Source organism: Caulobacter sp. CCG-8 (genome assembly GCF_037402475.1).
Classification (GTDB): Bacteria; Pseudomonadota; Alphaproteobacteria; order Caulobacterales; family Caulobacteraceae; genus Caulobacter.
Genome location: NZ_JBBEUD010000021.1, coordinates 1 through 55,965, shown reverse-complemented (window position 1 = coordinate 55,965; position 55,965 = coordinate 1). Strand labels below are relative to the sequence as shown.

52 protein-coding genes, 1 tRNA gene and 1 pseudogene are annotated in these 55,965 nt (G+C 69.9%); 15 read left to right on the top strand and 39 right to left on the bottom strand.

Annotated features, from left to right (window positions below):
- Positions 1–151: 151 nt before the first annotated feature.
- From WAE60_RS19075 to WAE60_RS19050, 6 genes are read right to left on the bottom strand one after another with little or no spacing between them, the layout of a single operon-like run.
- Positions 152–607 carry a hypothetical protein gene (locus WAE60_RS19075; RefSeq protein WP_029916365.1) on the bottom strand — a complete coding sequence of 152 codons (456 nt, stop codon included), beginning with the start codon at positions 605–607 and terminating at the stop codon, positions 152–154.
- Positions 608–611: 4 nt separating this feature from the next.
- On the bottom strand, positions 612–1,376 hold the full coding sequence (locus tag WAE60_RS19070; protein ID WP_029916363.1) for an ATP-binding cassette domain-containing protein: 765 nt from the start codon (positions 1,374–1,376) through the stop codon (positions 612–614).
- The gene (locus WAE60_RS19065) at positions 1,373–2,179 is read right to left on the bottom strand and encodes an ABC transporter permease (RefSeq protein WP_029916361.1); all 807 of its coding nucleotides are present in this window, start codon (positions 2,177–2,179) and stop codon (positions 1,373–1,375) included. Before WAE60_RS19065 ends, WAE60_RS19070 begins: the two co-directional genes overlap by 4 nt.
- A 1-nt stretch (position 2,180) precedes the next feature.
- Positions 2,181–2,696, bottom strand: a complete 516-nt coding sequence (gene mlaD / locus WAE60_RS19060; RefSeq protein WP_029916359.1) for an outer membrane lipid asymmetry maintenance protein MlaD — start codon at positions 2,694–2,696, stop codon at positions 2,181–2,183.
- 18 nt (positions 2,697–2,714) lie between these two features.
- On the bottom strand, positions 2,715–3,362 hold the full coding sequence (locus tag WAE60_RS19055) for an ABC transporter substrate-binding protein (RefSeq protein WP_029916357.1): 648 nt from the start codon (positions 3,360–3,362) through the stop codon (positions 2,715–2,717).
- Positions 3,363–3,379: 17 nt separating this feature from the next.
- Entirely contained in the window at positions 3,380–4,273 is an 894-nt protein-coding gene (locus tag WAE60_RS19050; RefSeq protein ID WP_337687926.1) for a VacJ family lipoprotein, read from the bottom strand.
- Between the two features lie 295 nt (positions 4,274–4,568).
- Here WAE60_RS19050 and WAE60_RS19045 point away from each other — a divergent pair, with 295 nt between their 5' ends.
- Entirely contained in the window at positions 4,569–5,261 is a 693-nt protein-coding gene (locus WAE60_RS19045; protein WP_029916353.1) for a hypothetical protein, read from the top strand.
- Positions 5,262–5,268: 7 nt separating this feature from the next.
- On the opposite strand, the gene WAE60_RS19040 is transcribed toward WAE60_RS19045, so the two are convergent.
- The 14 genes from WAE60_RS19040 to WAE60_RS18975 all read right to left on the bottom strand — a co-directional run bounded on the left by WAE60_RS19040 (position 5,269) and on the right by WAE60_RS18975 (position 19,613).
- Entirely contained in the window at positions 5,269–5,874 is a 606-nt protein-coding gene (locus tag WAE60_RS19040) for a hypothetical protein (RefSeq protein ID WP_337687923.1), read from the bottom strand.
- 9 nt (positions 5,875–5,883) lie between these two features.
- Positions 5,884–6,861 (bottom strand): hypothetical protein, encoded by a 978-nt coding sequence (locus WAE60_RS19035; protein WP_029916349.1) that lies wholly within the window; start codon positions 6,859–6,861, stop codon positions 5,884–5,886.
- Between the two features lie 87 nt (positions 6,862–6,948).
- Entirely contained in the window at positions 6,949–8,013 is a 1,065-nt protein-coding gene (locus WAE60_RS19030; RefSeq protein ID WP_337687921.1) for a PASTA domain-containing protein, read from the bottom strand.
- 75 nt (positions 8,014–8,088) lie between these two features.
- Positions 8,089–9,468, bottom strand: coding sequence for a PASTA domain-containing protein (locus WAE60_RS19025; protein ID WP_081916956.1), 1,380 nt, complete (start codon positions 9,466–9,468; stop codon positions 8,089–8,091).
- Positions 9,469–9,492: 24 nt separating this feature from the next.
- Positions 9,493–10,035, bottom strand: a complete 543-nt coding sequence (locus WAE60_RS19020) for a hypothetical protein (RefSeq protein ID WP_029916336.1) — start codon at positions 10,033–10,035, stop codon at positions 9,493–9,495.
- Between the two features lie 2 nt (positions 10,036–10,037).
- On the bottom strand, positions 10,038–12,569 hold the full coding sequence (locus WAE60_RS19015) for a baseplate J/gp47 family protein (RefSeq protein ID WP_029916334.1): 2,532 nt from the start codon (positions 12,567–12,569) through the stop codon (positions 10,038–10,040).
- A complete protein-coding gene (locus tag WAE60_RS19010; RefSeq protein ID WP_337687912.1) occupies positions 12,569–13,006 on the bottom strand; it encodes a GPW/gp25 family protein in 438 nt (145 codons plus the stop codon). Before WAE60_RS19010 ends, WAE60_RS19015 begins: the two co-directional genes overlap by 1 nt.
- 2 nt (positions 13,007–13,008) lie before the next feature.
- Positions 13,009–13,353, bottom strand: a complete 345-nt coding sequence (locus WAE60_RS19005) for a hypothetical protein (protein ID WP_029916329.1) — start codon at positions 13,351–13,353, stop codon at positions 13,009–13,011.
- A 2-nt stretch (positions 13,354–13,355) separates the two neighbouring features.
- Positions 13,356–14,870, bottom strand: coding sequence for a phage baseplate assembly protein V (locus WAE60_RS19000; RefSeq protein ID WP_337687909.1), 1,515 nt, complete (start codon positions 14,868–14,870; stop codon positions 13,356–13,358).
- Complete coding sequence (locus tag WAE60_RS18995; RefSeq protein ID WP_029916324.1) at positions 14,867–15,643, bottom strand: hypothetical protein; 777 nt, start codon at positions 15,641–15,643, stop codon at positions 14,867–14,869. Before WAE60_RS18995 ends, WAE60_RS19000 begins: the two co-directional genes overlap by 4 nt.
- Positions 15,631–17,214 carry a hypothetical protein gene (locus WAE60_RS18990; protein ID WP_337687906.1) on the bottom strand — a complete coding sequence of 528 codons (1,584 nt, stop codon included), beginning with the start codon at positions 17,212–17,214 and terminating at the stop codon, positions 15,631–15,633. Before WAE60_RS18990 ends, WAE60_RS18995 begins: the two co-directional genes overlap by 13 nt.
- Before the next feature lie 3 nt (positions 17,215–17,217).
- Entirely contained in the window at positions 17,218–17,685 is a 468-nt protein-coding gene (locus WAE60_RS18985; protein ID WP_029916321.1) for a phage tail protein, read from the bottom strand.
- Between the two features lie 25 nt (positions 17,686–17,710).
- Positions 17,711–18,928, bottom strand: coding sequence for a phage tail sheath C-terminal domain-containing protein (locus tag WAE60_RS18980; protein WP_337687904.1), 1,218 nt, complete (start codon positions 18,926–18,928; stop codon positions 17,711–17,713).
- Position 18,929: 1 nt separating this feature from the next.
- On the bottom strand, positions 18,930–19,613 hold the full coding sequence (locus WAE60_RS18975; RefSeq protein WP_337687902.1) for a carboxypeptidase-like regulatory domain-containing protein: 684 nt from the start codon (positions 19,611–19,613) through the stop codon (positions 18,930–18,932).
- A gap of 562 nt (positions 19,614–20,175) precedes the next feature.
- On the opposite strand from WAE60_RS18975, the gene WAE60_RS18970 reads away from it, so the two are divergent.
- Genes WAE60_RS18970 through WAE60_RS18960 form a run of 3 tightly spaced genes read left to right on the top strand, consistent with a single transcriptional unit; the run spans position 20,176 to position 23,667 of the window.
- Entirely contained in the window at positions 20,176–21,882 is a 1,707-nt protein-coding gene (locus WAE60_RS18970; RefSeq protein WP_337687900.1) for a tetratricopeptide repeat protein, read from the top strand.
- Positions 21,883–21,887: 5 nt separating this feature from the next.
- Positions 21,888–22,622 carry a hypothetical protein gene (locus WAE60_RS18965; protein WP_029916317.1) on the top strand — a complete coding sequence of 245 codons (735 nt, stop codon included), beginning with the start codon at positions 21,888–21,890 and terminating at the stop codon, positions 22,620–22,622.
- A 10-nt stretch (positions 22,623–22,632) separates the two neighbouring features.
- The gene (locus WAE60_RS18960) at positions 22,633–23,667 is read left to right on the top strand and encodes a class I SAM-dependent methyltransferase (RefSeq protein ID WP_051696028.1); all 1,035 of its coding nucleotides are present in this window, start codon (positions 22,633–22,635) and stop codon (positions 23,665–23,667) included.
- A gap of 7 nt (positions 23,668–23,674) precedes the next feature.
- Here the strand turns inward: WAE60_RS18960 and WAE60_RS18955 are convergent, their stop codons facing one another.
- The 10 genes from WAE60_RS18955 to WAE60_RS18910 all read right to left on the bottom strand — a co-directional run bounded on the left by WAE60_RS18955 (position 23,675) and on the right by WAE60_RS18910 (position 36,251).
- Entirely contained in the window at positions 23,675–24,742 is a 1,068-nt protein-coding gene (locus tag WAE60_RS18955; protein WP_337687896.1) for a class I SAM-dependent methyltransferase, read from the bottom strand.
- Positions 24,739–25,671, bottom strand: a complete 933-nt coding sequence (locus tag WAE60_RS18950; protein WP_337687894.1) for a hypothetical protein — start codon at positions 25,669–25,671, stop codon at positions 24,739–24,741. The genes WAE60_RS18955 and WAE60_RS18950 overlap by 4 nt, the downstream gene beginning before the upstream one ends.
- A 5-nt stretch (positions 25,672–25,676) precedes the next feature.
- Positions 25,677–26,237, bottom strand: coding sequence for a GNAT family protein (locus WAE60_RS18945; RefSeq protein WP_029916309.1), 561 nt, complete (start codon positions 26,235–26,237; stop codon positions 25,677–25,679).
- Positions 26,221–27,138, bottom strand: a complete 918-nt coding sequence (locus WAE60_RS18940) for a hypothetical protein (protein ID WP_337687892.1) — start codon at positions 27,136–27,138, stop codon at positions 26,221–26,223. The genes WAE60_RS18945 and WAE60_RS18940 overlap by 17 nt, the downstream gene beginning before the upstream one ends.
- Positions 27,135–28,187 carry a hypothetical protein gene (locus WAE60_RS18935; RefSeq protein ID WP_337687890.1) on the bottom strand — a complete coding sequence of 351 codons (1,053 nt, stop codon included), beginning with the start codon at positions 28,185–28,187 and terminating at the stop codon, positions 27,135–27,137. Before WAE60_RS18935 ends, WAE60_RS18940 begins: the two co-directional genes overlap by 4 nt.
- Complete coding sequence (locus tag WAE60_RS18930) at positions 28,184–28,945, bottom strand: SDR family NAD(P)-dependent oxidoreductase (protein ID WP_337687888.1); 762 nt, start codon at positions 28,943–28,945, stop codon at positions 28,184–28,186. Before WAE60_RS18930 ends, WAE60_RS18935 begins: the two co-directional genes overlap by 4 nt.
- Positions 28,946–30,025 carry a DegT/DnrJ/EryC1/StrS family aminotransferase gene (locus WAE60_RS18925; RefSeq protein ID WP_337687886.1) on the bottom strand — a complete coding sequence of 360 codons (1,080 nt, stop codon included), beginning with the start codon at positions 30,023–30,025 and terminating at the stop codon, positions 28,946–28,948.
- Positions 30,026–30,375: 350 nt separating this feature from the next.
- Entirely contained in the window at positions 30,376–31,704 is a 1,329-nt protein-coding gene (locus WAE60_RS18920) for a hypothetical protein (protein ID WP_337687885.1), read from the bottom strand.
- A 107-nt stretch (positions 31,705–31,811) separates the two neighbouring features.
- Positions 31,812–34,877: a TonB-dependent receptor gene (locus WAE60_RS18915; RefSeq protein WP_337687884.1), complete on the bottom strand. Its 3,066-nt coding sequence runs from the start codon at positions 34,875–34,877 to the stop codon at positions 31,812–31,814.
- A 48-nt stretch (positions 34,878–34,925) separates the two neighbouring features.
- Positions 34,926–36,251, bottom strand: a complete 1,326-nt coding sequence (locus WAE60_RS18910) for a dicarboxylate/amino acid:cation symporter (RefSeq protein ID WP_337687882.1) — start codon at positions 36,249–36,251, stop codon at positions 34,926–34,928.
- A gap of 257 nt (positions 36,252–36,508) precedes the next feature.
- Here WAE60_RS18910 and WAE60_RS18905 point away from each other — a divergent pair, with 257 nt between their 5' ends.
- Together WAE60_RS18905 and WAE60_RS18900 are read left to right on the top strand one after the other, a co-directional pair.
- Entirely contained in the window at positions 36,509–38,329 is a 1,821-nt protein-coding gene (locus WAE60_RS18905) for an ATP-binding protein (RefSeq protein ID WP_337687880.1), read from the top strand.
- Positions 38,330–39,679, top strand: a complete 1,350-nt coding sequence (locus WAE60_RS18900) for a sigma-54 dependent transcriptional regulator (RefSeq protein WP_029916291.1) — start codon at positions 38,330–38,332, stop codon at positions 39,677–39,679.
- 14 nt (positions 39,680–39,693) lie between these two features.
- Here WAE60_RS18900 and WAE60_RS18895 read toward each other — a convergent pair.
- Positions 39,694–39,784: transfer RNA gene (locus WAE60_RS18895), tRNA-Ser, on the bottom strand.
- 132 nt (positions 39,785–39,916) lie between these two features.
- Here WAE60_RS18895 and WAE60_RS18890 point away from each other — a divergent pair.
- Genes WAE60_RS18890 through WAE60_RS18875 form a run of 4 tightly spaced genes read left to right on the top strand, consistent with a single transcriptional unit; the run spans position 39,917 to position 44,603 of the window.
- A complete protein-coding gene (locus WAE60_RS18890; protein WP_337687876.1) occupies positions 39,917–41,437 on the top strand; it encodes an exopolysaccharide biosynthesis polyprenyl glycosylphosphotransferase in 1,521 nt (506 codons plus the stop codon).
- A gap of 9 nt (positions 41,438–41,446) precedes the next feature.
- On the top strand, positions 41,447–42,889 hold the full coding sequence (locus tag WAE60_RS18885) for a lipopolysaccharide biosynthesis protein (RefSeq protein ID WP_337687874.1): 1,443 nt from the start codon (positions 41,447–41,449) through the stop codon (positions 42,887–42,889).
- Positions 42,886–43,830, top strand: coding sequence for a glycosyltransferase (locus WAE60_RS18880; RefSeq protein WP_337687873.1), 945 nt, complete (start codon positions 42,886–42,888; stop codon positions 43,828–43,830). The genes WAE60_RS18885 and WAE60_RS18880 overlap by 4 nt, the downstream gene beginning before the upstream one ends.
- Entirely contained in the window at positions 43,830–44,603 is a 774-nt protein-coding gene (locus WAE60_RS18875) for a polysaccharide deacetylase family protein (protein WP_337687871.1), read from the top strand. The genes WAE60_RS18880 and WAE60_RS18875 overlap by 1 nt, the downstream gene beginning before the upstream one ends.
- Before the next feature lie 842 nt (positions 44,604–45,445).
- Here WAE60_RS18875 and WAE60_RS18870 read toward each other — a convergent pair.
- Complete coding sequence (locus WAE60_RS18870) at positions 45,446–45,799, bottom strand: hypothetical protein (protein ID WP_029916280.1); 354 nt, start codon at positions 45,797–45,799, stop codon at positions 45,446–45,448.
- Positions 45,800–46,061: 262 nt separating this feature from the next.
- Here WAE60_RS18870 and WAE60_RS18865 point away from each other — a divergent pair, with 262 nt between their 5' ends.
- Entirely contained in the window at positions 46,062–46,511 is a 450-nt protein-coding gene (locus WAE60_RS18865; protein ID WP_337687869.1) for a hypothetical protein, read from the top strand.
- Here the strand turns inward: WAE60_RS18865 and WAE60_RS18860 are convergent.
- The 3 genes from WAE60_RS18860 to WAE60_RS18850 form a co-directional block, all read right to left on the bottom strand.
- Positions 46,508–47,710: an O-antigen ligase gene (locus tag WAE60_RS18860; RefSeq protein WP_337687975.1), complete on the bottom strand. Its 1,203-nt coding sequence runs from the start codon at positions 47,708–47,710 to the stop codon at positions 46,508–46,510. The genes WAE60_RS18865 and WAE60_RS18860 overlap by 4 nt on opposite strands.
- A 79-nt stretch (positions 47,711–47,789) precedes the next feature.
- Entirely contained in the window at positions 47,790–48,491 is a 702-nt protein-coding gene (locus WAE60_RS18855) for a hypothetical protein (protein ID WP_029916276.1), read from the bottom strand.
- A gap of 90 nt (positions 48,492–48,581) precedes the next feature.
- Entirely contained in the window at positions 48,582–50,081 is a 1,500-nt protein-coding gene (locus tag WAE60_RS18850; RefSeq protein WP_029916274.1) for a GumC family protein, read from the bottom strand.
- Positions 50,082–50,165: 84 nt separating this feature from the next.
- Here WAE60_RS18850 and WAE60_RS18845 point away from each other — a divergent pair, with 84 nt between their 5' ends.
- Positions 50,166–50,897, top strand: coding sequence for a polysaccharide biosynthesis/export family protein (locus tag WAE60_RS18845; protein ID WP_337687868.1), 732 nt, complete (start codon positions 50,166–50,168; stop codon positions 50,895–50,897).
- Positions 50,898–50,944: 47 nt separating this feature from the next.
- On the opposite strand, the gene WAE60_RS18840 is transcribed toward WAE60_RS18845, so the two are convergent.
- Positions 50,945–51,223, bottom strand: a complete 279-nt coding sequence (locus WAE60_RS18840) for a sel1 repeat family protein (RefSeq protein ID WP_029916271.1) — start codon at positions 51,221–51,223, stop codon at positions 50,945–50,947.
- Positions 51,224–51,417: 194 nt separating this feature from the next.
- Entirely contained in the window at positions 51,418–52,143 is a 726-nt protein-coding gene (locus WAE60_RS18835) for a glutathione S-transferase N-terminal domain-containing protein (RefSeq protein ID WP_337687867.1), read from the bottom strand.
- 203 nt (positions 52,144–52,346) lie between these two features.
- Between WAE60_RS18835 and WAE60_RS18830 the strand changes: the two genes are divergently transcribed.
- Positions 52,347–52,877 carry an RcnB family protein gene (locus WAE60_RS18830; protein WP_029916267.1) on the top strand — a complete coding sequence of 177 codons (531 nt, stop codon included), beginning with the start codon at positions 52,347–52,349 and terminating at the stop codon, positions 52,875–52,877.
- Positions 52,878–53,056: 179 nt separating this feature from the next.
- Positions 53,057–53,419 carry a proteophosphoglycan 5 gene (locus WAE60_RS18825; RefSeq protein ID WP_337687866.1) on the top strand — a complete coding sequence of 121 codons (363 nt, stop codon included), beginning with the start codon at positions 53,057–53,059 and terminating at the stop codon, positions 53,417–53,419.
- A 75-nt stretch (positions 53,420–53,494) separates the two neighbouring features.
- Here the strand turns inward: WAE60_RS18825 and gatB are convergent, their stop codons facing one another.
- Positions 53,495–54,994 carry an Asp-tRNA(Asn)/Glu-tRNA(Gln) amidotransferase subunit GatB gene (gene gatB, locus WAE60_RS18820; protein WP_337687865.1) on the bottom strand — a complete coding sequence of 500 codons (1,500 nt, stop codon included), beginning with the start codon at positions 54,992–54,994 and terminating at the stop codon, positions 53,495–53,497.
- 29 nt (positions 54,995–55,023) lie between these two features.
- A complete protein-coding gene (locus WAE60_RS18815) occupies positions 55,024–55,422 on the bottom strand; it encodes a DUF559 domain-containing protein (protein WP_337687864.1) in 399 nt (132 codons plus the stop codon).
- 205 nt (positions 55,423–55,627) lie between these two features.
- Between WAE60_RS18815 and WAE60_RS18810 the strand changes: the two are divergent.
- Positions 55,628–55,965 (top strand): annotated as a pseudogene (locus WAE60_RS18810) (hypothetical protein); the annotation flags it as partial.

Below are 55,965 nucleotides of genomic sequence, written 5' to 3'. Positions count from 1 at the left end.
CGCTAAATGAGACGACGGTCCAGGCTTTTGAAGCGGTTCACGCTTTCGACAACCTAGACCGGTCCTCATGACCCCCCGAACGGGTCCAACGCGGGGGCAAATCTTTGGTTCCGCTTTACGGTGAAGCTTTTTAAGGCGGTGCGCGACCGGCCTAGCGGGCCAGCTTCGCGCGGACCGAGGCTTCGACCTTGTCGACGCCGCGCAGGGCGTCGCCCGAGGCCTCCAGCTGGCTCTTGAAGACGTGGAGATCGCCGGTGTCGATGCGGCGCACCTTCTTGTCGCGGGCCCATTCCAACCCGATCGTCTGGCCCAGCCGGCAGGCCTTGGGCAGCAGCGCGGCCCGCTCGGCCGGCCCGCCGCGGATCAGCAGCTTGCCGACGATGTCGTTCCAGTTGGGGGAGCCGGCAAAGCACATCGGCAGATGATCGCACTCGCCGGTCCAGAACCGCCGGTACCAGCGCTGGTGCAGCGCCGTGTCGAACCGCAGGGCGGCCGGATCGAGCTGGGACCGGCAGTCGGCGCGGACATAGTCCTGGGCGTGGGCGCCGCCGGCCAGGCCCACCGTCAGCGCGGTCAGGAGGGCCGTCGCCGTCCCACGGTGCGCCATCGTCCTAGACCATGCTCGCCATCGGGCCGTCCGCGCGGCCGTCGACGAACTGGCGCACATAGGGATTGTCCGTCCGGTCGAGCTCGGCCGGGGTCCCGCGCCAGATGATCTTGCCGGCGTTCAGCATGGCGATCTCGTCGCCGATCGTGCGGGCCGAGGCCAGGTCGTGGGTGATCGACACCGCGGTGCAGCCCAGCCCCCTCACCTGCTCGACGATCAGTTCGTTGATCGCCGACGAGGTGATCGGGTCCAGGCCCGTGGTCGGTTCGTCGAAGAAGATGATCTCGGGATTGGCCACCACCGCTCGGGCCAGGCCGACCCGCTTCTGCATGCCGCCCGACAGTTCCGACGGATAGGAGTCGGCGACATGGGCGGCCAGGTGCACGCGGCCCAGGGCCTCGATCGCCCGCGCCTTGGCCTCCTTGCGGGGCACGCCGTCGGCGTTGATCAGGCGGAAGGCGACGTTCTCCCAGACGCTGAGGCTGTCGAACAGCGCCGCGCCCTGGAACAGCACGCCGATGCGCTCGAACAGCTTGCGGCGCGACGCCCCGCCCATGCCCAGCAGGTCCTCGCCGTCGACCAGAACCTTGCCGGCGTCGGGACGCACCAGGCCCATGGCGACCTTGATGGTCACCGACTTGCCCTGACCGGACCCGCCGATGATCACCAGCGACTTGCCCGCCGCGACGCTCAGGTCCAGCCCGTCCAGGACCGGACCGTCGAAGCGCTTGCGCACGCCCTTCCATTCGAGTTTCGGCGTCTGGGTCATGCGGCGGTGAACAGCGTTGTGAGGAAGTAGTCGGAGGCGAAGATCAGGATCGCCGAGGACACCACCGCGTGGGTGGTCGCCCGGCCCACGCCGCGCGCGCCGCCCTTGGCGTTGTAGCCGTGGTAGCACCCCATCAGGGCGACGATGAACCCGAAGACGGCCGCCTTGATCAGGCCCGAACCGACGTCCCAGCCCTGGATGAAGTTCATCGTGTTGCGCACGTAGATCGTCGAGTTGAAGTCCAGGATCCGCACCGCCACCAGCCAGCCGCCGGCCACGCCGATGATGTCCGCCACCAGGGTCAGCAGCGGCAGGACCAGGGTCGCGGCCAGCAGGCGCGGCGCGACCAGGTAGCGGAACGGGTCGGTCGACAACGTGCGCATGGCGTCGATCTGCTCGGTGGCCCGCATCGCCCCGATCTCGGCGGCGATGGCGGCCGACACCCGGCCCGCCAGCATCAGGGCCGCCAGCACGGGACCCAGCTCGCGCGTGATGCCCAGGGCGACGATCTGCGGCATCACCTGCTCGGCGTTGAAGCGCCCGCCGCCGGTATAGATGTTAAGCCCCAGGGCCGCGCCGGTGAAGATCGCCGTCAGCCCGACGACCGGCAGGGAGAAGAAGCCGATGGCCGCCAGCTGGCGCACCAGCTGGATCGGGAACCAGGGCGGGGTGAACACCGAGACGACGCCGCGCACGGCGAAGACCCCGACCCCGCCCACCATGCGCAAGGCGCCCAGGGTCGAGCGCCCGATGGTGCGCAGGGGCTTGAAGATGCCCGGGATCGCGGCTTGGACCGCGGCCATCTCAGTAGCTGTCCGGAGCCGTGGCGGCGGACGCGGCGGGCGGCGTCTCACCGGCCGCCGGCGCGGCGCCCCCTTGGGGCCGCATCACCGAGCCGATCAGGCCGAACAGGTCGACCGCGCCCTGGGTGTTGTCGATCTCGCCGCCGGGCTTGATGTCGTCGGGCGCGCCGCCGGGCGCGATCGCCACGTGGACGCCGCCCAGCAGGCTGTCGCTGGTGACCTTCGCGGTGGAGTCCGAGGGCAGCTTCACATCCGGATCCAGGGTCAGCTTGGTCACCGCCAGATAGGTCTTGGGATCCAGTTTGATTTCCGAAACCGTGCCCACCTTCACGCCCGCGACGCTGACCGCCGCGCCCGGCGCCAGCGAGCCGACCTGGCCGAACTTGGCCGTGACGTCATAGCCGCCCGGCTTGCGGCCCACGCCGCCGACGCTCAGCGAATAGACCAGGAAACCCGCCGCCAGGACGAGCACGAGGAGACCCATCAAGGTCTCGGCCCATTGTTCGCGCAACCCCATGTCCAGAGTCCCCCGCTCTTATCGCGACGCCGGACGCTGGGCGTCGCGCTGCAGTTGGCTGATCAGCACGTCGACGTTGCCGCCGGCGTTGTCGATGGTCGAAACGAAATCCTGCTGCTGGGTGATCGCCAGCCACACGCCCTTGAACTGGACGTCGACGACCTTCCACGCGGTCCCGCCGCCCAGCACCCGCCAGGACACCTGCACCGGCTGGCCCAGCTGGCCGCCCGAGATCGTGGTGTTGACGATCACGTCGCCCGGCTTGCGCACCGTCGAGCCCGTCACCTTCAGGGTCTCGCCGTGATAATCGCTGATGCGGTTCTGGTAGACGCTCTCGGCATAGACGCGGAACGCCGCCGCGAAACGGGTCCGCTGGTCCGGCGTGATGGTGCGGGCGTACTTGCCCAGCACGAAATTGGTGATCCGCGGCACGTCGGCCAGTTCGTCGATGCCCTGGTGGAAGGTCGCCTTCTTCTGGGCCACGCTCTGGTTCTTGTCGGCCAGGACCGAGATCACCCGCTGGGCCCGCGTCTGGACGAACTGCTCGGCCTGCGGCTCGCGCTGGCCCTGCGCCAGGGCCGGGGCGGCCTGGGTCATGACGCCGAGGCCGACCAGGGCGACCAGGGCCAGTTGGGCGAAGCGGCGTGTGGGATGGGCGTTCGTCATGGGCGTATCCGGGGGATCTATTGTGGTTCGGGAGGGGCCGCGGGGGCGGCCGGCTCGGACGTGGCGGGTTGGGGCGTAGCGGATTCGGCGGGAACGGTCGAAGTCTCGGACGGCGGGGCGACAGGATCGGTCGCGGCCGGGACGTCGTCGAAGTCGGGCAGTTCCTGCACCGCGCCCGTCGCCTCGCGGATCAGGGCCTCGCGGTGCTGGCCATAGGCCGAGCGCGCGGTGGCGTAGGGATCGACCGCCTGGTCCAGCGCCCGGAACGCCAGGTCGGCGTTGGCCCGGGTGTCGATCGTCTGGGTGACCAGGCGCGTGATGCCGAACGGGCTGGTCCAGCCCTGCCCCGCCAGGCCGATCGGGTCGGTGAAGAAGTCGAACACCCGGCCGACGCCGTCGCGGAAGTTCAGCGGGCCCAGCACCGGCACGTACAGATAGGGGCCGGGCTTGACGCCGTAGCGGCCGAAGGTCTGGCCGAAGTCGGCGTCGTGGGAGCGGATGCCCATGCCGGCGGCGACATCGAACAGGCCCAGCACCCCGACGGTGGAGTTGATCGCGAACCGCGCCGTGGTCCGGCCTGCCCGCTTGGGCTTGCCCTGCAGGACGTCGTTCAGGAACGTGCTCGGTTCGCCCAGATTGTAGACGAAGGCGCTGACCCGGTGCCGGACAGGCGTCGGCGTCACCGCCATGTAGCCGTGCGTGACGGGCCGGAAAACGGCGCGGTCCAGACCCATGCTGAACGCGTAGCTGCCCCGGTTGAAGCCCTCGAGCGGATCGTACTCGATCTGCGCCATGTCCGACGCCGCGTCCGGCGCGGCGACCAGCGGGATGGGCGTTTCGACCGAGGCCCGGGCGTGCGCCGACGATGCCGCCGCCGAGATCCCCCCAGCGGCGATCACGGCCAGAGCCATGGTCGCTGTCCGTACACTCACGCTCAAGCCCTGCATTTTCTTCAGTATCTTCGTGGCCGACCCACCGATCCTCCTGGCGTTTCGCCAGGCGTCGGCAGGAGGCATGTAGGCGCCGCTCGAAGCTAGGCAAGGGCTAAGGGCCCCCAGAACGTCATCCGCGTACGGAAGCTGAACCATGGTGCAAAATCGTGACGCCCGGCCAAGGTTGGCTCAACACAACTTTCGAGACGCATGATCTTTACCTTGTCGCGATGGTGGAGATTGGGCAGACTTCCTCGTCAAAGCGAGGCGAGCCATGGACCGTTTGCGTGCGCCGTTCTTCTGGCTGGCAGGCTTCGTCCTGCTGGTGGCCCTGCTGATCGAATGCGCGTCGGCGTTCATCCTGGACGCCGTGCACCAGGCCGGCTTCGAGGCCTCGACCCCGGGCCTGGGCATCCGCTACCTGCCAGTGCTCGACGGCCTGCTGCTCTACACCGTCGCCCTGATGGGCCTGGGCATCCTGCTGTCCCGCAGCGTGATCGGCCGGATCCAGGGCATCGTCACCCTGGTGATCGCCTTCTTCGGCCTGCTGGGCGCGATCGTCATGGCCCTGGCGGCCCTGGGCCTGCTCATCCTGATGGTCACCCTGCTGGTGGCCATCCCGTTCGGGACCATCGCCTATTTCGCCGCCTTCGCCGACTTCCCGACGGGCGCGGCCACCGCCACCCTGGGCCTGATCCTGATCCTCAAGATCGCCTTCTGCATCCTGCTGATCCTGGCCCACGAGCGCTTCCTGCAGAACAAGGGCATCGTCATCCTGAGCGCGGTCTCGATCGGTGCGACCCTGCTGCTGGCCTTCCTGATCGACTTCCCGCCGGGCTTCCTGGCCAGCATCACCGACGCCATCGGCGCGCTGATCATCGCCATCGTCGGTGCGATCTGGCTGTTGATCCTGCTGATCGGATCGATCCTGGCGACGATCTCGGCGCTGCGGACCGTGCGGGTCTAGACGCGGGTCACCGCACCGTCACCTCCAACGGCTGGTCGCCCAGGGGCTTGATCTCGATCACGCCGCCCGAGCGATAGATCACGGCCGAGACGTCGTCGTCCTTGGCGCGGCAGAGGAACTGGTCGCCGGACCTCCGGACCTTCCGCCAGGCGTCTCCGCAGTCGTCGACCTCGTCCTCGTCCAGGCGGGTGTTCTCGGCGCACAGGCACACGGCCTGGGGGCTGGTCTCCCCCTGCCCGGGCGCCAGGACCGTGTAGGTCGCGACCGCGCCTCGCCCCTGGATCAGTCGAAGACGGGCCATGCGCATGTCCTTGTCGGCCGCCGGAACGGACACGGTTCGGGACCCGCGGTCCTGGCCAGCCGGGAATTCGACCACCTCGGCCTTCTTGAACAGCTTCGGCGCGAACGGGCGCGAGATGCTGCCCATGACGGCGGCCATGGACGGAGGTTCCCAGTCCGCCAGGGCGTCCTCGTCGATATTGCCGTTGCTGTCCGTGGGCGGCCCGTGGGCCGACGGCGGCGCAGGCGGCGTGGTGGCGCGATAGACGGCCACGCCGATCGCCACGACGAAGCCGAGGATGATGAGGATCAGGATGATGATGACGATCTTCATCGGCGCGGCTCACCCATAACCGGCCATCATGATGGCCACGAACGCGGCGCCCAGTCCCGCCACGCCGATCACCGAGGTGACGATGGCCAGCGGCCAGGGCCAGCAGACCCAGCCCGTCACCGTGCCGCTGCCGTCCAGGAACCGCTGGCCGGTCCGGTCCGTGGGGTTGGCGATGCCGTAGGCCATCACCTCCCAGGGATTGTCGAAATAGGTCCACCAGGTGATCGCGTCCCCGATCCGGCGGCTGGAATCGATCAGGCCGGCGATCAGGGCCGGGATCAGGGTCACCAGCATCCAGCCGACATAGGAGAACCAGAAGAACGGCCCTAGCAGGCGGTTCTGCCAGATGTGGATCGTCTCGTGCTTGAACAGGTCCGTCGTCGGGTCCCAGGCGTCGGTGTTGCTCATCACCGCGCCCTGGGTGAAGGCGAAGCCCGACCGCACCGCGAAGCCCTGCTTGTAGCGGTGGGCGTCGTGGCGGTTCTCGTCTGGGCCGTCGCCGTGGTCGCCCCAGGCGAAGTTGATCAGGTGCATCAGGACGCCGTTGGTGTTGCCGCCCAGCCCCCAGGTGACGTCCAGCAGGAAGGCCGGCGCGCCCAGGCCCGCCCACTTGTGTGTGGCCCACAGGCCGTCGAACAGGCCCACCAGCCCGCCGACCACCAGGGCGATCCACAACAGCGCCTCGACGCCGATCACGGGATGGCCGAAGCCCAGCGAGATCAGGTTCACCACGCCCGGCCAGATGAAGAACAGCAGGCTGGTCACGGTGATCGCCGCGTCCGAGTCCCCGCCGACGCTCAGCATGATGCTGATGAAGGTCCGGGCCAGGAAGGCGCCGAGCGTCGCGGTGAGGAAGGTCTCCAGCACGCGCCACAGCGCCGCGCTCCCGTCGCCCTTGGCCAATCGCACGATCAGGGCCACCAGCGCCCCGGCCACGCCGAAGGCCAGGGATCCGAGGATGGCCTCCAGAGAGAAGATCCGCTCCATGATGCACTCCTTGCGGACCCGCCGAAGCGGGTCCCCCTCTTTCACGATCGCCGGACCCGCGCCGGGCGGGTCCGGGGGTTTGGACGCCTAGCCCGCGGGCGACGCGACCTTGGTTCTCGGGATGATCCGCTCGGGCCGGCAGGCGCGATAGCGGGACGGACCCGCCGCGTTCTCCTGGGCCACGACGGTGCGCCGCTCGCCGGTGACGCAAACGTGGTCGCCGTTGTAGCCGTCGCGCCAGACATAGCCCATCAGACAGGTGTCCGGACCGTACGGACCGCCGTTCGGATTGCGGCGCGCACCGGCCTGGCCGTTCTCCAAACGGGCCAGGTAGCTGGACTCGGGCGGGACGCAGACCCGGTCGTTGGGCCAGGCCCCGCGCCAGACAAAGCCGTCGATGCAGGCGCCGACCGCCGGATCGCAATTGGCCTCGGCCGGTTCGATGATCGGCGGTTCCTCCTTGGGTTCCTCCGGCGGGGGTGTGACGGCCGGCAGGGGGATGGCCACCGTCAGCAGGATCGTCTCGCTCTTCTTGGCCTTGACGTCGGCGGCGGGCGACTGGTCCAGCACGGTGTCCGGGGCCTTGTCGACCTCCTTGTCGGTCCGCTTGACGGACTTGTAGCCGGCCTTGTCCAGCGCTTTGACGGCGTCGGCATAGGGTTGGCCGACCACGTTCGGGACCTTGCCCCCTCCGCCCAACGCCACGACGGCGATGATCACGGCGATCACCAGGACCAGCACCCCGCCGGCCACCGCGATGATCCACCACGGGAACGGCTTCTTGGGCGGCGGCGCGGGGCCGGCGGCCGGCACGGTGACCGTCGCCGCCGTGCTGTCGGTGCTGTCGTTGTCGGGGTCGTTGACGTTGGTGGCCCGCAACTTGATCCGGTGCTGGCCCGGCGGCGCCGCGGCCGGGATCTTGGCGACCACGGTCACGGTCTGGTTCTCGCCCGCCGCGACCGGCCGTTCCGATTCCCCCTGGACCTGGTACCACTCGGGTTTGCCCTCGCCCTGGACCTGGACGCTGAAGCGCGCGGTCAGGCCCTCGCCCGTCTTGTTGGTGACGCCGAAGACGGCGCTGCCCTTGTGGAAGCCGCCCTCGGTCTTCAGGGCGACGGTGGTCGGTCCGTCCGGAATCTCGAAACTCGGCATGTCCTGATCCTTGGGTTCGACGTCCTTGCGGTCGACGCCGCGCCGCGGGCTTCGCGCCCGCGACGCGGCGCGCGATCACTTCGGCAGGGTCCTCAGCGTGGTCGGCGCGACCGTCTTCACCGACCGCATCTGGGTGCTGTAGGTCAGGATGTTCGCGTCCACGATCGCCCGGCAGAACGCGATGTTCGCCTGGGCGCTGGCGACCGTGATGTTCACCCGGGTGCCCAGGGCGACCCTGGTCTTCGGCTCGATGCTCTGGGTCATGATCATGTTGGGCGTCCCCACGCAGGTGGAGCCGATCGACCCGATGTCTGTCCCGGCGTTCTTCAGCGCCTGGATGCCCGCGATCCCGCCGATCTGCGGGCTGAGCAGGTTGGGCACGACCACGCCGGGATCAGTCGTCAAGGCCACGACGCTGCCCTTGGGGGCCTTGGTGTCGCCGGCCGGATTCTGAACCAGGACGGAGTCCGGCTGTTGACCGGAGGCCTTCCCGACCGCCGACGTGACCTTGAAGCCGCGATCCTCGAGCAGCGCCTGCGCGGCCACCAGCGGCTTGCCGGCGACGCTCGGCACGGCCACCGTCTCGCCGACGGCCACGGTCAGCTTGACCTCGGTCGTCGCGGGATCTGCCTGCGCGTCGGCCGCGGGTTCCTGCTTGAACACCTGACCCAGGGTCTTGTCGCTGGAGACCTCCTCGATCGCCGGCCCGACCTTGAAGCCGGCCTTCTCGAGCACGGCGGCGGCGTCGGGATAGTCCAGCCCGGTCACGCCGGGCACGGCGACCGTCGGCACGCCCGCGACGGTCAGCTTGACCCGGGTCGTCTTGGGATCGGCCTTCGTGCCGGCCGCGGGGTCCTGCAGGAACACCTTGTCCAGGGGCTCCTTGCCGGGCGGCGCCTGTCTGATCTCCGGTTCGGCCCCGTAGCCCTTGTCCTTCAGGGCCGAGACGGCGGAGGCGTAGTCCATCCCGATCACCTTCGGGACCTTGGAGCCGCCGCTCATGACCACGACGGCGATGATCACGCCGATCACCAGCACCAGCACGCCGCCGGCCACCGCGATGATCCACCACGGGAACGGCTTCTTCTTGACCTGCGGCTTGACGACCGCCGGGATCGTGATGGCCGCGGCGGTGCTGTCGGTGCTGTCGTTGTCCGGGTCGTTGACGTTGGTGGCCCGCAGCTTGATCCGATGCTGGCCGGCCGGCGTCGCGGCGGGGATCTTCGCCAGCACCGTGACCGTCTGGGTCTCGCCGGCGGCGACGGGCCGCTCGGGTTCGCCCTGGATCTGATACCATTCGGCCTTGCCGGCGCCCTGGATCTGCACGCTGAACCGGGCGGTCAGCCCCTCCCCGGTCTTGTTGGTGACGTTGAACACGGCGTTGCCCTTGTGGAAGCCGGCCTCCGTCTTCAGGGCTACGGTCGTGGGGCCGTCCGGAATCTCGAAACTCGGCATGGGCGTTCGTCCTCGTGCTCGCGATCAGGCTGCAGAAAATTCGATTTCGTAGGTCGTGTAGGCGGGACGCTCTTCGTCGACGATCCGACGCACTAGATCGGCCAAAGGCCGTGCGGCTGCCGGGGCGACGACGCGCAGGTGGAAGCACCGTGCGACGCCTTTGGGCCCGGGCGGGTTCTCCTCCACGGCGTAGCCGGAGACCCCGGTCGCCACGGTCAGGATGCGTTCGAGGGTCCGGCGGGTGCCGCGCCAGCGCGCCAGCTCGGCCGCCTCCAGGCACAGCAGCCGCAGGCGGCCCATCCCGGCGGCGTAGCGCGGCGCGCCCTCGCCTGGGCGTCCGCCGGTCCAGTCCAGATAGCGGTCCAGGTCCAGCCAGCGGGCCAGCATCAGGGCGAAGTTCGGCGGCGCGCGCATCGGGTCGACGTGGGCGTCGAGGGTCGCCAGGGCGTTCTCGGCCGGCGCCTGCAGCATCTCCATCACCTCCAGCGTCGCCGCCAGCGGCTTCTTCGGCGCGATGGCGGACTGGTAGGTCTCGGGCAGCAGGCGGGCGATGCGGGCGCGGTCCATCGTCAGCCCCCCGTATCGTCGTCGATCACCACCGAAAGGTGGTGTTGGTCGGCGCAATAGAGCCAGTTGGGCGGCAGCGGGATGCGGTCGGTGAACACCGTGGCCGAGGCGGTGGCGAAGTGCTGGGCCCCGTCCAGGCTGCGGTAGACGCCCATGGGGCCGCCCGCGAACACCATCGGCGCCGCGCCGGCGACAGGCGTCGCCGCCACGCTGGACACCACGTGCAGCAGCCGTTCGGTGTCGCGGATGGGCAGGCCGGCGTCCAGCGGCGCGGCCCGCCAGGACGGAGCGGCCGCCGTGGTGTCCAGGGCCAGCACGCCGCCGCGGTTCGACCCGGCGAACACCCACTGGTCGGCGAAAGCCAGCCCTTCGCACGAGCCGCCCTGCCAGCCGATGTTGAACGGCTTAAAGCCCTCGGGATCGTCGGCGCCGCCCGACCGCAGCTCCACCCGGAAGGCGCCCGAGCCCTGCTGACCGGCCTCGGCCGCCGCCGCCGCCCACAGGAAATCGCGAGCGTTGAAGCGCTGCACCGTCAGGCTGCGGATGTCCTGGTTGACCAGGCCGATGGGATGGAAGCTCTCGGACACCCCGCCCAGCGCTGACAGATAGACCCCGCCCTTGACCCGGGCGGCCACCGCGACCTGCACCACCCCGGCCGACGAGACCGAGGTCGTCACGGCGTAGAAGCCCTTGGTGTCGCGGGTCTTGTCCACCACCACGGGGGCGGGACCGGCGTCGCCGAACGGCTTGAGCTGGCGAAGGCCCTCGCCCGTGGCGATCAGCAGCAGGGGCGAGCCTTCGCGGTCGAGCCAGTCGGCGTCGGACACGTCGCTGTTGAACACCGCCGCCTCGGTCTTCCAGGTCTCGCCGCAGTCGCGCGACACGTGGATGGCCCCGCCGGCCTTGCGGACGACGCCCAGCGCCATCAGGCCCGGCCGGTCGCGGTGGCGGCGCACGAACAGCGGCCGGTCGCCGTCGGCCTTGAACACCACCGACCAGGTGTTGCCGTCGTCGAGGCTGCGGTGCAGGCCCTGGTTGGTGGCGGCGAACCAGGTGCGGGGCTGGTGCGGGTCGCGCAGCAGGTCGGCCACGTCCCGGTCAGGCGCTTCGCCGATGGTCAGCCGAAGCTGGTCGGCGTAGCGCACGCTGGGATCGGCCAGCATGGCCTCGTAGACGTCGGAGGCGCGCAGCACCTGGCCGAAGGGCTCGTCGCGCAACGGCGAGAACAGCTTGTTGAGCCGGACGCGCAGCCGGGCCTCGACCGCCGGGGCGTCCTCCTCGCGGCTGACCACCACGCGCGCGGCCACCGACACGGGGCGGACCCTGGCCCAGCCCACCGAGGTCTGCACGCCCAGCGGCCGGCGCTGGTCGACGGCCTTCTGGACGCGGGCCCGCAGGTCCTCGCTCCGGCGATCGACCACCGCCTGGGCGGTCACGCCCGCATCGGGCAGCGTCTCGGGATCGACGGCCGGCACCAGCAGGATCTCGACCACCCCGGGGGCGGCGTGGGCCCAGACCTGTGACTGGGCGTAGGCCTTGGCGCGAGCCACGGCCCCGACGCTGAGCGCCACCCGCTCGAAGTCGCGGGCGGTGACCGCGCAGCGCATGGAGGTCAGTTCCAGCGGCCCGCGCCGCACCGCCGCCTGGACGGTCTCGGCCTCGGCCCCGCCGGCGGCGCGCGCCGCGTTGGTCACCGCCAGACCCGCGATCGGGGTCTTGAACACCGTGAGGACGCCGGGCGCCACGTTGCCGGCCCGCCCGCCGCCGACGCGATACCAGACTCGGATGTCGCGCCCCAGGGCCGGTACGGCCGACAGCGGGGTGGAGCCCTCCCCGGCCATGGCCGGCGCGAACTGGATGCGGCCCGTGGCCCGGTCGACCTTGTAGACGCAGTCGGTGGGCGCGGCGTCGGCGAAGCTGAAGACCTCGCGCCAGATGCGATAGCTCTTGTCGCCCAGCGTGCGCGACACCGCCCCGTCGGCCAGCTCGGCGCTGTCGGCCTCGACGCCGACGATCAGGTCCAGCCCGTCGCCGGACGGGGCGATGATCGGCGGACGCCGCACCTGCACGCTGAGGCCGGGCGCGCCTGTGCCGGCGCCGACCGACTCGGCCTCGACCGTCTCGCAATGGAGGGCCGGCGCGTCGACGCTCTTCTGGTCGGGCGGCAGGATCGCGGCCTGGGTGACCACGAACGTCACCGAGCCGTCGCTGGTGGCGATCCGCGCCCCGGCGGGGATCGTGATCCGCCCATTGCCCTCGGTGCGGGTGAAGGTCAGGGTCGCGGCGGCCGCGGCGGGCGGCCGAATCTGGGCCCCGACCAGGTTCAGCAGGCTGACATACAGCTTCTCCGGCACGCGATTGAGCCGGTACAGCATGGTGTCGGTCAGGTAGGCGAAGGTCTCCAGCAGGGTGATGCCGGGATCGCTGGGATTGCGGTCGGTCCATTCCGGGCACGACCGGTCGATCACCTTGACGGCGTCGGCCATCAGCTCGGTGAAGGTGCGGTCATCCAGCTTGGGGGTGGGCAAGGGCATCAGGCGGCCTCCCCTTGCAGGTCGAGGCCGAACTGCAGCTGACCCGGCTGGTTGCTGCTGCGCACCCGGTAGTCCAGGGAGACGTTCAGCTGGCTGGGCGCGGCGGGATCGACGCCCGCGTCCAACCGCACGATCTCGATCCGGGGCTCCCAGCGCTTGAGCGACTGGCGCACGTAGTGGATGGCCAGGCCGGCGGTCGTGGCGTCGTTGGGCGCGAACATCAGCCGATGCAGCGGACAGCCGTAGCTGGGCCGCATCACGCGCTCGCCGGGTATGGTGGTCAGCAGCAGGATGATCGCCTGGCGCACGGCGTCGGCGCCGCTCACCTCGGCCAGCCGCCCCGCCGGCGACAGGACCAGCCCCGCCGGCCGCCGCAGCTCGGACGTGCCTCCGCCCAGCTCCGCGCCCTCGAACCGGATGCCCCGAACGCTCTTCATGCTCAACTCCCGGCCGCCACGAGGCGCTGGCCAGGATCGACCACGCGATAATTGACCGTGCCCGGCGGCGACCCGTCGGTAAGCCCCGTCACCGTGTCCAGGCACACCGCCCGGCCGCCGATGGTGACGAAGGTCGAATAGCCCTGCTTGACGGCCAAGGTCGTCAGGCAGGGGCGCAGGCCGATGACCGGATTGGCGTTCGGACAGGCCGAGATGGGCCGCGACTGCGGGTTGGGATTGACCAGCGCCAGCCGGCTCTTGATGCGCACCAGGGTCTGGGTGGGGGCTATGCCCACCCGGCCGCCATGGTCGCAGACCAGCGTCGCGTCCTGGGTCAACCACAGCATGCTCAACCCTCCTCGAACGCGACGGCGGCGGCGCGGATCGTCAGCCGGCGGCCCGGGGCCTCGATGACCAGGTCGCCGCTGGCCCTCAGGCGCGAGCCGTTGGGGCCGAACTCGAACAGGCCGCCGGCGCGGGTCTCCAGCCGCGCCAGGGCGTCGACGCTGTCCAGGGTCAGCACCTGGCCGCCCGGGGTCCGCACGGTGAAGGCGCGCGCCCCGGCCGTCCCCGCACCGCGCGGTCCCGGCGCGGTGCGTTCGCCATAGAGGCCGCCCAGGACCACGCCGCGCGCCGGATCGCCGTCCGGGAACAGCACCAGCACGTCGTCCTCCGGCTCCGGCAGGATGGCGACGCCCTTCTCGGCGCCCGCGCCCAGCAGCAGCACCGACATCCAGCCGGTCTCGACATCGCCCAGCACCGGCAGCTTGACCCGGACCCGCGCCAGGCCGTCGGGATCGTCGGCGTCGGTCACCTTGCCCAGAGTGAAGGCCGGCGTGCGTGGCCTGTCGGGCCGGGCCGGCGGTTCGGTCGAGATCTCGACCACGTAGCCGCGGGCTTCCTCGAAGCGATGCAGGGCCCGCGTCACCACGCAGCGGCCGTCGACCAGGTCGCCCAGGCCTTCCAGGTTCACTGGCCGCCCCGGGCGCAGATGGGTGTCGCCCTCGACCACCGCGTCCAGCAGCACCGCGCGCGCCACCGCCCGGTCGAGATCGGCCTGGGCCAGGCTCTCGGCCTCGGCGGCGTCGGCCGCCAGGCGGTTGAACAGGGTCCGTCCGCCCAGGTCCGGGAAGGCCGTCAGCCCGCCGTCGCGCAGTTCCTCGGCGTCCTGCCGCGCCAGGCCCGCCCGGGCGTTGGCCGCGACCGCCCGCGACGGGTCCCACGACTGGGCGCTGGTCCAGGGGCGCAGCGAGTCCGCCCCCGCCGAGGCCCGCGCCTCGATGATCTCGCGCCGCATCCGCAGCGGAATCGGCTCGCCCTCGCCCGCCAGGCTGATCAGCCGCAGGTCGGTCCCCTCCACCACCAGATAGAGGCCCGCGTCCCGCGCCAGGTCGACCACCAGGTCGAAGTCGTTCTGGTCGTGCTGGACGATCAGGGCGCGGGTCGGCGGATGCTCGGCGCACTGGAACCCCAGGCCCAGGTCGCCCGCCATCTGGCCCGCGACGTCGGCCACCGTCTGGTCGGTCAGGGCCCGGGCGCGCTGGCGCAGCCGCGCCCGGTGCAGCTTGTCCAGCGCCCGCAGCCGCACGATCCGGCCCTGGTCGGCGTCGTTCTGGTACTCGACGGCGGTAATCTCGCCGTCGAACAGATCGCCCGAGCCGTCGACCGAAAAGGCCAGGCCCGCACCCAGCCGCAACCCTCTCAGGGCGTCGGCGGGCGGCTCGGCGAAGACCAGTTCGGCCATGGCCGGCGCATTGAGCGCCTGGCGCACGAAGGCCGAGACCGCGTAACGGCCCAGGGCCGGGTCCAGGGGCGATCCGTCCAGGCGCGCCCGCAACGGGCGGTTGGCGAAGATCGAGGTCATGCCCGCGCCTCCAGAAGGATCGCCAGCGAAGGCAGCACGATCGTCGTGCCCTCCGGGATGTTCAGGGGGTCGTCAACGCCGTTGTAGGTGGCGATCTCGGGCCACAGGCCCGGATCGCCGTAGCCGTCGTCGGCCATCTGATCGAGCCGCTTCAAGGGCAGGCCTTCGCTGTCGACCGGCATGTCGACGGCCGGGTATTGATCGATGGACCCGCTTTCCAGGTCGAACGGCGACTCGAACTGCGGCGTCACCGGGCGGGCGGGCGCCGGGCGCGGCTCGGAATCCTCGACGCGGCGGAGGCGCAGGCTGAGCCACGACCGGCGCGGCGCCCCGTCGGCGTTGAACCGCTCAAGCCGTTCGGCCACGTGCAGCACGACGCTGGGGATATTCCAGGACTTGCCCCAGATGAACCGCACCGTGGGCGGGGCCGAGAAGCCGTCGGCGGCGATGGCGTTCTCCGTCAGGTCCCAGAGCGGACGGGTCAGGGCGCGGACATCGTCGTCCGCGGCCGGACCCTGGCCGTCTTCTGGCGCGGTCGACGGCCGGCCTTCCCGGGCGATCTCGACGTCGAACAACAGGTTCAGGTCGTATTCGGTGACGCCGCCGCCGGTGGCGATCAACGGGTCCTCGGACCGCGCCACGCCGGTCAGGAAGCCGCCGCCGGCCACCCGCGTCCGCACGCCGGCGGTGCGCCGGGCTTCCAGGCTCTCGGGATTGAGCAGGCACGAAAGCCGCTCGCCCGACCGCTCCAGCAGGAAGGCTACACGCTCCATCGCCCTTCCTCCTGTTCACGAGCCAGTTGATCCCACCGGGGTTGCGGAGCCTCGACGCCGGTCGGCGCGGCGAAGGTCGGCGGCGGAAGCGCGGGCCAGCGATCGTCGGACGGGAGGTCGGCAAACGGGCGCGAGGCGGCGCGCGAGCTGGACGGACGAGGCCCCGCATAGACCGGCCGCCTGTCGTGGGGCGGATCGGCCGGCGTGGCGTTAGAGACCTGACGGCTCGCCCGGGCGACGGCGCGATGGACGTCCCGGTCTTCGCCACGGCTCGGCGGCGCATCCCGCTCTACGGACGGCTCGCGAAGTGGAAAGTCCGGCGCGGCCCTGCCCTGGGGCTTGATCGCGGACGACTTGAAGGATGGCGCCGGAGGCCTGGGCCTGGGCGTCGACGACGGAGGATCGATCGGCGGCGTCGTCGGCGCGACGGCGGGTTCGGAGGCGGCCGGATGCTCGGCGCGCGGATGCGGCTTGGCCCGCAGCGCCGTCAGCGCCCGAAAGACCGCGTGTCGCGCGGGCGGTGACGGCCGGGCGCGCCAGACCCGTTTCGGCGCGGCGGTTCGACGATCCGAGGCCAGGAACGGAAAGGCCGGGCGAGGCTTGGGCGCGGCGTCGGCGACCACCGGTTCAGGAGCATCCGACGGGTCTTCGACGGGCGGTCCTGGAACCGTCGAAAGCGCGAGGGGGCGTCCCAGCGAGGCGGAGGCCGATTTCGCGAAGAACCAGGATTTCCGACGCGGGACGCCACGTCGCGCGGCGACGTCGTCCGTGAAGGTCTCCGGCCGGTCCTGCTGGCGGCCTTCCGAACCCGGCGGCGCGGCCATGCGATCGACCGACGGCGGTTCGGTCGGACGTCCAGGCTCGACCTTCGGCGGCTCCCACGTCGGCTCATGGGTCGCCAGTCGCGACACCGGCGCCTGGGACCAGGCGGTCTCGTGTGAAGAGACAATCGACCGGGCCGAGGACACTTCCGGATCGGCTGTCGCGACCGGGGCTGGCCCTTCCGGCGTCGCTCGGGACGGCTCGGCGACCAGACTCAACGGCGACCGGGGTCGGCGCGTCGGCTCAGGTGTCGCCGTGGGACGAACGATCCGCTCGGACGCCGGCGCGACGTTCGTCGCCGCGAACACCGGTCGCGGCCGGCGCCTGCGCTCGGGTTCCGACCGACGCCAGACCTCGCCCGAGCGGTCCCGCAGGTCCGCCAGGCTGGGGACGCCAGGGTCCCTCGCGATCGGTTCGCGCGCCTTCGGGACCGGCGACGCCTCGGGCGTCAGCGGCCGCAGCGGCGGGCCGTCCGCCCCCACAGGCGCCCCCGCGGGCGGCCAGGCCGTCGGGTCGCTGTTCAGCGACAGCGGCGCCTGACCCGTTTCGGCCAGCTGGGACGTCCGCTCGGCCACGTGCGCCAGCCAATGGGCCGGCGCGCCCGGATAGCGTTCGGCCAGGGCGGCCATCACCGGGTCCGGCGCCGGCGCGGATCGATCCTCGGAGGCGCGCTCCAGGGCCTGGGCCACCGAGCGGGCCAAGGCCGCCATGGCGATCAGCCAACCCGAAAACAGGCGGCGAAGGGCCATGGCTTACGCTCGGGTCAGGGTGTCGAAGGACAGCTTGAGTTCCTCGATCGCGACTTCGCGGCCGAGGGCGTCGAACGACACGCCGCTCCATTCACAGGGCCAGGCGTTGTCGAGGTTCCAACGCAGGACCTCGGCCGTGCCCTTCACGTCCATCATCGCGATCGAGATGTTGCGACGGGGCGTGCCGCCGGCCAGGACCTCCTTGAGCCAGTCCCACAGGGCCGGGGTCTTGGTCAGGCCGTAGCGCAGGGTGACCTCGGCGTACTCGATCGGCCCGGGCAGGGTCCGGACGATCTGGCCGCTGCCGGACTCGCGATAGCGGATGGGATGGATCCGCACGCCCAGGCCGAAGCACTCGGTGAACCGGACATCGCCCATCTCGCGGGACGACAGCATAAAGTTGTAGTTGCGGTAGACGTCGGGCAGAGCGCCAACCTTGGGCGCCGCCGCTGCTTCTTCAGGCTTAGCCATGACGGATCCTCTCTAGGGTTGGGGGTCAGGCGGTCTCGACGGTGGTTCCGACCGCCGTCTGGCCGATGCGGAAGATGACGAATTCGGCCGGCTTCACGGGCGCGATGCCGATGACCACCACCACCTGGCCGGCGTCGACCACCTCGGGCGGGTTGGTCTCGGCGTCGCACTTGACGAAGAAGGCGTCCTCGGGTCGGGCGCCGGCCAGGGCGCCCTGGCGCCACAGCAGGGTCAGGAAAGCGCCGATGTCGCGCTGGATGTCCTTCCACAGCGGGCCGGCGTTGGGTTCGAACACCACCCAGCGGGTGCTGATGGCGATCGACTCCTCGATCATGTTGAACAGCCGCCGGACGTTCAGGTAGCGCCAGTTGCTGGCGCTGGGCGCCAGGGTGCGCGCGCCCCAGACCCGCACGCCCTCGCGGCTGAAGAAGCGGATGCAGTTGATCCCGACCGGATTGAGCACGTCCTGGTCGGCGCGGGACACCATCTGGGTCAGCCCCTGGGCGCCGCGGATCGTGACGTTGGCGGGCGCCTTGTGCACGCCGCGCTCGCTGTCGGTGCGGGCGTAGATGCCGGCCATGTGGCCCGACGGCGGGATTTCCACCGGGTTCTTCGGATCGGGGTCGACCGCATCAAGGCCCGTCAGCCAGGGGAAGTAGCAGGCGCCATAGCCGCTGTCGGAATCCCGGGGGCGCTGGCCGGGCTTCTGGCCCTTGGGCTTGGTCGGCGCGCCCGCATCGCCGGCGGGCGCCGCGGGCGGCGCGGGCCCCTCGGCGGCGCGGGTCAGGACCTCGACGTCATCGACACGAGCCGGGGCGTCCAGGATCGCCACGCGGTCCTTGAGCAGCTCGGCGGCGTCCAGCAGCGCGCCGTGCGACGCCGGATCGGTCCGCCCCGGCGCGGCGATGATGGCGATCTCGTCGATCGCCGCCAGGGCGTCGAGCCCCCGCCCCTTGCCGGAGATGGCCCCGTCGGCCTTGGTGTTGACCACGTAGCAGCGCGAGCCGCCATTGAGGAAGAAGCCGTAGACGGCGTTGGACAGGTGGGTGCCCTTGTCGCCGTCCCGTATGTAGGTTCTCTGGAATTCGCTCCAGTTGTTGATCGCCTTCGCCTCGTCGACGAGGACGTCGGGGTTCGGCGCGGTTCCCACGAATCCGGCGGTCGATGTTCCCACCGCCTCGATCGGGCGTGTTCCAGAGTCGATCTCCTCGACGTAAACGCCGGGGCTCAAATAGGACAGCATGTCAAATCTCCAGCGGTAAACGAAGGATCACGGGACTGTCGGTCTCGACCTCGCTGTCGATCTCGACGCCGCGGGCGCGGACGTTGAGGCGGACGGGCTTGTTCTTGGCGCCCACGGGGCCGCGGAGGCGGAAGCGGCCGAACGCATCGGTCCGGGCGGTGCGGTCCACGCCCTCGACGCGCACCACGGCGTCGGCGACCGGCGTGTCGCCCGGCCCCAGGACCGAGCCCTGCAGGACGCCGAGCTCGCCGGCGTCGACCGTGAGCGGGAAGCGGACGAGCGCCGCCGCGGCGGCCGCGCGACGCCGTGCGACCGAGACCATGGCCCGCAGCACGAAGCCCGGGCCCGGCGGCAGGCTCAGGTCGAGGCACAGTTTCAGCGCGTCGCGATCCAGCACCACCTCGGACTCGTCGCGCTCCATCGCCGCGAACAGCAGCCCCATGGCGCCGGTCTGCTCGACGATCGGATCGGCGGCGCGCACGGTGACCAGGTAGTCCGCGGCCAAGGTCAGCGGCGGCGAGGCCGCCCGGGGCGTCGCCTGCGGCGCCAGGCCAACAAGACGAAGATCGACCCCTTCCCCGCAGTCGCGATCGCCCAGGGAGCGGGCGACGACGGCGCGACCCGGCAGGACCTCTTGGGTCCAGCCGATCAATTCGCGCGTCGTTTCCTCCAGCCCCTCAGGCATGTTTCAGCTCGCTCCCCCGGGTACAACCAATAGGCGTCCACTCATACTAAGACCGAACTTTAACAAATGAAAAGCTCAGATTTCACCGTTTTCTGAATGCGATTTTCACCAGTTCTTCAAAATCGACCCAGATAATTTGCCTAACCATCTATTGCCGGAATTATAGTAATAGTATCCGAAAGAAGACGCATATGCGCGCCTTGACTTGGCACTTTTTGCCATAGACAACTATTTTTCGACTTATCTTATGAAGGAGATTTGGTGAATTTCGCCGCACAGGCGTATTTTAAGCTTGGTGAAATTAAAAAGTTCCATGAAAACGAGCATCGAATAATTCAAACCACCGAAACTAGAAATGAACGTAATAGTTGCAGTTTGGGGAAGGTTCCGGGCTCGACGGCGACGCCACGGAGGCGCCGCGGATCACTCGCCCACCATCTCGCCCCACAGGGCGCCGACGGCGCGGCCGGCGCGCCCGCGCCAAAGGCGCAAAGCGCCGTAAGAGCGCGTTAACGCGCGCGCTATCTACTCGGCGTTAACTATGATTCGAGAGGACCATCGGATGCTGGCCGAGCCTATCGCGCCCGTCGGCGCGGACCCCATCGCCGCCGGACGGGCGGCGCTGGAAGCGGGCGACGCCGCCGAGGCGGCGCGGCTCTTCCTGACCATCGCCCGGGCCAAGCCGGCCGACCACGAAAGCCGGTACTGGCTCTACAGCGCCCTGATGGCGGACGGCCAGCCGGACTCGGCGCGGCCGTTCCTGGACGAGGCCCGCGACCTGCATGCGACCTCGCTCTTCCGCGGGATGGGCGTCGACGTCCAGCGCTTCCGGGCGGACAAGGCCTATTGCGGCGATGTGGGGCTGGCGCTCTACAGCCACCAGCAGATGGCCGCGGCCAGCCTGGCCCTGGGGCGCAGCCTCGACTTCGACCAGCTCAGCCTGCAGCACATCGCGTCCTACGGACTGTCCCTGCTGCACCAGGGCCGCACCGACGAAGCCATCAACGTCTTCCAGGTGGCCGCCGACACGTTCCAGAACTCGGTGGTCCACGAGTTCCTGCTCTACGCCCTGTTCCACGCCCCCGATCGCATGCAGCGGGTGGCGGACGAGGCGCGCCGCTGGAGCGACCTCTACGCCGCCCATCTGACCCCGGCCGAGCCCCGTTTCGACAACGACCGCACCGCCGGTCGACGGCTGCGGATCGGCTATGTGGGCCCCAGCTTCACCCGCAACCAGGTGGCCCAGTTCCTGCTGCCGGTGCTGGACGCCCACGACCCGGCCGTCGTGGAGGTCTTCCTCTACTGCGCCGAACCGGCCGAGGAAGGCCCGCTGCCCCAGGGCTGCAAGGTGCGCGGTCTCGACGGCATGAGCGACGCCGACGTCGCCGCCCTGATCCGCAAGGACGAGGTCGACATCCTGGTCGACGTCTGGGGCCACACCGCGGGCAGCCGCCTGGGCGTCTTCGCCTATCGTCCGGCGCCGATCCAGGTCGCCTGGATCAACTTCGTCCAGACCACCGGCCTGGCCTGCATGGACTACATCCTCCACGCCGACAGCATGGCGGTCGAGGGTTCGGAGCAATACTACACCGAGGAGATCTGGCGGATCGGCCCGATCGTGGCGCCCAGCCGCCCCTCGCCCGATCGGCTGGACCCGGTCCCCACCCCGGCCCTGAAGAACGGCTACGTCACCTTCGGTTCGTTCAACAATCCGGCCAAGCTGAGCGAGATCACCATCGCCGCCTGGGCGATCATCCTCGGCCAACGGCCCAACGATCGCCTGGTGCTGAAGTACGCCACCTTCGCCGACCCGGTCCTGCAGCGCGTGACCCAGGCCCGCTTCGCCGCCTACGGCGCGCGGCCCGAACAGCTGGAGTTCCGCGGCCGCACCACCGGCGTCGACTACCTGCGCGAGTTCCAGGACATCGACCTGGCCCTGGACCCCTCGCCCTGCCCCGGCGGCACCACCTCCTGCGACGCCCTGGCCAACGGCGTGCCCCTGCTGACCCAGCTGGGCGAGGACCTCTACGGCCGCATCGGCGTGCCCGTGGTCGAGCCCTGCGGCCTGTCCGAACTGATCGCCGACGGCTGGGACGACTACGTGGCCAAGGCCCTGGCCGTCACCGAGGACTACGAGGCCCTGGACGCCCTGCGCGCCAAGGTGCGCCCGGGCTTCGACGCCTCGCCCTACTGCGACGACGTCGGCTTCACCCGCAATCTGGAAACGACCTTCCGCCAGATGTTCGATCGCTGGCTGGCGGCGGAGTGAGCGTGATGTCGGAACGGGTGATCGAGGTCGGATGCGACCTGCGCGACGGGACGATCGTCCCCCGGATGGAGCACGCCGAGATCGTCGACCGGGTGATGGGCCAGGGCCAGTTGCTCGTGCTCAAGGGGGTCTTCCCCTACGACCAGGTCTCCGACCTGCGCGCGGCCGTCGCCGCCTGGGGACGCGAGACGCCGCCGGCCGAGATCGACGACTTCGCCGGCAACTATCACCGCCGCCGCTGCATGATCTCGCGCCTGCAGCAGGCGCCGCACGTCTTCCACGACTACAATTTCAACGACCTGTCCGCGGCGCCGCCGGCGCTCGAGCTTCGGCTGCGCAACCTCTTCGAACCCCTGCGCGGGCTCTACAACGCCCTGACCGGCGCCGGCGTCGAGTTCGAGATCCCCGCGTCGGGCCCCTACGTCCATCCGCAGCTGATCCAGTATCCGGCCGGCGGCGGCTTCTTCGCCCGCCACTGGCACAACCTGCTGCCCCAGCAGCTGGGCTTCATCGTCTCGCTGTCGCAGCGCGGGCGCGATTTCCGCAACGGCGGCACGTGCTTCGAGATCGAGGGCGAGGTGATCGACATGGAGACCCGCCAGGACGCCGGCGACATCCTGATCTGGCGCTACGACCACCATCACTGGGTCAGCCAGTCCGACCTTCGCGACAAGTTCGACTGGGACAGCGAAGCCGGACGTTGGGTGGCGACCTTCGCCTATTTCGATCCACGCGGGTGAGACGGCTGAAATGACCATCGACTTGAAGGCCAGCAAGTACCGTTGCCCCACCTGCGGCGGCGCGGATTTCGTGACCAGCGTCACCCAATGGCGCTGCACGGGCTGCGGCCAGACCTACGCCTGCGTCTACGGCATGCCCAAGCTGTTCAACGAAGAACGGCTGGGCGCCCAGGACCGCAAGCTGCGCGACACCTTCTACGACGGCCTGTTCGGCCGCCTGTACCAGGTGACGATGCCGGCGATCGTGATGCCGGTCCGCCCCCTCTCCCTATCCGGTCCCTATTGGATCGCCTACGCCGCCGCCTGGATCGCCCTGCTGGGTCTGGTGATCGGGCTGGTGGCCGCCCTGGCGTCCGGCGCGCTGGTGGCGGCGCTGGTCCTGGCCGTTCCGCTGGTCCTGGCCGGCCTGGTGCTCAATCGGCAGCGCTACCTGCTGCACCTGCTGTGGACCGCCGCGCCGGTCTGGCTGTCGCTGTCGCGCCGTCCCTACACCCCGCCCGAGACCTTCGCCGCCGTCCACGAGCGCGTGCTGGCGCCGCTGCGGACGGCCGGTCGCCGCCTGCAGGTGCTCGACGTCTCCACCGGCTCGTGCAACTCGCTCTACAAGCACGGCTGGATGTCGCTGGACGCCGACTACACCGCCATCGACCTGTCCGAGACCATGCTCAAGCAGGGCAGCGAGATGATGAGCAAGGCCGGCGTGGCGGTCGATCTGGTGCTGGGCGACGCGATGGCGCTGCCGTTCCAGGACGACCGCTTCGACGTGGTGCTGAGCTACGGCGCGGTGAACGGCCTGACCGATCCGGTCAAGGCCATCGCCGAGATGGCCCGCGTGGCCAAGCCCGGCGGCGTGCTGCTGTTCCTGGACGAGCAGATGTACGACGCGGCGACGCCCCTGGACCGGGCCTATTTCCACAAGGTGCTGTCCAGCCACAACATCATCCACCGCTGTCCGGTGGAGAGCCTGCCGGCCAGCCTGACCGACGTGCGGGTCTCGCAAATCTATCAGTTCTACTACATCTGCACGGCCCGTAAGGCGGGGTGATCCCGCCCTACGGCTTCAGGTGGACGAACATCGCGCCGCCGGCCACGAAGTGGCGCTGGACGCGCGAGCCGTAGGCGGCGATGGCCCGGTCGGCGACCTTGCGCGGCCCGTCGCCGTGCGGCCAGTGGTAGTCGTCGAAGATGACCCAGCCGTCGGGCGCCACCAGGGGGCTCCACAGCGCGAAGTCCTCGGCCACGGCGGCCTCGTCGTGGTTGCCGTCCAGGTGCAGCACGGCGATCGACCCGGCCAGGGTCGTCGATCCGAACTCGGGCGAGGTCACCGCGCGATCCTCGACATAGCGCCGATGGGCGTCGGCCGAAGTCATGGGCAGGTAGTTGAAGTCGCCCGCCGAGCAGCCCAGCATAGCCAGCAGGAAGCCCGTGCGGACCAGGTTCCAGTCCCAGCCGCCGGAGGCCTCCTGGATCAGCACCGGGGCGTCGGTCTGGACCGACAGGCCCAGGTCCCACGGATCGACGCACAGGGTCGCGCCCACGCCGCAATAGGCGCCCACGCGGTTGAAGACGTAGCTGCTCTTGCCGAACAGGGCGCCGATCTCGACGATGTCGCCCTTGGGCGCCAGGGGCACGACGCCGCAGATCGCCAGGATCTTCTCGCGCGAGCATTCGCCGTGGATGGTCTCGGCCTGGGCCAGGATCCCGCCCACCAGTTCGGCCGGCAGCGACGAGGGGGAGCCGGCGATGGCCGCGATGGTCTCCAGGCCCGCCCGACCTTCGGCCAGGGCGGCGCTCACGCGGTCCATCTGGCGCTTGAAGGGACCCGGCCCCATCAGCCGCACGCCCGGCAGGCGCTCCGGCAGGGCCTGTTCGAACAGGTGGAAGGTGGCGGCGTGCGGCGTGAAGACGTCGGTGACCCCCTCGCGGGCGACCAGGGCCGCCAGGGCGTCGAAGAAGTCGGGCGCGCCGATGAACGGCAGCCGCCCCCAGGCGTCGAAGGCGCCGGCGTTCGGGTCCTGCTCCAGCGACGAGGCCCCGACGACGCGGCGGCCCCATTGATGGGCTTCGCGGGCGAACTTGGCGGCCGCCTCGAGGGCCGAGGGGAAGACGAGGATGGTCATGCGTCCTCCAGGACGGAACAGCCGACGCCGGTCTGGCCGAAGCCGTCGCCGTTGTGGAACATGATCTTGCGGCCGTCGGCGACGACCACGCTGGGATACGACATCGTGGCGCTGTTCCAGCCTTCGCCGGTCGGCTTCAGCCCCTCCGGATCCGGCTGGCGGGTCCACTCCACGCCGTCGGTCGAGGTGGCGTGGCCGATGCGGTAGGACCCCGTCCCGTCGCGATAGCCGATGCTGTTGCGGTACGAGAACCACATCTCGTAGCCGTCGCCCGTGCGCAGGACCGAGGGCCGGGTGTTGGCTTCCAGCGGATCGAGCTTGGGGATGCAGGCGTGGTTCAGCTGTCGCCAGGTCAGGCCGTCGTCCGAGCGGGCCAGCTTGATCTGGTAGGTCGGCTCGAACTTGCCGTCGATCTCGACCCAGCCGGTGCCCGAGCCGTACCACATGGTCCAGACCCCGCCTTCGATCAGGATGTTGGGGGCCATGGTCATGTAGGGCTCGTGGGGCGTGCGGTCGACGACCGGCCCCTCGAAGGCGCGCTCGAAGGTCAGGCCCCCGTCGCGGCTGCGCGCCAGGCCCACCGACATGCGATACGGCACATTGCCGCCGCGGCTGACCCCGCCGTAGTAGAGCCACATCTCGTCGCCGACCATCATCGCCTGGCTGCCGATGGCCCCATCCTCGTCATGGGTCCCCGGCTTGCCCAGGCCCAGCACGGGCTGGTCGTGGACGTACAGCACGCGGGTGGGATCGGCGCGGTCGCACTCGAAGAAGCTGGTGCGGCTGCGGTTGTCGGCATCACGAGCGCCGTAATAGACGCGGATGCGGTCGCCCATCAGCAGGGCCGCCGGGGCCTGGGCGTGGGTCTTGGACCAGTCGAGCTCGCCGTTGGGGACGAAGATCGCGCCGAGTTGTTTCCAGTCCGCCACGCGACCTACCCCTGCCAATAGTCTTTGGCGGCCAGCAGGGCCCGGTAGTCGTCGCTGGTCACGCCCACCATGATCCGGTCCCAGAAGCGGCCGCCCCGGAAGTACCAGTCACGCTGACGGCCCTCTTCCTTCCAGCCGCACTTGCCGCAATAGACCCCGGTCGAGGCCTCGTTGTAGGCGATCATCGACCCGTCCAGCCGGCGCAGGCCCAGCTCGTCGAAGGCGTAACGCATGGTGGCCATGATCACGTCCACCCCGACGCCCCGGCCGCGCATGTTCGGATCGCCGATCATCATGCCGTGGAAGGCGTTCTTGTTCTTCCAGTCGATGTCCACGAGGTTGGCCGTCCCGACCAGCCCGTCGCCGGGGACCTCGATCGCGAAGCGCTGGTTCAGGGGATCGCCGGCCAGCCGCTCGAACCATTGCTGGGTCTGGCGCAGCGAGGTGGGGAAGTGCCACCCGCCCAGCATCGACCACAGGTCGGGATCGTTGCCCCACCGATGCAGGGTCGGCAGGTCCGCCTCCTCGATGGCGCGCAACGTGACGATCTTACCCTTGATGTTCATTGACCTGCTCCACCTTGCGATGTCCCCGGTAGGCAGGGAAGAAGCCGCTGTCCACCCTGTCGGCGCTCAAGGCCCGATAAGCGTCCGCGTCGAGCACCGCGCCGCACAGGCGTGCGGGCGCGACCGTGTTCGCGAACCCCCTCTTGAACCGGACTAATCCGTCGTCGGGATTGTCGTTCACCCCCGCCCCGCCGGCGAAATTGATCACCCGGCAATCGTCCAAGCTCCGCGACGCCAGGTCGTTGACGGCGTAGGCCGCGCCGGCGGCGTAGCCCTCGGGCGTGGACGCGGCGAGATGGCTGATGGCGTGGCCCTCATGGGTGACGAACACATGGGCCGAGACCATCCGGTCCTCGATGAAGGCCGCGAAGGTCCGCACCCCGGGCAGGACGGCCAGCAGGGCGTAGTGTTCGGGCGGGAAGACATGCGTGCCGGAAAGGCCGTGCCGGGCGACCAGCTCGCCATAGAGCGCCCGCCAGGCCGGCAGGTGGTCGCCCAGGGCGATCTCCTGCGCTGTCACCCGCCCGTGGGCGCGCTTGATCTCGTAGCGATGATGCTTGGCGTAGGCGAACGGCCCCAGGTCGCGGTCGAGGATCTGATGCGACTTGAACGGGCGGGCGAAGTCGAAGGCGGCCTCCAGCACCGAAGTCGGCGGTCCCAGACGGCCTTCCACCACCAGCACCGCCGAGACCAGGCCTTCCGCCTTCAGCCGCGCCAAGCCGCCGGCGAGATCGGCCTGGTCCGCCAGGATGGTGAGCGGATAGGGCCCGATCGCGTCCTCGCGTGTCCCGCAGGGCGTGGCCCGCGCCAGCACCCATGTGTCCCACTCGGGCACGGCGACGGGTCGCCCGATGTGGCCGAGCGTGGCGGCGTAGTCCTCGCGGGCGTAGGGATGGGTCATCGCAGCAGATCGTTCGCCAGTTCGGCGATTCGTTCCATCGTCGCCGCGTCGTAGCGATGATCGCACGGCAGGGTGACCAGTTCGCGCGTCCAGGCCGCCTCGCGGGGGAAGGCCTCGGCCAGCGCGGCGATCCGCGGCCAATGCACGGCGGCGAACACACGACGGGCGTGCAGGCCGGCCAGCAGCCGGTCGCGCTGTTCCGGCTCCAGGCGCAGGACGTAGCCCAGCGGCGGCGCGCCCGGATCGGCGGGCAGCGCCGACCAGGCGCGCAGTCCGCGATCGAGGACGGCCCAGTTGGCGCGGCGCGGCGCCGCCAGGCTTTCCAGCGAAACCTCGCCCAGGATCGCCAGGCTCTCGGCGGTCATGGCCTGGTCGCCGACGGTCATGGCCGCTTCCTTGGCCTGGTTGGCGAGATGCCAGGCGGCGTTGTTCCGCCCCTCCGGATCGGCGGCGCGCAGCCGCGGCGCGCGCCACAGGGCCTCCGCGTCCGCGGCCGTCGTCGGCTGGGGCGGGCTCCGGGCCGCGTCGGGCGCCGCCAGCAGGCCGCCATCGGCCACGCCCAGCAGCTTGCGGGGACTGAACAGCAGCCAGGCGCCGGGGATCGGCGCTCCCGCGTCCAGGGCCTGGGCGCGGTCCTCGGCGATCCGCAGGTCCGGACGCCGGGCGGCGAAGGCGCGCGCCTCCGGCCCGATCGGCAGGCCGAAAGAGGCGACGAACACGACGAGGTCGCCGGGCCGGGCTCCGGCCTCGATCACCGCCACGTCGGGGGTGAAGCCCTCCAACACGGGATAGAAACGCGTCCGGGCCGCCAGGGCGGGGTCCAGGAGATCGCCGCAGACGAAGGCGGGCAGCCAGATCGAGGCCGTGGGCCAGGTCCGCGCCAGGGCCGAGAAGGCGGAGCGGGCATTGACGAAGGCGCTGTGGGGACGCCCTCCGGTCCACGCGGCGAGCAGGCTCGGCGACTCGACGTCCCCGTCGGCGCGATGGCGCTCGAAGAACCCGCCGATCGGCCGGGAGGACGGCTCGACCGGGGCGCCGGCGGCGGTCACCGGGCGGTGTATCCGCCGTCGACGAGGTAAGTTCCCCCGTGACAGGACCCCGACTCGTCGCCGCACAGGAAGGCGGCCATCTGGGCCACCTCCTCGACCGAGACGTACTTCTGCAGCGGCAGCGACTTGGACGCGTCCGGTCGCCCCGCCGCGCGGGTCGGGTCGCGGGCGGAGAGCGCCTCGTCGAGACGCCGCATCATGTTCGAGGCGATGGGACCGGGGCACACCGCGTTGATCCGCACGCCGTGGGGACCGGTTTCGAGGGCGGCCGAGCGGACCAGGCCGATCACCGCGTGCTTGCTGGCCGTGTAGGCGGCCAGGTTCGGGCCGCCGACCACGCCGGAGATGGAGGACAGGGCCACGATGCTGCCCGCGCCCTGGGGCTTCATCACCCGCAGGCAGGCCTGCATCCCGTGGAGACAGCCCTTCACATTGACCGCCATGACCTGGTCGAAGGCGTCGCCGTCGATCTGCTCGATCGGCGCGACCGGCCCCTCGATCCCGGCGGCCAGGACCGCCGCGTCGAGACGGCCGAAGCGCTCCACGGCGACCCGCACCGTCGCGTCCACGGCGGCGCGGTCCGTGACGTCGGCGGCCTGGAAGGCGACCTCCGGCCGGGCCAGGAAACGCTCCGGCGGAGGCGTGCGGTCGCTCATGACGACCCGCGCTCCACGGTGCAGGAACAGGTCGGCGCAGGCCTGGCCCACGTCGCCGGCGGCGCCGGTGACCAGGACGATGCGGCCCTCCAGGCTCGACATCTAGGCCTCGGCCAAGGCGCGGCCCAGGGCGGCGGCGATGCGGCGGATCTCCGGCACGCTGAGATCGATGGCGAAGGGCAGGCCCACGACCGACGCGCCGAGGCGATCGGTGTGGCGAAGATCGCCGCGGCCGCAGTCGGCGAAGGCCGGGCTGATGTGGCACCCGCGGCCCCACCACTGGCGGGTCTCCACGCCCTCGGCCTGGAGCGCCGCCGCGACGGCGGGCGCGGAGCCGTCAGGGACGCGGACGTTGCAGACGCTGGTCACCCATTCCGAACCCCAGCCGGGCTGGAAACGAACCTTCGGCTGGTCGATGAGGCTTATGCGCAGGTGCTGGGCGGCGCGGGCGAACTGCAGGCGGTCCGCTTCCCAGGAATCGAGGGCGGCGAGGCCCACGGCCGCGGCGTATTCGGAAAGCTTGGCGTTGGTGGCCGGGACCTGGCTCTCGCGGCTGCCTTGGAAGCCGAAGGTCGACAGCTGACGCACGCTCAGGGCCAGGTCGTGGTCGTCGGTGACCAGGAAACCGCCCTCGCCCAGGCCCAGCGCCTTGGTGGCGTGCAGGCTGACCACCGCCGGCAGGTCGGCGTCGCGCAGGGCGTCGAAGGCGGCCGCCGCATCCAGCAGGACCGGGACGCCGGTCTCCTCGCGGAACCGGCGCCAGGCGCCGAGGTCGCCGAGGGCGCCGAAGGCGCAGACCGGGATCACCGCGACCAGATCGTCGCGCACGGCCGCCGGCAGGCTCTCGATCGCGTCGGGGGCCATCATCCAGGTGTCGGGATCGACGTCGACGAACCAGGGGCGAAGGCCCGCCTGGATCACCGCGTGCGCGGTGGCCACGAACGTCCAGGCCGGGATGGCGACATACCCGCCCGCCGGCAACCCCATGGCCTTCAGCGTCAGGATCAGGACCTGGGTGGCGTTGGCGACTGTCACCACCTCGGCGCCCGCCGGGAATCGCGCGGCCAGGCGCGCTTCGAACTCCGACAGCAGCGGCCCGAAGTTCGAATACCAACGCGCGGTGTCGATCCGCTGCAGGTACGGAAAAATCGCTTCGGCTGAAGGCAGGCGGGGACGGGCCACCGGCACGGTCGCCAGGACGGCCGGCCCAGCATGGGTCGTTGCTTTATGGACGAGCAAAAGAATTCCTCCGACGTCCGGCGATGCCAACACCAACATGGTTAACGGCGCGTTAGGGGGCGGTGTCGTTTCCGGAGCTCGGGGGCGGGCGCGGGCCGGCGAGGTCGGCCAATCCGTACAGAGGGGGCGACCGGTTTCCGGCTAGGAAGACTTCGTAACATCCTGAATTGACGGGAATATCGCCCGGATACCATCGTCGCCGGGGCGTTCACCCGTCCCGCATCGTCCGTCCGAATGGGACAAATGGCCGCGATGACAGTCGCGCCGCATTCCCGTCATCGCAGGTCGAAGGTTCAGCGGGGATAGCTGCGCTCGGCGAGCGGTCGGACCTGGTAGTCGACGCGGAAGTGGCAGGCCTCGCCGTAGATCGCCACGGCCTGCTGACAGCCTGCCGCCAGCGAAGCCGGCGAAGGTTTTTCGCCCTGCTCGATCCAGGCGCTCATCGCCCGCAGCAGCGCGGCGTATTCGGGCGTGGCCAGCTTGCTGTGCTCGTGCTCGTCAGTGAACGACTGGACCAGCAGGTCGCCGGCGCCGGCCTTGGCGACGGTGTCGTGGAACACCTGCTCCAGCTCGACGAAGGCGGTGGGGTCGTCGATGGCGTGCATCGTCAGGGTCGGGACCGTCAGCTTGCCGCTGAGATCGGCGTCGAAGGCCAGGCGGCGCACGCCTTCCGGATCGGCCGCGAACCGCGCCACGCCCTTGTTGAGCGCGGCGTCGTCGTCGGAGCCCGTATAGACGACGCCGACATTGCCGAACGGGTTGTGGCCGTCCAGGCGCTTGTTGACCATGTCGGCGAAGGTGAAGGTCGCCCAGCCCAGGTGGCTGTCCAGCGTCCGCTCCGGGATGCGGACCACCGCCAGGATGTTGTCGAGATTGCGCTGCTGGACCGCCGTGCGCTGGGCCTTGGGCAGGTTGACGCCGGTGCAGGCCTCGAGGCGTTCGTCCAGCTGCTTGTTGGTCAGGGTCGAGCCGACCGGCTGGCCCTGCCAGAGCGGATAGGCCGGCTCGTCGGGCCGGGGATGGTTCTGGCAGTAGTACTGGTAGACGGCCCGCAGGTCGGCGCGGAAGTCGTAGGACCGCGTCCCGCCGCCCAGCACGCCGCTGGTCAGGATGACGCCGTCATAGACCGGCTTGCCGTCGGCCCCCTGCCCGTACAGCTCGGCCGTCTTGGCCGCGACATTGCCGCCCCAGGACTGGCCGTGCAGGATCGTGCGCTTGGGACGCCCGAACTGGTCCCAGAAGATCTGGCGCAGGGTGTCGCTGTCCTCGGCCGCGCTGCGCACGCCGTAGCCCGCGCGGCGGTAGTTCGACCCGGCCCAGGCGAAGCCCTCCTTCACGGTCACGGAGAACCGCTCGAGGTCCTCCAGGGCGTCGTCGGGCTTGGGCGCCTTCAGCCGCGGTCCGCCATGGGTGTGCACCACCAGCGCGCCGTTCCAGGCCTTCGGGATGACGATCCAATAGTAGGCGCCGTTGGCGTCCTGGCCGGCGAAGCAGCGGGTCTGCGCCGGCAGGAAGTCGGGGCAATCCTTGGCCGCCTGGGTTCCCGCGGGGACCTTGGCGGCCGGGGCCTGGGCATGCGCGCAGCCTCCGGACGCCATCAGCCCCAGGGCCGCGAAACCCATCCAAACTCGGCGAAGCGGCGAACCCATGCGGTGTCTCTTTGAACCGTATCGAACAAGGAAGCGGCCCCGGCGCCCAGGGGGGAGGAAGCGCCGGGGCCCGGCCGACGTCAGAACGACTTGCTGACGTTGACGTACCAGTAGCGGGCATAGGGGTTGTAGAGCGAGCCGATGTAGCCGCTCGACGACAGGGGCGGATCCTTGTCGAAGATGTTGCGGGCGCCGACGCGCAGGCGCGTGTCGTCCAGCGGGCTCTTCTTGTCCTCGATCCGATACTGGACATAGAGGTTGGCCGTGGTCAGCGACTTGACGGTGTAGGGCGTGCCGTCGGCGGCCAGGAAGTCGGTGTCCAGCACCGAGCCGGTGTAGATCACCGAGGCGCCGATCTGGACGTTGTCCTTGCGCCAGGTCAGCGTGCCCGTGCCCTTCCATTCCGGCTTGCCGTTCTTGCGCAGCAGGTCGCCGGGATCGGTCAGCGGCGTGGCCGGGTTGATCGTGCCGGCCGCGCGGGCGTCGAACAGCTCCTGGATGGGCGGGGCGAGGTCCTGCGAGAACTTGTCCATGTAGGTCGCGTCGATATTGACCGTGAAGCGACCGTAGTCCTCGGTGCGCAGCGCCCAGTTCACGCCGATGTCGACGCCGCTGACCGTCTGCGGCTGCAGGTTCTTGAACTGGTCGCGGATCTCGGTGATCTGGCCGACCGGCGCCAGGCCGGTGCCGGCGAAGAACGCCACGTCGTCGGCGTTGGGCGCGGCGCGGATCACGTTCGGATTGCTCGAGCCGGTCATGCGCTCCAGGTAGTCCTGGACGGCGATGTTGGTCGAACCCAGCGTGCCGACGATGCCGTCCTGCTCGATCTGCCAGCGGTCGACGGTGATCGTGAAGTCGCCGAACTGCTCGGGGATGAACCGGGGCTGCAGGACCAGGCCGACCGAATAGCTTTCGCTCTCCTCGGCCTTCAGGTCCGGATTGCCCGCGGTCGTGAAGCGGATGCCGACGCCGCGGCTGCAAGCCCCGAAGGTGGCGATGCGGCCGGCGCGAAGGTCGGCCTCGCAGCGGTAATAGTCGGTGACGCTGTTGGTCCGCGAATAGCTGAACGGGTTGGTGGTCTCCAGGTTCGGAGCCCGGAAGCCCTGCTGCCACGACCCCCGCACCCGCACGCCGTCGACCAGGTCCCAGGCGAAGGCGATCTTGGGTTTCGCCACCGATCCGAAGTCGCTGTAGTTCTCGAAGCGACCGGCCAGCTGGACGTCGATGGCGCGCACCAGGGGCACGTTCATCTCCGGCGAGACCAGCGGCAGGGCGAACTCGATGAAGGCCGAGCCGACGTCGCGCGAGCCCTTGGTGCTGGGCGTGTCGTTGACGCCCGTGACGTTGCTGTTGCTGGTCGCGCCGGTCACCGGGTCGGTGAAGGGCGTGCGGCCGTCAAGCTGCGGGTCGCGGCGGTCCTGCTGGGTCTCGTGCCGGAACTCGACCCCGGCGGCGACGCCCACCGGGCCGGACCAGATGGTCAGCAGGTCGGGCTTGGAGACCTTGAAGTCGGCCAGGGTCAGGGTGGTGGTCGAGTGGCGCTTCAGGCGGAAGCGGATGGCGTCGGTCGCCGCCTTGGAGCTGGGCGTGCAGTCGCGGCCGCCCTCCCCGTCCAGGCACCCGCCGTTGAAGGGGTTGTAGGCGTCGGGGGTCGACAGGGCCAGTTGGGCGGCCAGCTTGGCGCTGTCGATGCCGTCGGATTCGTCCTTGGCGTCGGCCTTGGAATACAGCAGCGCCGAGTCCCAGTTCCAGCCGAACGCCTCGCCCTTCAGCCCGCCCAGGAAGCGGGTCTGGTAGTTCTCGACCTCGACCTTGTTCGGGCCCAGGTCGTTGAAGCGGTAGTTGGTGAAGGTCACCGCGCGGCCGGCGGCCGGCACGTTGGTCAGGTTGGGCAGGCGGTTGGGGTTGACCGTGCCGTTGGCGAACACGGCCATGCCGAAGGGATTGTAGTAGTTGCTGGCCGGCACCCCGATCGCCACCAGGCTGGTGCCCTGGGTGGTCAGGCCTTCGGACTCGGCGTGATAGAGGCCCACCTCGCCATAGGCGGTCAGGGTGTCGGTGATGTCGTAGTGGCCGTTCAGGAAGACGTTCTGGCGGCTGATCTTCGGCGCGATCGTCGTGGCGTCGTTCTGGGGCGCGTTGTAGCGCAGGAAGTTGGCCGTGCTGCCGGTGGCCAGGTTGCCCGTGCCCAGGCACAGCCCGTTGCCCAATTGAGCGGCGCAGCCGGCGATGGTGTTGGGCTGGACGTGGGTGGCGCCCGCCGCCGTGGTCAGGGCCGTCGTGCCCTGGCGGACGACGCCGCCGGCGTTCAGCACGGTGATGTTGGAGAACGAGTTCTGGTTGCCGCGGTTGTCGGGCGTGGCGCTGTCGGTGTAGCGCGGATCGTTGTCGAACAGCGGCCGCAGGTCCTGGGTCGCGGTGTAGGGGCGGTCACTGGGCCGCTGGGCCGTACGCTCGGTGAAGTTGGCGTTGATCGAGACGTTGCCGCGTCCGTCCGCGAAGTTGCGGCCGGCGAAGATGTTGCTGGTGTATTCCTTGCGGTGCGTGCCTTCCGCCCAGCCGTACTGGGCGTCCATGGTCAGGCCGTCGAAGTCGGTCTGCAGCACGGTGTTGACCACGCCGGCCACGGCGTCGGCGCCGTAGATCGCGGCCGCGCCGTCGCGCAGCACTTCCAGCCGCTCCAGGTTCGAGGTCGGGATGGCGTTGGCGTTGTAGCCCAGCAGCGGCACGGTGCCCGACGACTGGCTGGTCGGGTGGTTGACCAGACGGCGGCCGTTCAGCAGCACCAGGGTGTTGCCCACGCCCAGGCTGCGCAGGTTGATCGAGTTGACGTCGCCGCGCGTGGAGTTGCTGGTTTGCGGGCTGTTGCTGGGATTGATGAAGACGTCGCCCATCTGCGGGATCGACCGGAACAGGTCGTCGCCCGAAACCGCGCCGGTGGCGGCGATCTGGTTGTTGTCCATCACCGTGACCGGCAGGGCCGCCGTGGTCTTGGCGCCCTTGATCTGGCTGCCGACCACGACGACTTCCTCGACCTTGGTGACGTCGTCGGCGGGCGCCTGCTGGGCGTGGGCGGCGCCGGCCAGCAGCAGGCCGGCGAAGGCGGTCCCGCAGATGAGCCTTTGGCGGATGTTGGCGGTGGTCATGAGAGCTCCCCGATTTTCTTGTTTTGATGGTTCTGGTTGAAAGTCGGCCTAGGGCCGGGCCTCGCCGGCCGCCAGGATTTCCGGGGCGGCCGGGTCGGGATTGAGGGCCGCCTCCAGTTGGGCGGCGTCGAGCCCCCTCTCCCAGCGCGAGACGACGATGGTGGCGACGGCGTTGCCGGTGAAGTTGGTCAGGGCCCGGCATTCGGACATGAAGCGGTCTACGCCCAGGATCAGGGCCATGCCGGCGACCGGCACCGAGGGCACCACCGACAGGGTGGCGGCCAGGGTGATGAAGCCCGCGCCGGTCACGCCCGCCGCGCCCTTGGAGCTCAGCATGGCCACGCCCAGCAGCAGCGCCTGGTCGCCCAGCGACAGGTGCACGCCGGTGGCCTGGGCGATGAACAGCGCCGCCAGGGTCATGTAGATGTTGGTGCCGTCCAGATTGAACGAATAGCCCAGCGGCACGACCAGCCCGACGACGGACTTCGGGCAACCGGCCTTCTCCAGCTTCTCGATCAGGCTGGGCAGCGCCGCCTCGGACGAGCTGGTGCCCAGCACCAGCAGCAGCTCGGCCTTCAGATAGCGGATCAGCTTGAAGATCGAGAAGCCGTTGACCTTGGCCACGAGGCCTAGGATCACAACCACGAAGAACAGCGAGGTCAGGTAGAAGGTCGCGACCAGCGCGGCCAAGTTGGCGATCGAGCCGATGCCGTACTTGCCGATCGTGAAGGCGAAGGCTCCGAACGCCCCGATCGGCGCGGCCTTCATCAGCACGTGGACCAGGCGGAAGAAGGCGTCGGCGGTGGATTCCAGGACGGTCAGCACCGGCTGGCCGCGATCACCGACCATGGCCAGGGACAGGCCGAACAGGATCGAGAAGAACAGCACCTGCAGGATCTCGCCCTCGGCGAAGGCGCTGACCACGGTGTCCGGGATGATGTGCAGCAGGAAGCCGACGATCGTCTGGTCGTGGGCCTTGGCCTCGTAGGTCGCGATCTTGGACGTGTTGAGCGTGGCCGGATCGATGTTCATGCCCGCGCCCGGATGGACGACGTTGGCGACGACCATGCCGACGATCAGGGCCAGGGTCGAGAACACCAGGAAATAGATGAAGGCCTTCAGGGCCACGCGGCCGACCTTGTCCAGGTCGCGCATGCCCGCGATGCCGGTCACCACGGTCAGGAAGATCACCGGCGCGATGATCATCTTCACCAGCTTGATGAAGCCGTCGCCCAGCGGCTTGAGGCTTTCGCCCAGCCCAGGCCAGAAATGGCCGATGGTCGCGCCCGCCACGATCGCCACCAGCACCTGGAAGTACAGGTGCCGGTAAAACGGCTTGGGCCGCGCGGGGGCGGTCGGGGTGATCGTCTTCACTGGCGCCTCTTGGCCGGCCGTGCGGCCGTGTTTCCATCCCGCGTCCCTTTGCGAAGACGCTTGGTTAGACGATCCTTGTTGCGGAGAAGCGGCGCAAGCACGCCAAGCTGAAGCTTCTATCGGTTGTTTTTGTTGATGTTTCTTGGAAGCACCCTGGTTGTGATGGTCCCCCGGACGGCGAATTCTCGCTCAGGATTTGGCGACTTGTGCGAAAATCCGCACATCTTGCCCAAGCACAGCCGATGAACAGACCCGCCATGCCGAATCCGGCCGACCCGATCGTCCGTCGCTGGGCCGTTTTCTTCGGTGTCTGCGCCGTCGTGCTCGGCGCGGCCCTGTGGATCGCCGGCGAGGTCGCCGAGCGTCGCGCGACCGCCGAGCTGGCCCGCCAGGCCCAGGCCTCGGCCGCCCTGCACGCGGCGGTGCTGCGCAGCGAGCTGGCCAAGCACCGATCCCTGCCCTTCGTCCTGGCCCAGGACCCGGACGTCGCCCAGGTCCTGCGGGCGGCGGATGCGCGAGGGATCGACGCGCTGAACCGCAAACTGGAAACCCTCAGCGGCGGCACCCGCGCCGCCGTGATCTATGTCCTGAACGCCAAGGGCATGACCATCGCCGCCAGCAACTGGCGCGAGCCCACCAGCTTCGTCGGCTCCGACTACAGCTTCCGGCCGTACTTCCGCGACGCGCGGTCGGCCGGCGTCGCCGAGCTGTTCGCCCTGGGCACGGTCAGCCGTCGGCCGGGCCTGTTCATGTCGCGGCGGATCGACGGCCCGGACGGCATGCTCGGCGTGGTCGTGGTCAAGGTCGAATTCGAAGCGCTGGAGGCCGACTGGTCCTCGGCGGAGCCGGCCTTCGCCGCCGACCCGCGGGGCGTGATCCTGGTCACCTCGATCCCCGCCTGGCGGTTCTCGACCCTGACGCCCCTGCCCCGGTCCGAACAGCAGCGCCTGCGGGCCGAGCACCGGTTCGGCGAAGCGCCCTTCACCCTGCTGGACGTGCGCCCCGCCGTGGTCGCCGCGCGGCCGCCGCGCCTGACGACGACCGCCCTGCCAGGCCAGCCCGCCGCCCACTACATGGCGGCCAGCGCCGACCTGGGCGCGTCGGGCTGGACGGTCTTCACCCTGACGCCGACCGGTTCGATCCTCAGCGGCGCGGTGGCCGGCGCGCGCGCCGTGGCCCTGCTGGTCGGCCTGGCGATCTGCGGCGTGGCCGGCGCCGTGCTGCGGTGGCGCGGCCAGGCCAGCCTGCGCGCCGCGCGCCAGGAGGCCGCCCGCGCCGAGCTGGAGGCCCGGGTCGAGGAGCGCACCGCCGAGCTGCGGCGGTCCAACCGTCGCCTGACCGTCGAGATGGAGGAGCGGCGGCGGGCCGAGGCCCACGTCCACCTGATGCGCGACGAACTGGTGCAGTCCAACAAGCTGGCGACGCTGGGCCAGATCGCCGCCGGGGTGGCGCACGAGATCAACCAGCCCGTCGCCGCGATCCGCGCCTATGCCGACAACGCGTCGATCTTCCTGGACCGCGCCGACTCCGACACCGCCAAGAACAATCTGGGCCTGATCGCGGGCCTGACCGATCGCATCGGCCTGATCACCGACGAACTGCGCGCCTTCGCCCGCAAGACCAGCGCCCCGGCCGCGCCCGTCGCCGTGCGCGAGGCGGTCGACGGCGCCCTGCTGCTGGTCGGCCCCCGGCTGCGCCAGACCGGCGTCCGCGTCGTCCGCCGCGAGGCCGACGAGGAGGCCCTGGTCATGGCCGAGCGGTTCCGGCTGGAGCAGGTGCTGGTCAACCTGCTGCAGAACGCCCTGGAGGCCTTGGAAGGGACCGCCGATCCGGAGATCGCCGTCCAGGTGACGTCGCGCCGCTCGCAGATCCGGATCGCCATCGCCGACAACGGTCCGGGCCTGGCGCCGCAAGCCGCCAAGACCCTGTTCACACCCTTCGCCACCACCAAGCCGCGAGGCCTGGGCCTGGGCCTGGTCATCAGCCGCGACATCGTCGCCGAGTTCGGCGGCGAATTGGCCCTGGAGCCGGCCCCGACCGGAGCGCGGTTCGTCATCTCCTTGTCCAAGGCGCGTTAGATGCAGATTTCCGTCAACCAGGTCGCCTTCATCGACGACGACGACGCCCTGCGCGGCGCCAATGTCCAGACCTTGCAGTTGGCGGGGCTGGACGTGCTGGCCTTCGGCTCGGCCGAAGACGCCCTGGCCGCCCTGCCCGACGGCTTCCCCGGCGTGGTGATCAGCGACATCCGCATGCCCAACATGGACGGCCGCCAACTGTTCCGGCGGCTGAAGGACCAGGACGCCGACCTGCCGGTGATCCTGATCACCGGCCACGCCGACGTCGCCGAGGCGGTGGAGGCCATGCACGACGGCGTCTACGACTTCCTGCCCAAGCCCTACGCCCCTGAACGCCTGGTCAGCAGCGTGCGCCGCGCGCTCGAGAAACGCCGCCTGGTGCTGGAGAACCGCCATCTGCGGACCCAGGCCGAGGCGGCGCAATCGGACTGGCCGCTGATCGGCCAGACCCAGGTGATGGAGCGGCTGCGGTCGACCTTGCGCCAACTGGCCAGCGCCGATGTCGACGTCCTGCTGGAGGGCGAGACCGGGGTCGGCAAGGAACTGGCGGCCCGCGCCCTGCACAACTGGGGCCGGCGGCGCGACCGCGAATTCGTCGCCGTCGACTGCGCGGCCCTGCCGGCCTCGACCCTGGAAAGCGAGCTGTTCGGCCACGAGCTAGGCGCCTTCAACGGCGCGATGCGCCAGAGGGTCGGCCGCATCCAGCAGGCCGATCGCGGCACCCTGTTCCTCGACGAGATCGAAACCCTGACGCCCGACGCCCAGGGCAAGTTCCTGCGCGTGCTGGAGGAGCGCGAGATCGTGCCGCTGGGCTCCAACCGCGTCCACACCCTGGACATCCGGGTGGTGGCCGCCGCCAAGCCGGCCTTGATCGAGGCGGCGGCCAGCGGCGCGTTCCGGCAGGACCTGTTCCATCGCCTGGACGTCGTGCGGATACGCATCCCGCCGCTTCGAGAGCGCCGCGAGGATGCCCCGCTGTTGTTCGCCCATTTCCTGGCCCGCGCCTGCGAGCGGCTGGGCCGCCCGCCGCCCGCCATGAACGACGTCGTCCGCTGGCGGCTGCTGAACCACGACTGGCCGGGCAACGTGCGTGAGCTGAGCCACTACGCCCAGCGGGTCGCCCTCGGCATGGCCGACGCCGGCGACGCCATTCCGCGGGCCTTGCAGCCCCTACCCGAGCGCATCGCGGCCTACGAGGCGCATCTGATCGAGGAAACGCTCGCCGCCTGCGGAGGCGACGTCCGCACGGCCCTCGAGCTCCTCAAGGTTCCGCGCAAGACCTTCTACGACAAGGTCGAGCGGCACGGCGTGAACCTGGCCCGGTTCCGAAAGAAGGGCGTGGCCCAGTGATCGATTTGTAGGGATGGCGGAGACGGAGGGATTCGAACCCTCGATACCCTTTTGAGGTATGCCGCTTTAGCAAAGCGGTGCCTTCAGCCTCTCGGCCACGTCTCCTCCTGAGAGGGAGCGGTTCGATAGCCTGTTCGCGGCGGCATGACAACGCGCCGTCGCGAAAAATCCGCGTTAACGTGAAGCTCAGACCGCGCGGCTAGTGTGAACCCTGTTCTACAAAGGGCTCGGGGCTTCATGTCGACCGCTATCGCTCATCCGCCGGAAGGTGAAGACGTCGTCCTGCGCGACGTTCAGCCCGACACGTCGCGACTCGTCATAGAGGACGAAGCGGCCGAAGGCGTCGGTCGCCGGGGTCCCTTCCGGCCCGGACGCCTGGTCCCGGCCCGGGCCCGGATGCAGGTGCGCGGCCTGTCGCGGATGTTCCGCGTGGTCGACGGTCTGGTCTTCGCGGGCGTCACCGCCGCCGCCATCTCGATCGCGCGCCCCTCGCCCGACGTCTTCGCCCCGCTGGTGCTGGGCGCCCTGGCCCTGCTGCCCGCCCTATACCTGCTGGAGGCCTACACCTTCCATCGCCGCGAAACCCTGGGCCGCCAGGCCCTGCGGGTGTCGGCCGCGTTCGGCGTGGTCGGCCTGGTGGTGCTGCTGGGCGTCCTGATCTTCGGACACGGCCGGATCGACGCCGCCCTGCTGGCCGGCTGGGGCGGCGCCCTGGCCCTGGCCACCGCCGCTCTGCACGTCGCCTGGTGGCGCGCGGTCGACCACGGCCGCCGCGACGGCCGCCTGACCCCGAACGTCGTGGTGGTGGGCGCGACGGTCAACGCCGAACGCTTCATCCGCGGCGCCCTGGCGACCGGCGACGTCAACGTGCTGGGCGTCTTCGACGACCGCGCCGACCGCGCCCCGCCCCAGGTGCTGGGCGTGCCGGTGCTGGGCGACACCAACGCCCTGATCGGCCACCGCATCATGCCCTATGTCGATCGGGTGATCATCGCGGTGACCTCCACCGCCCAGGCCCGCGTCGGCCAGCTGGTCGAACGGCTGGAAGTCCTGCCCAACCCGGTCAGCCTGTTCGTCGACCTCAACCGCGAGGAGCGGCGCAACGCCTCCCTGGCCCACTTCGTCGACCTGTCGGGCGCCACCACCGACGCGCGCCGCGCCCTGGTCAAGCGCATGCAGGACCTGGTGATCGGATCGCTGGGCCTGCTGGCCGCCGCGCCGGTAATGCTGCTAGTCGCCCTGGCCATCAAGCTGGACAGCCCCGGCCCCGTCTTCTTCCGCCAGCGCCGCCACGGCTTCAACAACGAGGCGATCCTGGTCTGGAAGTTCCGCTCGATGCGCCACGAGGCCGCCGACGCCAAGGCCGCCCGCCAGGTCACCGTCGACGACGACCGCGTCACCAAGGTCGGCAAGTTCATCCGCAAGACCAGCCTCGACGAGCTGCCCCAGCTGTTCAACGTGCTGCGCGGCGAGATGTCGATGGTCGGACCCCGCCCCCACGCCATCGGCATGAAGAGCGGCGACGTGGAGTCCGAGAAGCTGGTCGCCCGCTACGCCCACCGCCACCGCATGAAGCCCGGCGTCACCGGCTGGGCGGCCATCAACGGCTCGCGCGGCCCGGTCGATACGGCCGAGCTGGTGCAGGAGCGCGTCGCCCTGGACGTCGAATACATCGAGCGCCAGTCGTTCTGGCTGGACCTCTACATCATCGCCATGACCATCCCCTGCCTGCTGGGGGACCGGTCGGCGGTGCGCTGAGGACGAAACATGTTCTGGCGTGGCGTACTCGGATATCTGCCGGTCAACATCGCCCAGGGCGTGGTGGGTCTGCTCACCATCGTCCTGTTCACGCGCGTCCTGACCCCCGAGCAGTACGGCGTCTACGCCCTGGCCTTCTCGGCGCTGAGCCTGACCCAGACGATCCTGCTCACGTGGACCGAGGCCGCCATGGCCCGCTTCCACGCCCGCCAGGACGCCGACGGCCGGCTGCCCGACCACTTCGCGACGCTCTACCGCCTGTGGTTCGGCCTGGCCCTGGTCGTGCCGATCGCCGCCGTGGCGGTCCTCAAGTTCGCCCCCCTGGCCGCGCCGTTGAAGGTCGCGGTCGCCGCGTCCATGGCCGCCGTGGTGGTCAAGAGCCTGACCAAGCTGTCGCAGGAGCGCCGCCGCGCGGCCGGCGAGGTGTCCGGCGCGGCCCTTCTCGACATCGTCCAGACCGTCGGCGGCTTCGCCCTGGGCCTGGTGCTGGCCCTGGTCGGCCTGGGCGGCGCCGCGCCGATCCTGGGCATGGGCGCGATCTCGCTGCTGTGCCTGGTGTTCGTGCTGCCCGCCGACCTGAACCGCGCCAGAGGCGGGCGCTATGACCCGGCCATGGCCAGGGCCTATGCCGCCTACGGCCTGCCGGTGGCCCTGTCGCTGATCCTGGCCCTGGTGCTGTCGACCACCGACCGCTTCCTGCTGGCCGCCTTCCTCAACGAGCAGGCCGTGGGCGTCTATCACGCCGGCTATTCCCTGGGTTCGCGCACCCTGGACGTCGTCTTCATCTGGCTGGGCATGGCGGGCGGCCCTGCCCTGGTCGCGGCGCTGGAGCGCGGCGGCCACGCCTCGCTTAAGGACGCCGCCCACGAGCAGGCGGGCTTCATGGTGCTGCTGACCCTGCCCGCCGCCGTCGGCCTGGCCTTGGTCGGCCGGTCCCTGGCCCAGGTGATGGTCGGGCCCGAGCTGAGCGCCGGAGCCGGTCGGGTCGTGCCGTGGATCGCCGTGGCCGGCTGGCTGTCGGGCGTGACCACCTACTACCTGCTGCAGGCCTTCACCCTGGCCAAGCGCACGATGATGCTGATCGCCTGCATGGCCGTCCCGGCCGGCGCCAACGTGATCCTGAACCTGCTGCTGATCCCGCGCTTCGGCCTGGACGGGGCCCTGTGGTCGACCGCCGCCAGCTACGGCGTCGGGGCCGTGGCCGCCGCGATCCTGGGTCGCCGCGCCTGTCCCCTGCCCGTGCCATGGACCGCCCTGGCCAAGTCCGGGCTGGCCTGCGCCCTGATGGCGCTCGCCGTCCTGGCCGTGCCGGCCTTCGGCGGCGTGGTCGAACTGATCCTCAAGGCGTCCGTCGGCGCCGTCGTCTATGGCGTGGTCGTCCTGGCCCTCGACGCGGGCGGCCTGCGCGGCCGGATCGCGGATATCCTCCAGCGCCGTTTGAAGGCCGCATGACCCAGCCCGCCACCGAGACCCTGACCGACAACGCCGCCTGGGCATCTCTGGACCAGAAGGTGGCGGCCCCGCGCCTGTCGGTGCTGATCCCGACCTATCGCGACGACCCCAGCGCCCTGCTGACGGCGCTGGACGAGCGGGGGGTCGACGCCGAGATCGTGGTGCTGGACGACGGCGGCGGCGACGCGGCCCTGACCAAGCGCATGGCCGGCCGGATCGAGAAGCTGAAGCTGCCCGCCCGCCTGGTCGTGCTGTCGCGCAACGAGGGCCGCGCCAAGGGGCGCAACCGGTTGGCCGACCACGCCCGGGGCCGCCACCTGCTGTTCCTGGACAGCGACATGCTGCCCGACCCCAAGGACTTCCTGACCCGCTGGGCGGCCGTGGCGGCCGACGACGCGCCCGTGGCGTTCGGCGGCTTCACCCTGGACCAGGCCCCGCGCCGTCCCGAGCACGAACTGCACCGGGCCATGGCGCTGAAGAGCGACTGCACGCCGGCCCCGGAACGGGCCCGCGAGCCGGCCAAGCACGTCTTCACGTCCAACCTGCTGGTCCGCCGCGACGTGTTCGAGATCGTGGCCTTCGACGAGCGCTTCGCCGGCTGGGGCTGGGAGGACGTCGAATGGGCCCTGCGCGTGGCCCGCTTCTATCCGATCCTGCACATCGACAACTCCGCCACCCATCTGGGCCTCGACACCGCCGCGACGCTGGCGGCCAAGTACGAGCAGTCGGCCGCCAACTTCGCCCGGGTGGTCGCCGCCCATCGCGAGGCGGTCAGCGCCTATCCCAGCTACAAGGCGGCCAAGGCCCTGAAGGCCGCGCCGCTGCGCCGGGCCTGGCGGCCGCTGATCAAGGCCGTCGCCCTCAACGAGGCGGCCCCCGTCCCGCTCCGCGCCTTCGCCCTGCGGCTCTATCGCGCCGCCCTTTATTCGGACGCCGTCTGATGCAGACTTCTTTTGAAAAGGTCGACGCCTACGAGCCGGACCGCAGCCTGAAGGGCAAGGTCCGCCGCCGGCTGATCCGCCTGGCCCATCGCCGCCCGGCCCGGGTGAAGCTGGAGCGGCCGATGGTGTCGTTCAGCTTCGACGACGCGCCGGCCACCGCCTGCGAGGCCGGAGCCCGGATCCTGGAGGCGCGCGGCCTGCGCGGCACCTACTATTTCGCCGCCGGCCTGACCGGGCGCGAGGGGCCGATGGGCCGGTTCGCGACGGGCGAAGACGCCGCCCGCCTGCACGCCGCCGGCCACGAGATCGCCTGCCACACCTTCTCGCACCTGGACTGCGGCCAGGCCTCGCAAGCCGAGACCCTGGCCGATGTCGACCTCAACGCCCGGCATCTGGCCGAATGGGGCGCGGGCGAGCCCAGCAACTTCGCCTATCCCTACGGCGACGTGGCCGCCCCGGCCAAGACGGCCCTGGCCGGCCGGTTCAAGACCTTGCGGGCCCTGCACCACGGCCTGATCGCGACTGGCGCAGACCTCAACCAGGCCCCGGCCGTCGGCATCGAAGGCGCGGACGGCGAACAGGTCGCCCTCGACTGGCTGGACAAGGCCCATCGCCGCAAGGCCTGGCTGATCCTCTACACCCACGACGTCTCGCCGGAGCCCTCGCAGTGGGGCTGCACGACGGCGGCCCTGGAGCGGCTGGTCGACGGGGCGCTGACGGCGGGGTTCGACGTGGTGACGGTGGCCGAGGGCGCGCGGCGGATCGGCGCTTGAGGTCCTTTCTTCCGGCCTGATGCGGCGAACACTTGCCCCCTACGGACCGCTTCGCGGTCGTCTTCCCCGGAGGGGGAAGAGCTCGGCGCGCGAGGCTCCGCCCCCTACGGGGGCGGACAGACCGCGTAGCGGTCAGGTGGGGGCAAGGGGGTGTGATCTCACGCCAAATGGCAGTGAGCGGGTGGGAAGGGTGCGAAGCGCCCGGGCCTCGCCCGGATGATTTGCAGTTTTGAATACCGTTTCGACGAAGTCTGAGCGCTTCGCGTGGAGCCGTTATCCGGAAGCCTTCGGATCGCGGATTTTTAACCCGCTCCGATGGAGGCCCCCGACGGGCGGGGTGCTGGCCGCACCCCGGACCGCCTGGGCGATTTCAGCCCAGGCCTGGCGGCTTTTCCGTCTCCCCGAGCGCCGAAGCTTCGTCGCGGCTAGGGCGAACCTGCTCCAACTCCAACCCAGGGCGTCTCCGAGGAGACCCGACGGACAAAGCCTTCCCGCTCGTCCACCCCCGAAGGCCGCATCGGTCGCCGTACGTGCGCCCTCCCCCGCCTTCAGGTGACATCAGGATACGGGCGCCGAGAAGGGTGAGGACAAGTTCGGTCGAAAAAGTTCAGGGCGTTGAAATCGCTTAACTTTGCTGGCTATCCGCCGAGCATAAAGCCCCGTCCCTCCCCCTCATGGGGAGGGTGGCCCTGGCGGAGCCAGGGTCGGGTGGGGCCTGCTGACCCGGCAGATCAGGCTTCGTCCACCACCCTGCACCGATCCCCCACCCGACCCGCTACGCGGGCCACCCTCCCCACAAGGGGGAGGCCGAAACAGGGGATACGCCCAAGGGCAGTCCCCACCTAACGCGACGAGGTGCCTGTCGACAGCGCCGCCAGGTCGGCCTGGACCTTGGCCAGGTCCTTGTCCGAGATCGCCCCGCCGAACTTCGGCGCCAAGGCCCGCAGGCTGTCGCTCTTGAACTTGTCGTACAGCGGATGGTCGGTCAGGCCGGGGATGTCGGCGTCCAGCACCGCCTTGCCCTTGGGGGTGGCCGTGACCACCTCGAGCGGCGTGTCGATGGTCAGGGCCGGGCCGGCGGCGGACGCCTCGGCGGGCGGCGGCGCCGGCGGCGCCGACTGGGCCAGGGTCGCGCCCGCGCCGCCGACCACGAAGGTCACGGTCGCGACAGCGGCGAGATGACGAATGGAACGCATGACTACCTCTTCCAAGATCGGGGCGGCGGCGTCCGATGCCCGTACGAGGCATGCGGCGCGCACGATCGTTCGATGAATCCCCCGCCCTTGGGGTTCGCCAAGCCTTGGGCGCCGTACGGCGAGCGACCGTCGCCCGACCTGTTCGATTTCCAGGCGCCGCGTGATGAGCTCGTCGACATCGTAGGCGACCCGCTCATGCGCGGTTCATCTGGCCTCGCCTTAAACAAGCGGGACCGTTGAAAGCCCTCCGGAAGTTCGCCCCATGACCCGCCTGCCTCTCGCCCTCGCCGCCGTCCTGCTGTTCGACGCCGGCGCCGCCCAGGCCGCGCCCCGCGCGTGGGTGCGCGACGTGAGCCTCAACACCGGCTGGCGCTGGGGCAAGCCGCCGACCGAGGACTTCGTGGCGACGCTGCGCGGGTCGGTGGACGAACGCCTCGCCGCCTGCGCGGCGGGCAAGGACCTGCGGCTCGACATCAGGATCGAGCGCCTCAACATCCGCCAGCCGGGCGATCTGCGCGCCAACACGACCAACTTCCTCGACGCCCAGGTCAAGGTCCGGCTCGGACGCGACAAGAGCGTCGTCGATCTGACGCGCCTGCACGTGGAGGCCGCCGACGACGGCGTGCTGGCCGCGGTGCGCGATCCGGAAATGGTGTTGTCGGAGGCCCTGGGCGACGCGATCTGCCGCGAACTGTTTCCGGCGGGCGCCTAGGCCCTGATCTCGCGGTCCGGGAAGGCCAGCTTGGCCGCGAAGGCGACGAACAGCACCCAGCGGAAGTCGTTGTAGATCAGGGCGATGCTCTCGGTCAGGGCCACCAGGCTGTAGACGACCAGGAACGGGAAGGCGAGCAGCGCGCCCCGGTCGCGGAAGACGGCGATCACCGCCAGGGTCATGGCCTGCAGGTAGAACAGACCCCAGGCGACCAGGCCCAGCAGGCCCAGGCCCAGCCATTGCTCCAGCCAGCTGTTGTGGGCGTGCTGGGCCTGGAAGCCGGCGTTCTTGCTGATCCAGGCGAACGGCCCCCAGCCGGACTTGTCGCCCCACACCGCCTGGTAGCCGTAGCCCAGCCACGGCCGGTCCTCGATCTCGCGCATCACCGCCGCCCAGATCTTGGTGCGGCCGGTCAGGGTGGCGTCCTTGCCCAGGATGGCGAAGAAGACGTCCGAGGCGAACAGGATGAAGGCCCCCAGCAGCACCACGCCCGTGACGCTCGTCCAGGTGGCCGCCGCGCCCAGGGCCGGTCCCCGCTGGGCGATCCAGACGAAGCCGATCGCCGCCACGCCCAGCATCAGCGACACCAGCGAGGTCTTGGAGGTGGACATCAGCACCAGCACCAGGGCCAGCCCGGCGAAGGTCCACCACAGGCGAGCGCGCTGCGGGTTCAGCAGGGCCGCGGCCGACAGGATGCAGAAGCCGAAGGCCATGTTGCCGCCCAGGCCGTTCTTCTCGCGCCACAGGCCGCGCCAGGCGCCGGGGAAGAGCTCGGTCATGATCCCAATGCGCGGGACCGCCAGGCAGACCACGAAACAGGCGATGATCAGCACCGCGAAGGCCGCCCCCACCACCTCGGCCAGCTGCGGCCAGCGGAACCGGGCCGCCAGGGCGATCCCGCCCAGGGTGGTGCAGACCAGGGCGAAGCCGCGGCGGGCCGTCTGGTCCGGGTTCACCGACCAGAACACCGAGGCGGCCACCACCAGCAGCAGGACGATCAGGAACGGCTGGCGGATCAGGGTCCGGAAGGTCGAGCCGGGCCGCAGGGCGATCAGGGCGAAGCCGGCGGCGTAGGCCGGCAGGTAGCCCACCCGCAGCAGGGCCGAGCCGGCCGCGTCGGCGCTCTCGCCCACCAGGGGCAGCTCCCACCCGCCGCTGTAGATCAGCAGGGCCAGGACGGGCAGCGCCCACAGCGCCATCTGGACGAAGGTCAGCCGTTCCGGCGCGGCGCTGGCCGCTCCGTACGAGGTCAAGCCCCTCTCCCGGAGGGAGAAAACCTCAAGGGAGTATGGCCTTCAGGAACTTCGGCGGCTGGACCGAGGCCTGGTTGAAGAACACGCCGGCCGTGCGGCCGCCCGACGAGGCCAGGGCGTCGCGCAGCAGGCCCGGCGGCCGCACGTCGGGCTGCTGGGCGCTGACCACCAGCACCGTCTGGTCCATGTGCTGGGCCAGGGTCAGGGCGGCCTGGGAGCGGTCGGCCGACGGACTGTCGACGACGATGATCTCGGCGTGGCGGCGCAGGGCGGCCCAGTACTCGACGCCGGGCAGGATGTGCACCTTCTGGCGGCCGCGCAGGGCCTCGCGGTTGAAGCGGGTCACCCAGAAGCGCGGACCGCCGACGCTGTGGGCGGTCAGGTACTTGGCGTCGGGCCACACCCCGCCGCCCGGCTTGGGGGCCGGCGGCTGGACGGTGAAGAAGGCCGAGCCGTCGGGCGAGGCCGGCGCGCCCCCGCCCAGCTGGCCGTAGCGTTCGGGATCGGCGGCGATGGCCTGGTATTGCGGCGAGGTGACCAGGTCCAGGTCGATCAGCCAGGTCTTGCGGCCGGCCCGCTTGGCGGCGAAGCGGGCGAATTCGCGGGCGGCCGTGGAGGTCCCCTCCCCGCGTCGGGCGGCGACGAACTGGATGACGTGCGCGCGGCCGGGCGCGGGGGCGCCAAGGCTCCCCCACAGCTCCGCCATCTCGACGTTCAAATCCACCATTCGCCGAATCGCCGCGCGTTGAAGTCCGTTTACCTTAACGACCAAACGCGCTCGCGCGAAAGGCGACGAAAGCGCCCAGGCCTTTCGGGATCAGCGCTTGTAGTGGGCCGTCGCCAGGACCGGCAGACCCAGGGTGCGCGAGGCCGAGGCCGGGGTCTGCAGGCCGGGACGCAGCAGCATCCGCACCAGGCCCGCACAGGCGGCGGTGAAGGCCGCGAACAGGAAGGCCAGCACGATGATCGGCTTCTTCAGGCTCTTGCCCGTCGAGGGGGCCACGGCGCGCTGGACGATGCGGATGTTGTCGCTGCCCTGGGCCGACATCTGGCGCTGGGCCTGGTCCTGCTGTTCCTTGACCGTGAAGTCCTTGACGTTCGTCGACAGCACGTCGCGGTCGCGCGACAGCTGGTTGAAGGTCGGCTCCAGCTCTGCCAGGCGCAGCAGGCGCTGGTTCACGTCCTGGGTCTGCTGGGTGTAGGCGGCCAGCGACTGCTGCAGGGCGGCGACCTCGGCGGTGAGGTCGTTGCGGGTGGACTGCAGGGTCTGCCAGATCGGGTTGGGCCCGCTGCGGCGCGCGCCGTCGCCGCTGGTCCGGCCCGAGGCCACGCCCTGCTCCAACTGGGCGATCTGCGCCTCGATGTCGCGGACCGGCTGGGCGTCGGGGCGGTAGCGGGCCAGCAGGCCTTCGCGGTCCAGCTTCAGCTGGGCCAGCTTGGCCGGAGCCGACATGTCGCTGTCGCGATAGAGCACGGTGTCCTGCGGCGTCCGGGCCAGCTCGGCCTGGACGGCGGCGAGGCGCCCCATGCGGTCCTGCAGCTGGGCCTCGGTGGCGTATTTCTGGGACTCGGCCTGGGCCTGCAGCTGGGTCAGGGCGGTCTTCTGGGCGGTGAAGTCGCCGATGTCGTTGCCCGACAGGAAGGCCTGATAGGCCGCGTCGGTCTGGGCCAGCTTCTGGGTGAACAGCTCGCGCTGGCGCTCCAGCCCGTTGTCGCCGCCGCCGATCAGCAGGCTGCGACGGTAGATCAGATATTCCTCGAGCAGGGTGTTGAGCACCTTCTCGGCGATCTCGGGGTCTTCGTTGGAATAGGCCAGGCGGATGATCGAGTTGTCCGGGGCGGTCTCGATCTTCAGGTTGCGGGCGAGGCTGTCGCGGCCCTCGGCCATCAGCTTGCGCTTACCCTCCGGCGAGGCGACGGCGTACTTGGTCGCGCTGCCCGGGAACACCTTGCCGAAGCCGACCTTGCGGATCACCCGCTCGCGCAGCTCGCCGCTGCCCAGGATCTCGGATTCCGACTGGATGACCTGGTCGACGTCGGGCACCGCGCCGCGCGCGGCGTCCCCGGCCCGGGGCTCGTAGACATATTCCTGGCCCAGCCGGACGAACAGGCTGGACTGGGCGGTATAGGTCTTCTTCAAGGTGGTGGCGAAGGCCAGGCCCAGCAGGAAGATGGCCAGGAACACGCCCAGCATCAGCCAGCGCTCGCGCCACAGCAGGGTCACGAAATCCGTCGGCGCATAGCGCGCACGCGCCGTCCAGTCGCTACGCGACGGCGGGTCGTGCGGCACGCTGCTCCAGGCGCTCGTGGTTGACATAGGAATCCGACTGACTGTCCCCAGCCGCACCCTGGCCGCCCGCGCCTTAAGGCTTCGTTACCTATATCTGTTAAGACTTGCCGCATGCACAGGCGCACCATCCTTTCGGCGGCTTTCGCCCTGCCCTTCGCGGTTTCGGCCTGCGGTCACGTGGATCGCGAACCGATCACGCCCACGGCCCGACCGACGGCCACTTTCTCCAATATCGGCTATGCCGACTGGTCGGATCAGGAGCCTGACTACCGGTTCTATCCGGGCGACGAGATCGAAATCACCGTGCCCTCGGCGACCGAATTGAACAAGTCCGTCGTGGTCCAACCGGACGGCCGCGTCGCTTTGCCGCTGATCCAGCCGGTGATGGCCGCCGACCGCACGATCGCGGAATTGCAGGCCTCGCTCACCCAGGCCTATGCGAGCCAGCTGCTGCGTCCGCAGGTGCAGGTGTCGATCAAGTCGACGGCGCCGCTGAAGGTGTTCGTGGGCGGGGAAGTGGGAAATCCGGGCGTCTACGACATGGCCGGCGACGGCGACGCCCTGCGGGCCGTCATCCAGGCCGGCGGGTTCAAGACCTCGGCCAAGCGGACGTCTGTCGTGATCATTCGTCGCGGACCCAACGGTCGGGCCATGCTGCGCACGGCGGACCTGCTGACGGGGATGACCAACGGGCGCGCGGACCTGGTGCCGCTTCGCCGGTTCGACGTGGTCTATGTGCCGCGCAGCGGGGTCTCCGAAGCGGGCCTGTTCATGCAGCAGTACTTCCGCGACCTGCTGCCGATCAGCTTCAGCTACGCGGTCAACGGCTTCAGCGGAAACTAGAAGCCTTTCACGCGCTTAAGAGAAAACGCGACTGAGCTCTTTCAAGCTCAGCCGTGGGCCAGCCATTCGCGCGCCTGGCGTTGGGCTTCGGCGACGTCCTCGCTGGCCATCTCCTGCGAGATTTCCTTGCGATAGACCTTGGCCTCGACCGAACCGCGCATGGCGGCCAGGTTGAACAGCATGTGGGCCGACACGTAGTCCAGCGGCGCGCCGCCTTGGCCGGTCGAATAGAGCAGGCCCATGCGGAACAGCTCGTCGCCCGAGGTGTCGACGGTCGGCAGCGGGATCCCGTGGATGGCGGCCGGCGGCTCGATACTCATCATCATGGCTTCAATTCCCATCTCAGCCCCCGTCGCCGTTCTGGCTCCGCTTGGCTGTGAGAACAGAAAAGTCCATCGGCGCTGAACATATAGTTAAAGCCGCCGACATCATGAATCTAGGCCACGAATACATAAACCATTCACGGACATTACGTCGCAGTTACAGGTGTTACTGCGCGTAAACCGCCGTATACACCAGGTTAACGGGCGCGCTGGCCAAAGAGCACTTTTCGGGCCTCTTCCTGGGCTTTTCCGGGGGCTTGCAGGCCCTGGCGGCGCAGTTCAGCCCCCAGCTTGAAGCCGCGATCGACGGCCTCGCGGGCCGCCATGCGCTCGAACCAGGCCTTCAGATGCGGGAATTCTTCCAGATTGATGCCCTGGTTTTTCCACGGCACGACCCAGCCCCAGCAGGCGAAGTCGGCGATGGACACTTCGCCGCAGATGAAATCCTTCCCCGCCAGCTGCTTGTTCAGCACGCCGTACAGCCGGTGGGTCTCGTTCGTGTAGCGGATGGCCCCGTAGGCGATCTGCCGCTGGTCGCTGACAATGGCGGCGGCGTACTGGCGGAAATGGTGGGTCTGGCCGGCCATGGGTCCCAGGCCGCCCATCTGCCACATCACCCACTGGTCGATCTCGACCCGCTCGCGCTCGTTCGTTCCATAGAACTGGCCCGTCTTGCGGCCCAGGTACTGCAGGATGGCCCCGGACTCGAACACCGAGATCGGCTGGCCGTCGGGACCCTCGGGATCGACGATGGCCGGCATGCGGTTGTTGGGGCTGATGGCCAGGAAGTCCGGCTTGAACTGTTCGCCCGCCCCGATGTTCACCGGGATCATCTCGTAGGGCAGGCCCATCTCCTCCAGGGCGATGGAAATCTTCCAGCCGTTCGGCGTGGGCCAGTAGTACAGCGCGATCGGACGGCTCATCGGCGTTTTTCCCAAGACCGGTTTCAGGGATGGTTTCGTTTGACCACCAACATGGTCGCGCGCCGCGCTCCCGCCAAGGCCGTTCATGCTCCAGCCTGACGGCGCCGTTCAGATCAGGTTCAGCCAAGGCGGCGGAAACTGGATTCAAGGTCGAGGGATTAGGCGGTTGTCGGACCGCTGACCGAAGTAAGGAGACGTCGGATATGAAGCGCCTGTTGCTCACCCTCGCCGCCGTGGCCGCCGTTGCTGGACCGATGGCTGTCACCGCGAGCGACGCGTCCGCCCAGGATCGCGGCCGCTGGGGCCACGACGGCGGCGGCCGAGGCGATCGCCACGGCGGCGGTCGCGGCGATTACGGCCGTCATGACGACCGCGGTGGTCGCGACCGAGGCGGTTGGGATCGCCACGACAACGGCCGCCACAACGGCTGGGATCGCCACGACAACCGCTGGGACGGCGGCCGTCACAACGGCTACTACTACAACAACCGCTGGAGCTACGGCGCGCCGCCGGCCTATTACTACGGCCGGCCGGGCTATCGCCCCGGCTACACCGCCTGGCGCCGCGGCGGTTACCTGCCGCCCTACTATCGCGGCAACACCTATATCGTCCACGACTACGGATACTACCACCTGCGTCCGCCGCCCCGTGGCTACTACTGGTACCGGGCCGGTAACGACTACGTCCTGGCGGCGATCGCCACCGGACTGATCTTCGACATCATCAACAACTAGACGATGTCCACCTGACGGCCTTGGCGGCGCTTTCCGAAACTCTCGGTAAGCGTCGCCATTCGCCGCATCCTCGCCGCGCATGCGGCGAGATCGCCCGATTGGCGGGCCATTCCCACCGCATTCGCGGGTCAGCGTCCCGGCCGTGTCACTTTCCGACGCGACTGTAACGAGACGCTTCCATGACCAAGCTCCGCATCCCCGCCGCCGTCGCCGCCATGACCCTCGCCGGCTTCGCCGGGGCGGCCCTGGCCCAGCAGGCGCCGGCCACCGATCCGACGGCCCAGACCACGCAAAGCGCCCCCGCCTCGTCCTCCACGTCGTCGCCGTCCTACGGTACGGACCCGGCCGCCGCCCCGCCGTCGTCCAGCGCCGACAGCGCCGCCGCCAGCGGCTCGCCCAGCTCGGCCACCGCCCCCGACAGCTCGACCGACGCGGCTCCGTCCGCTGACGCCAAGCCCGAGAAGAAGGCCAAGAAACACCACAAGCCGGCCGGCGCCGAAGCCCCGGCCAACGCCCCGGCCTCCGACACGCCCAAGCCGTAGGGCCGGCGAACCAACCATGAAAAAGGGCCCGTCGCGCGAGCGGCGGGCCCTTTCTTTTGTTCGGGGCGCGGCGCGCTACAGCCCCAGCTTGCTCCGCAGCAGTTCGTTGACGGTGGCCGGATTGGCCTTGCCGCCGGTCTCCTTCATCACCTGGCCGACGAACCAGCCGATGGCCTGCGGCTTTTCCTTCACCGCCTCGGCCTTGTCGGGATTGGCCGCGATCAGCTTGTCGATCGCCGCCTCGATGGCGCCGGTGTCGTTGATCTGGACCAGGCCGCGCTTCTCGACGATCTCGGCGGGACGGCCCTCGCCGGCCCACATGTGCTCGAAGACCTCCTTGGCGATCTTGGAGCTGATGGTGCCGTTCTCGATCAGCTCGACCAGTTGGGCGATGTCCGACGACGGCAACGGCGAGGCGGCGATCTCGTGGCCGCCGGCCGACAGCTTGGACAGCAGCTCGTTGGTCACCCAGTTGGACACCAGCTTGGCGTCGCGGCCCTTGGCGGCGGCTTCGAAGTAATCCGCGCGGTCGCTCTCGATGATCAGCACGCCGGCGTCGTAGGCCGACAGGCCGTACTGGCTCTGCAGGCGCGCCTTCTTGGCGTCCGGCAGTTCCGGCAGGGTCTCTTCGATCGACTTCACCCAGGCCGGGTCCAGCACCAGCGGCAGCAGGTCGGGATCCGGGAAGTAGCGGTAGTCGTGCGCCTCTTCCTTGCTCCGCATCGAGCGGGTCTCGCCCTTGTTCGGGTCGAACAGGCGGGTCTCCTGGTCGATCTTGCCGCCGTCCTCCAGGATCTCGATCTGGCGACGGGCCTCGTATTCGATGGCCTGTTGGATGTAGCGGTACGAATTGACGTTCTTGATCTCGCAGCGCGTGCCCAGGTGGCTGAAGCTGCCGGTCGCCCGGTACTTCTCGTAGTCGCCGGGGCGGCAGACCGAGACGTTGACGTCGGCGCGCAGGTTGCCCTTCTCCATGTCGCCGTCGCAGGTGCCCAGATAGACCAGGATCGTGCGCAGCTTCTTGACGTAGGCGGCGGCCTCTTCGGGCGTGCGCATGTCCGGCCGCGAGACGATCTCCATCAGGGCCGTGCCCGCGCGGTTCAGGTCGACATAGGTGGCGTTCGGGTCCTGGTCGTGCAGCGACTTGCCGGCGTCCTGCTCCAGGTGCAGCCGCTCGATGCGCACGTCGAAGGTCGTGCCGTCGTCACGCTCGACGGTCACCACGCCCTCGCCGACGATCGGCTGGTCGAACTGGCTGATCTGATAGCCCTGCGGCAGGTCGGGATAGAAGTAGTTCTTGCGGTCGAAGCGGCTCTTCAGATTGATCTGCGCCTTCAGGCCCAGGCCCGTCTTCACCGCCTGCTCGACGCAAAAGCGGTTCAGCACGGGCAGCATGCCGGGCATGGCCGCGTCCACCAGGCTGACCTGCTGGTTCGGCCCCGCGCCGAAGCCGACGGCGGCGCCGGAGAACAGCTTGGACACGCTGGCCACCTGGGCGTGGACCTCAAGGCCCAGCACGATTTCCCAGTCGCCGGTGCGACCCTTGATCACTTTGGAAGAGGCGGTTTCGGTCATGTCTCAATTCCTGGCCGCGTGGGCGGCCACTAACTTAGTTCCCTTCCCTCCCCCTTGTGGGGAGGGTGGCCCCGAAGGGGTCGGGTGGGGCTCGCTGCGTTCAAAGCGCGACAAATCACGTCCATGACCGCGTCAATATCCTCATGCACCGCACGGGTCGTGAAGCGCAAGGTTTGGAAGCCGGAGCGATGGAAAACTTGGTCACGGCGAGCGTCGTGATTCAATTGTTCCAGCTCCTCGTGATGAGGCCCGTCGATTTCGACAACCAGCCTTCGGCTCAGACAGATGAAGTCGGGATAGTAGCCCAGCAAGGGCGCTTGTCGTCGAAAGTGGAAACCTTCGGTTCGCAGGGCGCGCAGTCGCACCCACAAGCGAACCTCCTGTCCGCTCATCGCCTTCCGCAGCGCCCGTGCTCGGCCAACGCTCATGGCGTGATCCCCCACCCGACCCGCTTCGCGGGCCACCCTCCCGCAAGGGGAGGGACAGACAGGAATTGGGCGCTGAGACCGCCTTTCGCGCAATCCTCAAAAATGACCACTTCTAGGCAACACCGAGGTCATTCCTGGCCAACCGGAACCAGTGACAAACCCTCCCGTTGACTCCCCCGAAGCGAACAACTCGCAGGAGGAAATCATGGCTGTTCTGAACCTCGACGCCAGCGAACCTTATGTCGCGCCCGCGACCAGCGCCGACTCCTCGGCTCTGTTTCCCAGCGCGCCTATCTATGCTCGTACGCCCACGAAGAAGTCTTCGCGGAACCTTCCGCTGATCGTCGGCCTGCCGGTGCTGGCGATCGCCGCGGGCGGCCTGGCCTGGGGGCTGATGAGCAACCCGGCCCAGACCCCGACCACCGACGAGGCGGCGCCCGCCAAGGTGGCTGAGGCCCAGCCGCTGCCGACCACCGCGGCACCGGCTCCGATGCCGACCCCGGCTCCGGTGGAGGCCAAGGCCGCCGCGCCGACCCAGGTCGC

Coding starts and splice junctions, on each gene's coding strand:
- WAE60_RS19075 (WP_029916365.1), bottom strand. CDS start 607: ATGGCGCACCGTGGGACGGCGACGGCCCTCCTGACCGCGCTGACGGTG.
- WAE60_RS19070 (WP_029916363.1), bottom strand. CDS start 1,376: ATGACCCAGACGCCGAAACTCGAATGGAAGGGCGTGCGCAAGCGCTTC.
- WAE60_RS19065 (WP_029916361.1), bottom strand. CDS start 2,179: ATGGCCGCGGTCCAAGCCGCGATCCCGGGCATCTTCAAGCCCCTGCGC.
- mlaD (WP_029916359.1), bottom strand. CDS start 2,696: ATGGGGTTGCGCGAACAATGGGCCGAGACCTTGATGGGTCTCCTCGTG.
- WAE60_RS19055 (WP_029916357.1), bottom strand. CDS start 3,362: ATGACGAACGCCCATCCCACACGCCGCTTCGCCCAACTGGCCCTGGTC.
- WAE60_RS19050 (WP_337687926.1), bottom strand. CDS start 4,273: ATGGCTCTGGCCGTGATCGCCGCTGGGGGGATCTCGGCGGCGGCATCG.
- WAE60_RS19045 (WP_029916353.1), top strand. CDS start 4,569: ATGGACCGTTTGCGTGCGCCGTTCTTCTGGCTGGCAGGCTTCGTCCTG.
- WAE60_RS19040 (WP_337687923.1), bottom strand. CDS start 5,874: ATGAAGATCGTCATCATCATCCTGATCCTCATCATCCTCGGCTTCGTC.
- WAE60_RS19035 (WP_029916349.1), bottom strand. CDS start 6,861: ATGGAGCGGATCTTCTCTCTGGAGGCCATCCTCGGATCCCTGGCCTTC.
- WAE60_RS19030 (WP_337687921.1), bottom strand. CDS start 8,013: ATGCCGAGTTTCGAGATTCCGGACGGACCGACCACCGTCGCCCTGAAG.
- WAE60_RS19025 (WP_081916956.1), bottom strand. CDS start 9,468: ATGCCGAGTTTCGAGATTCCGGACGGCCCCACGACCGTAGCCCTGAAG.
- WAE60_RS19020 (WP_029916336.1), bottom strand. CDS start 10,035: ATGGACCGCGCCCGCATCGCCCGCCTGCTGCCCGAGACCTACCAGTCC.
- WAE60_RS19015 (WP_029916334.1), bottom strand. CDS start 12,569: ATGCCCTTGCCCACCCCCAAGCTGGATGACCGCACCTTCACCGAGCTG.
- WAE60_RS19010 (WP_337687912.1), bottom strand. CDS start 13,006: ATGAAGAGCGTTCGGGGCATCCGGTTCGAGGGCGCGGAGCTGGGCGGA.
- WAE60_RS19005 (WP_029916329.1), bottom strand. CDS start 13,353: ATGCTGTGGTTGACCCAGGACGCGACGCTGGTCTGCGACCATGGCGGC.
- WAE60_RS19000 (WP_337687909.1), bottom strand. CDS start 14,870: ATGACCTCGATCTTCGCCAACCGCCCGTTGCGGGCGCGCCTGGACGGA.
- WAE60_RS18995 (WP_029916324.1), bottom strand. CDS start 15,643: ATGGAGCGTGTAGCCTTCCTGCTGGAGCGGTCGGGCGAGCGGCTTTCG.
- WAE60_RS18990 (WP_337687906.1), bottom strand. CDS start 17,214: ATGGCCCTTCGCCGCCTGTTTTCGGGTTGGCTGATCGCCATGGCGGCC.
- WAE60_RS18985 (WP_029916321.1), bottom strand. CDS start 17,685: ATGGCTAAGCCTGAAGAAGCAGCGGCGGCGCCCAAGGTTGGCGCTCTG.
- WAE60_RS18980 (WP_337687904.1), bottom strand. CDS start 18,928: ATGCTGTCCTATTTGAGCCCCGGCGTTTACGTCGAGGAGATCGACTCT.
- WAE60_RS18975 (WP_337687902.1), bottom strand. CDS start 19,613: ATGCCTGAGGGGCTGGAGGAAACGACGCGCGAATTGATCGGCTGGACC.
- WAE60_RS18970 (WP_337687900.1), top strand. CDS start 20,176: ATGCTGGCCGAGCCTATCGCGCCCGTCGGCGCGGACCCCATCGCCGCC.
- WAE60_RS18965 (WP_029916317.1), top strand. CDS start 21,888: ATGTCGGAACGGGTGATCGAGGTCGGATGCGACCTGCGCGACGGGACG.
- WAE60_RS18960 (WP_051696028.1), top strand. CDS start 22,633: ATGACCATCGACTTGAAGGCCAGCAAGTACCGTTGCCCCACCTGCGGC.
- WAE60_RS18955 (WP_337687896.1), bottom strand. CDS start 24,742: ATGACCATCCTCGTCTTCCCCTCGGCCCTCGAGGCGGCCGCCAAGTTC.
- WAE60_RS18945 (WP_029916309.1), bottom strand. CDS start 26,237: ATGAACATCAAGGGTAAGATCGTCACGTTGCGCGCCATCGAGGAGGCG.
- WAE60_RS18940 (WP_337687892.1), bottom strand. CDS start 27,138: ATGACCCATCCCTACGCCCGCGAGGACTACGCCGCCACGCTCGGCCAC.
- WAE60_RS18930 (WP_337687888.1), bottom strand. CDS start 28,945: ATGTCGAGCCTGGAGGGCCGCATCGTCCTGGTCACCGGCGCCGCCGGC.
- WAE60_RS18920 (WP_337687885.1), bottom strand. CDS start 31,704: ATGGGTTTCGCGGCCCTGGGGCTGATGGCGTCCGGAGGCTGCGCGCAT.
- WAE60_RS18915 (WP_337687884.1), bottom strand. CDS start 34,877: ATGACCACCGCCAACATCCGCCAAAGGCTCATCTGCGGGACCGCCTTC.
- WAE60_RS18905 (WP_337687880.1), top strand. CDS start 36,509: ATGCCGAATCCGGCCGACCCGATCGTCCGTCGCTGGGCCGTTTTCTTC.
- WAE60_RS18900 (WP_029916291.1), top strand. CDS start 38,330: ATGCAGATTTCCGTCAACCAGGTCGCCTTCATCGACGACGACGACGCC.
- WAE60_RS18890 (WP_337687876.1), top strand. CDS start 39,917: ATGTCGACCGCTATCGCTCATCCGCCGGAAGGTGAAGACGTCGTCCTG.
- WAE60_RS18885 (WP_337687874.1), top strand. CDS start 41,447: ATGTTCTGGCGTGGCGTACTCGGATATCTGCCGGTCAACATCGCCCAG.
- WAE60_RS18880 (WP_337687873.1), top strand. CDS start 42,886: ATGACCCAGCCCGCCACCGAGACCCTGACCGACAACGCCGCCTGGGCA.
- WAE60_RS18875 (WP_337687871.1), top strand. CDS start 43,830: ATGCAGACTTCTTTTGAAAAGGTCGACGCCTACGAGCCGGACCGCAGC.
- WAE60_RS18870 (WP_029916280.1), bottom strand. CDS start 45,799: ATGCGTTCCATTCGTCATCTCGCCGCTGTCGCGACCGTGACCTTCGTG.
- WAE60_RS18865 (WP_337687869.1), top strand. CDS start 46,062: ATGACCCGCCTGCCTCTCGCCCTCGCCGCCGTCCTGCTGTTCGACGCC.
- WAE60_RS18860 (WP_337687975.1), bottom strand. CDS start 47,710: ATGGCGCTGTGGGCGCTGCCCGTCCTGGCCCTGCTGATCTACAGCGGC.
- WAE60_RS18855 (WP_029916276.1), bottom strand. CDS start 48,491: ATGGTGGATTTGAACGTCGAGATGGCGGAGCTGTGGGGGAGCCTTGGC.
- WAE60_RS18850 (WP_029916274.1), bottom strand. CDS start 50,081: ATGTCAACCACGAGCGCCTGGAGCAGCGTGCCGCACGACCCGCCGTCG.
- WAE60_RS18845 (WP_337687868.1), top strand. CDS start 50,166: ATGCACAGGCGCACCATCCTTTCGGCGGCTTTCGCCCTGCCCTTCGCG.
- WAE60_RS18840 (WP_029916271.1), bottom strand. CDS start 51,223: ATGATGATGAGTATCGAGCCGCCGGCCGCCATCCACGGGATCCCGCTG.
- WAE60_RS18835 (WP_337687867.1), bottom strand. CDS start 52,143: ATGAGCCGTCCGATCGCGCTGTACTACTGGCCCACGCCGAACGGCTGG.
- WAE60_RS18830 (WP_029916267.1), top strand. CDS start 52,347: ATGAAGCGCCTGTTGCTCACCCTCGCCGCCGTGGCCGCCGTTGCTGGA.
- WAE60_RS18825 (WP_337687866.1), top strand. CDS start 53,057: ATGACCAAGCTCCGCATCCCCGCCGCCGTCGCCGCCATGACCCTCGCC.
- gatB (WP_337687865.1), bottom strand. CDS start 54,994: ATGACCGAAACCGCCTCTTCCAAAGTGATCAAGGGTCGCACCGGCGAC.
- WAE60_RS18815 (WP_337687864.1), bottom strand. CDS start 55,422: ATGAGCGTTGGCCGAGCACGGGCGCTGCGGAAGGCGATGAGCGGACAG.